At 59.4% G+C, this 57,525-nt stretch carries 49 protein-coding genes (2 of these 49 running past the window's edge); 17 read left to right on the forward strand and 32 right to left on the reverse strand.

Annotated elements, in window-relative coordinates:
• The 3 genes in view from AEQ63_RS06280 to AEQ63_RS06290 are tightly spaced (at most 9 nt apart) and all read right to left on the reverse strand, a layout consistent with a single transcriptional unit that may run on beyond the window.
• Positions 1-2,162 carry the 5' portion of an aldehyde dehydrogenase family protein gene (locus AEQ63_RS06280; RefSeq protein WP_064362211.1) on the reverse strand. Its footprint begins 241 nt before the window's first position, so only the first 2,162 of its 2,403 coding nucleotides appear in the window; the start codon lies at positions 2,160-2,162; its stop codon lies off the left edge, out of view.
• A gap of 1 nt (position 2,163) precedes the next feature.
• Positions 2,164-3,294: a LuxE/PaaK family acyltransferase gene (locus tag AEQ63_RS06285; RefSeq protein WP_064362213.1), complete on the reverse strand. Its 1,131-nt coding sequence runs from the start codon at positions 3,292-3,294 to the stop codon at positions 2,164-2,166.
• A 9-nt stretch (positions 3,295-3,303) separates the two neighbouring features.
• Positions 3,304-4,551 carry an MdfA family multidrug efflux MFS transporter gene (locus AEQ63_RS06290; RefSeq protein WP_064362214.1) on the reverse strand — a complete coding sequence of 416 codons (1,248 nt, stop codon included), beginning with the start codon at positions 4,549-4,551 and terminating at the stop codon, positions 3,304-3,306.
• 355 nt (positions 4,552-4,906) lie between these two features.
• Between AEQ63_RS06290 and AEQ63_RS06295 the strand changes: the two genes are divergently transcribed.
• On the forward strand, positions 4,907-5,095 hold the full coding sequence (locus AEQ63_RS06295) for a hypothetical protein (protein ID WP_016770563.1): 189 nt from the start codon (positions 4,907-4,909) through the stop codon (positions 5,093-5,095).
• An 18-nt stretch (positions 5,096-5,113) separates the two neighbouring features.
• On the opposite strand, the gene AEQ63_RS06300 is transcribed toward AEQ63_RS06295, so the two are convergent.
• Positions 5,114-5,491, reverse strand: coding sequence for a fe2+ zn2+ uptake regulation protein (locus AEQ63_RS06300; RefSeq protein WP_064362215.1), 378 nt, complete (start codon positions 5,489-5,491; stop codon positions 5,114-5,116).
• A 243-nt stretch (positions 5,492-5,734) separates the two neighbouring features.
• Here AEQ63_RS06300 and pvdQ point away from each other — a divergent pair, with 243 nt between their 5' ends.
• Positions 5,735-8,080: a bifunctional acylase PvdQ gene (gene pvdQ / locus AEQ63_RS06305; protein WP_064362218.1), complete on the forward strand. Its 2,346-nt coding sequence runs from the start codon at positions 5,735-5,737 to the stop codon at positions 8,078-8,080.
• A 52-nt stretch (positions 8,081-8,132) separates the two neighbouring features.
• Here the strand turns inward: pvdQ and AEQ63_RS06310 are convergent, their stop codons facing one another.
• Positions 8,133-9,134, reverse strand: a complete 1,002-nt coding sequence (locus tag AEQ63_RS06310; RefSeq protein WP_064362220.1) for a FecR family protein — start codon at positions 9,132-9,134, stop codon at positions 8,133-8,135.
• 153 nt (positions 9,135-9,287) lie between these two features.
• Here AEQ63_RS06310 and AEQ63_RS06315 point away from each other — a divergent pair, with 153 nt between their 5' ends.
• Positions 9,288-9,557 carry a PepSY domain-containing protein gene (locus tag AEQ63_RS06315; RefSeq protein WP_042609887.1) on the forward strand — a complete coding sequence of 90 codons (270 nt, stop codon included), beginning with the start codon at positions 9,288-9,290 and terminating at the stop codon, positions 9,555-9,557.
• A gap of 59 nt (positions 9,558-9,616) precedes the next feature.
• Here AEQ63_RS06315 and AEQ63_RS06320 read toward each other — a convergent pair whose 3' ends face one another.
• A complete protein-coding gene (locus AEQ63_RS06320) occupies positions 9,617-14,074 on the reverse strand; it encodes a dermonecrotic toxin domain-containing protein (protein WP_236705240.1) in 4,458 nt (1,485 codons plus the stop codon).
• A gap of 634 nt (positions 14,075-14,708) precedes the next feature.
• On the opposite strand from AEQ63_RS06320, the gene AEQ63_RS06325 reads away from it, so the two are divergent.
• On the forward strand, positions 14,709-15,737 hold the full coding sequence (locus AEQ63_RS06325; protein WP_064362221.1) for an Ldh family oxidoreductase: 1,029 nt from the start codon (positions 14,709-14,711) through the stop codon (positions 15,735-15,737).
• Between the two features lie 60 nt (positions 15,738-15,797).
• Here AEQ63_RS06325 and AEQ63_RS06330 read toward each other — a convergent pair whose 3' ends face one another.
• Complete coding sequence (locus AEQ63_RS06330; RefSeq protein WP_042609889.1) at positions 15,798-16,115, reverse strand: DUF883 family protein; 318 nt, start codon at positions 16,113-16,115, stop codon at positions 15,798-15,800.
• Positions 16,116-16,269: 154 nt separating this feature from the next.
• On the opposite strand from AEQ63_RS06330, the gene AEQ63_RS06335 reads away from it, so the two are divergent.
• Positions 16,270-16,524, forward strand: coding sequence for a hypothetical protein (locus tag AEQ63_RS06335; RefSeq protein WP_003224595.1), 255 nt, complete (start codon positions 16,270-16,272; stop codon positions 16,522-16,524).
• A 6-nt stretch (positions 16,525-16,530) separates the two neighbouring features.
• Here the strand turns inward: AEQ63_RS06335 and AEQ63_RS06340 are convergent, their stop codons facing one another.
• Entirely contained in the window at positions 16,531-17,445 is a 915-nt protein-coding gene (locus tag AEQ63_RS06340) for a LysR family transcriptional regulator (protein WP_064362223.1), read from the reverse strand.
• A gap of 84 nt (positions 17,446-17,529) precedes the next feature.
• On the opposite strand from AEQ63_RS06340, the gene AEQ63_RS06345 reads away from it, so the two are divergent.
• Entirely contained in the window at positions 17,530-18,453 is a 924-nt protein-coding gene (locus AEQ63_RS06345; protein WP_064362225.1) for a carbon-nitrogen hydrolase family protein, read from the forward strand.
• 132 nt (positions 18,454-18,585) lie between these two features.
• On the opposite strand, the gene AEQ63_RS06350 is transcribed toward AEQ63_RS06345, so the two are convergent.
• Both AEQ63_RS06350 and AEQ63_RS06355 read right to left on the reverse strand, forming a co-directional pair.
• Positions 18,586-19,059 (reverse strand): LEA type 2 family protein, encoded by a 474-nt coding sequence (locus AEQ63_RS06350; protein WP_042609892.1) that lies wholly within the window; start codon positions 19,057-19,059, stop codon positions 18,586-18,588.
• A gap of 65 nt (positions 19,060-19,124) precedes the next feature.
• On the reverse strand, positions 19,125-20,591 hold the full coding sequence (locus AEQ63_RS06355; RefSeq protein WP_064362228.1) for a nucleobase:cation symporter-2 family protein: 1,467 nt from the start codon (positions 20,589-20,591) through the stop codon (positions 19,125-19,127).
• Between the two features lie 265 nt (positions 20,592-20,856).
• Here AEQ63_RS06355 and zapE point away from each other — a divergent pair, with 265 nt between their 5' ends.
• The gene (zapE, locus tag AEQ63_RS06360; RefSeq protein ID WP_064362230.1) at positions 20,857-21,975 is read left to right on the forward strand and encodes a cell division protein ZapE; all 1,119 of its coding nucleotides are present in this window, start codon (positions 20,857-20,859) and stop codon (positions 21,973-21,975) included.
• A 15-nt stretch (positions 21,976-21,990) separates the two neighbouring features.
• The gene (locus AEQ63_RS06365; RefSeq protein WP_064362231.1) at positions 21,991-22,572 is read left to right on the forward strand and encodes a DinB family protein; all 582 of its coding nucleotides are present in this window, start codon (positions 21,991-21,993) and stop codon (positions 22,570-22,572) included.
• Positions 22,573-22,946: 374 nt separating this feature from the next.
• Here the strand turns inward: AEQ63_RS06365 and AEQ63_RS06370 are convergent, their stop codons facing one another.
• The 5 genes from AEQ63_RS06370 to AEQ63_RS06390 form a co-directional block, all read right to left on the reverse strand.
• Positions 22,947-23,156, reverse strand: a complete 210-nt coding sequence (locus AEQ63_RS06370) for a hypothetical protein (RefSeq protein ID WP_064362234.1) — start codon at positions 23,154-23,156, stop codon at positions 22,947-22,949.
• 242 nt (positions 23,157-23,398) lie between these two features.
• Complete coding sequence (locus AEQ63_RS06375) at positions 23,399-23,860, reverse strand: hypothetical protein (protein ID WP_064362236.1); 462 nt, start codon at positions 23,858-23,860, stop codon at positions 23,399-23,401.
• A 636-nt stretch (positions 23,861-24,496) separates the two neighbouring features.
• Positions 24,497-27,730, reverse strand: a complete 3,234-nt coding sequence (locus tag AEQ63_RS28740; protein ID WP_064362238.1) for a hypothetical protein — start codon at positions 27,728-27,730, stop codon at positions 24,497-24,499.
• A 253-nt stretch (positions 27,731-27,983) separates the two neighbouring features.
• The gene (locus tag AEQ63_RS06385) at positions 27,984-29,732 is read right to left on the reverse strand and encodes a phosphoethanolamine transferase CptA (RefSeq protein WP_064362240.1); all 1,749 of its coding nucleotides are present in this window, start codon (positions 29,730-29,732) and stop codon (positions 27,984-27,986) included.
• Positions 29,733-29,942: 210 nt separating this feature from the next.
• Positions 29,943-30,125, reverse strand: a complete 183-nt coding sequence (locus tag AEQ63_RS06390) for a DUF6026 family protein (RefSeq protein ID WP_042609898.1) — start codon at positions 30,123-30,125, stop codon at positions 29,943-29,945.
• Between the two features lie 275 nt (positions 30,126-30,400).
• Here AEQ63_RS06390 and gnd point away from each other — a divergent pair, with 275 nt between their 5' ends.
• From gnd to AEQ63_RS06405, 3 genes are read left to right on the forward strand one after another with little or no spacing between them, the layout of a single operon-like run.
• Positions 30,401-31,381, forward strand: coding sequence for a phosphogluconate dehydrogenase (NAD(+)-dependent, decarboxylating) (gnd, locus tag AEQ63_RS06395; RefSeq protein ID WP_064362242.1), 981 nt, complete (start codon positions 30,401-30,403; stop codon positions 31,379-31,381).
• Positions 31,378-32,901 carry a glucose-6-phosphate dehydrogenase gene (gene zwf / locus AEQ63_RS06400; protein WP_064362244.1) on the forward strand — a complete coding sequence of 508 codons (1,524 nt, stop codon included), beginning with the start codon at positions 31,378-31,380 and terminating at the stop codon, positions 32,899-32,901. The genes gnd and zwf overlap by 4 nt, the downstream gene beginning before the upstream one ends.
• Complete coding sequence (locus AEQ63_RS06405) at positions 32,898-33,719, forward strand: Cof-type HAD-IIB family hydrolase (RefSeq protein WP_064362246.1); 822 nt, start codon at positions 32,898-32,900, stop codon at positions 33,717-33,719. Before zwf ends, AEQ63_RS06405 begins: the two co-directional genes overlap by 4 nt.
• Positions 33,720-33,842: 123 nt before the next feature.
• On the opposite strand, the gene nhaB is transcribed toward AEQ63_RS06405, so the two are convergent.
• From nhaB to AEQ63_RS06425, 4 genes are all read right to left on the reverse strand, one after another.
• Entirely contained in the window at positions 33,843-35,345 is a 1,503-nt protein-coding gene (gene nhaB, locus AEQ63_RS06410) for a sodium/proton antiporter NhaB (RefSeq protein WP_042609902.1), read from the reverse strand.
• Between the two features lie 186 nt (positions 35,346-35,531).
• Entirely contained in the window at positions 35,532-36,452 is a 921-nt protein-coding gene (locus AEQ63_RS06415; protein WP_064362248.1) for a hypothetical protein, read from the reverse strand.
• Positions 36,453-36,596: 144 nt separating this feature from the next.
• Positions 36,597-37,886, reverse strand: coding sequence for a hypothetical protein (locus tag AEQ63_RS06420; RefSeq protein WP_064362250.1), 1,290 nt, complete (start codon positions 37,884-37,886; stop codon positions 36,597-36,599).
• A 255-nt stretch (positions 37,887-38,141) separates the two neighbouring features.
• Positions 38,142-38,408 (reverse strand): hypothetical protein, encoded by a 267-nt coding sequence (locus AEQ63_RS06425; RefSeq protein WP_016774677.1) that lies wholly within the window; start codon positions 38,406-38,408, stop codon positions 38,142-38,144.
• Positions 38,409-38,931: 523 nt separating this feature from the next.
• Between AEQ63_RS06425 and AEQ63_RS06430 the strand changes: the two genes are divergently transcribed.
• A complete protein-coding gene (locus tag AEQ63_RS06430; protein WP_042609905.1) occupies positions 38,932-40,257 on the forward strand; it encodes a sigma-54 dependent transcriptional regulator in 1,326 nt (441 codons plus the stop codon).
• Positions 40,258-40,356: 99 nt separating this feature from the next.
• Here AEQ63_RS06430 and AEQ63_RS06435 read toward each other — a convergent pair whose 3' ends face one another.
• The 9 genes from AEQ63_RS06435 to AEQ63_RS06475 all read right to left on the reverse strand — a co-directional run bounded on the left by AEQ63_RS06435 (position 40,357) and on the right by AEQ63_RS06475 (position 48,645).
• Positions 40,357-41,673, reverse strand: a complete 1,317-nt coding sequence (locus AEQ63_RS06435) for a hypothetical protein (protein ID WP_042609906.1) — start codon at positions 41,671-41,673, stop codon at positions 40,357-40,359.
• Positions 41,674-41,718: 45 nt separating this feature from the next.
• Complete coding sequence (locus tag AEQ63_RS06440) at positions 41,719-42,465, reverse strand: hypothetical protein (RefSeq protein ID WP_064362251.1); 747 nt, start codon at positions 42,463-42,465, stop codon at positions 41,719-41,721.
• Positions 42,466-42,508: 43 nt separating this feature from the next.
• Positions 42,509-43,189: a C39 family peptidase gene (locus AEQ63_RS06445; protein WP_042609908.1), complete on the reverse strand. Its 681-nt coding sequence runs from the start codon at positions 43,187-43,189 to the stop codon at positions 42,509-42,511.
• 65 nt (positions 43,190-43,254) lie between these two features.
• The gene (locus tag AEQ63_RS06450; protein ID WP_064362253.1) at positions 43,255-44,244 is read right to left on the reverse strand and encodes a hypothetical protein; all 990 of its coding nucleotides are present in this window, start codon (positions 44,242-44,244) and stop codon (positions 43,255-43,257) included.
• Between the two features lie 69 nt (positions 44,245-44,313).
• Positions 44,314-44,886: a hypothetical protein gene (locus tag AEQ63_RS06455; RefSeq protein ID WP_042609910.1), complete on the reverse strand. Its 573-nt coding sequence runs from the start codon at positions 44,884-44,886 to the stop codon at positions 44,314-44,316.
• Between the two features lies 1 nt (position 44,887).
• Complete coding sequence (locus AEQ63_RS06460; RefSeq protein WP_064362255.1) at positions 44,888-45,337, reverse strand: hypothetical protein; 450 nt, start codon at positions 45,335-45,337, stop codon at positions 44,888-44,890.
• A 330-nt stretch (positions 45,338-45,667) separates the two neighbouring features.
• A complete protein-coding gene (locus AEQ63_RS06465) occupies positions 45,668-46,192 on the reverse strand; it encodes an AAA family ATPase (RefSeq protein WP_064362258.1) in 525 nt (174 codons plus the stop codon).
• Complete coding sequence (gene pnuC, locus AEQ63_RS06470) at positions 46,189-46,752, reverse strand: nicotinamide riboside transporter PnuC (protein ID WP_064362260.1); 564 nt, start codon at positions 46,750-46,752, stop codon at positions 46,189-46,191. The genes AEQ63_RS06465 and pnuC overlap by 4 nt, the downstream gene beginning before the upstream one ends.
• Positions 46,753-47,010: 258 nt before the next feature.
• The gene (locus AEQ63_RS06475; RefSeq protein WP_064362263.1) at positions 47,011-48,645 is read right to left on the reverse strand and encodes a methyl-accepting chemotaxis protein; all 1,635 of its coding nucleotides are present in this window, start codon (positions 48,643-48,645) and stop codon (positions 47,011-47,013) included.
• Positions 48,646-48,950: 305 nt separating this feature from the next.
• Here AEQ63_RS06475 and AEQ63_RS06480 point away from each other — a divergent pair, with 305 nt between their 5' ends.
• Entirely contained in the window at positions 48,951-49,781 is an 831-nt protein-coding gene (locus AEQ63_RS06480) for an undecaprenyl-diphosphate phosphatase (RefSeq protein WP_042609915.1), read from the forward strand.
• Positions 49,778-50,206 carry a DUF1294 domain-containing protein gene (locus AEQ63_RS06485; protein ID WP_064362266.1) on the forward strand — a complete coding sequence of 143 codons (429 nt, stop codon included), beginning with the start codon at positions 49,778-49,780 and terminating at the stop codon, positions 50,204-50,206. Before AEQ63_RS06480 ends, AEQ63_RS06485 begins: the two co-directional genes overlap by 4 nt.
• Positions 50,207-50,323: 117 nt before the next feature.
• Here AEQ63_RS06485 and AEQ63_RS06490 read toward each other — a convergent pair whose 3' ends face one another.
• Complete coding sequence (locus AEQ63_RS06490) at positions 50,324-50,683, reverse strand: MmcQ/YjbR family DNA-binding protein (RefSeq protein WP_042609917.1); 360 nt, start codon at positions 50,681-50,683, stop codon at positions 50,324-50,326.
• Positions 50,680-51,588 (reverse strand): LysR substrate-binding domain-containing protein, encoded by a 909-nt coding sequence (locus AEQ63_RS06495; RefSeq protein ID WP_064362268.1) that lies wholly within the window; start codon positions 51,586-51,588, stop codon positions 50,680-50,682. Before AEQ63_RS06495 ends, AEQ63_RS06490 begins: the two co-directional genes overlap by 4 nt.
• A gap of 126 nt (positions 51,589-51,714) precedes the next feature.
• Between AEQ63_RS06495 and AEQ63_RS06500 the strand changes: the two genes are divergently transcribed.
• Together AEQ63_RS06500 and AEQ63_RS06505 are read left to right on the forward strand one after the other, a co-directional pair.
• The gene (locus AEQ63_RS06500) at positions 51,715-52,326 is read left to right on the forward strand and encodes an FMN-dependent NADH-azoreductase (protein WP_064362269.1); all 612 of its coding nucleotides are present in this window, start codon (positions 51,715-51,717) and stop codon (positions 52,324-52,326) included.
• A 168-nt stretch (positions 52,327-52,494) separates the two neighbouring features.
• Positions 52,495-53,532 (forward strand): alpha/beta hydrolase family protein, encoded by a 1,038-nt coding sequence (locus AEQ63_RS06505; RefSeq protein WP_064362271.1) that lies wholly within the window; start codon positions 52,495-52,497, stop codon positions 53,530-53,532.
• Between the two features lie 138 nt (positions 53,533-53,670).
• Here the strand turns inward: AEQ63_RS06505 and AEQ63_RS06510 are convergent, their stop codons facing one another.
• Positions 53,671-54,855, reverse strand: a complete 1,185-nt coding sequence (locus AEQ63_RS06510; RefSeq protein WP_064362273.1) for an MFS transporter — start codon at positions 54,853-54,855, stop codon at positions 53,671-53,673.
• 305 nt (positions 54,856-55,160) lie between these two features.
• Positions 55,161-56,747: an ABC-F family ATPase gene (locus tag AEQ63_RS06515; protein WP_016774693.1), complete on the reverse strand. Its 1,587-nt coding sequence runs from the start codon at positions 56,745-56,747 to the stop codon at positions 55,161-55,163.
• Between the two features lie 374 nt (positions 56,748-57,121).
• Here AEQ63_RS06515 and AEQ63_RS06520 point away from each other — a divergent pair, with 374 nt between their 5' ends.
• On the forward strand, positions 57,122-57,525 hold the 5' end (the start) of the coding sequence (locus AEQ63_RS06520) for a zinc-dependent alcohol dehydrogenase (RefSeq protein ID WP_064362466.1). It continues 823 nt past the right edge of the window; only the first 404 of its 1,227 coding nucleotides appear in the window; it begins with the start codon at positions 57,122-57,124; its stop codon lies beyond the right edge, outside the window.

The raw sequence follows: 57,525 nt of genomic DNA on the forward strand, positions 1-57,525 counted from the left end.
GTCGCCAGTTCGCTCAGAGAGATAAAGTAAGTGCCGATACGCAGCAGCGTGCCGTGGCGTTGCAGCAGTTCGAAGCGCGGCGACTGCAGTCCGCAGGCGCAAACGCCCGGCAGCCAGCGCCCGGTGTCGCCGAGCTCATAACGCTCAACGCGCTGGCCGCCGTCGCGGGCGAGCGAGGTCACCACCAGCCGGCCGACTTGATCATCGACGATCGTTACATCCTCATCGAACGCGACGATTTCCAGCTGCTGGATATCATTCATCAAATGGAACACCCCGTCCGCTGAAGCCTGGCACGCATGGCCAAGCGGGCCGGCATCGACGCTGCCGTAGATCGCCGAGCGAATGAGCACGACGCCACAACTGCGGAGCAATTCACGGTTCTGCTCGCTGAGGTGCTCGCCACCCATGAAGACCTTTTCGACCCCGCCATAAGCGCGCAGACGCTCCTGCTCGTTGAGGAACAGGCGATGCAGCGTGCCGGGCATGCCGACCAGCACATTGACCCGCTGTTCGATAATCAATTGGGCAATTTCCCGATAGTCTTCGTCGGCCGGGGCGGCCATGGGCAGATGCGGCACCTGCAGGCATTCCAGCGCTTTGTTGAGGCTGAGAAAGCCGGCGTACAGCCCGCCACAGTAGAACAGGTTCATGGCCCGATCCCGCGCCGGATCGAGGCCGGCGGCGAACAGGCCGTCAGCCGTTGCGCGCATCTGACGATCGAAATCGCGATAACTGTAGCCAGCCAGCGCAGGGGTGCCGTTGGTGCCGCCGGAGCGAAAATACAACTGCGCCTGAGCATTGATGGGTTGGGCGATGAAGGCCGCTTTGTCCATGATCGGAGCGCACGACTTCGCCGGTAATGGCGCTACATCGAGACGGGCCTGTCTTGGCAATTGCGTGGCCGCCAGACTCACCGATACCCGACGACTCAGACGTTGCAGCGCATAGACACCGTCATGGGGTTCGCCTTCGTAACCGTCGTGAATGCTGCTGATCGGTGCGATACGCGTAACGCCGGCACCGATCAGCGCATGGGTCAGCCCGGCGATGGAGGCCGGCGCACACACCAGCGCACAGCTTTGCAGCACGTTGCGCCAGGGCAACAGCGTCGCGCTCAGGAGAGCCTTCGGCACCGGGTGCAGCAAGACACTGCGAAACAGCGGCGACGGCGCGAGTTGCCGGTCGTGGCGCCAGATCACCCGCCAGCCCGCGCCGGCCCAAACCTGCCCGGTGTGTTCGGCGAAACTCTGGCCGAGGCGGGCCATTTGCAGGTGCGTGGTGATTTGTGAAGCTTCCTGAAGTGTCGGCGCCAGTGCGGGCCAGTCCGCGTGGCCACGCTCGAAGGCTTGCGCCAACTGTTCACCGATGCCGCGCACAATCTGCGGATCATCGCTGTCCACCAGCAGCCATTGCGGGCTCGAGCAGGCCTGCTGATCCAGTCGGCAGACTTCATCGGCCACCGCTTCAAGCGTCTGCGGCGTGGCGGCTTCGGGCGTCAGGTACACGAAACTGATGCGATGGCCCCAATCGATCCAGCGGCAACCCGGCGCCAGTTGTTGCCGAATGGCCTGCAGGGCCGCGTCACCACCCCATGCCGCGACGCCGTTGGCGTGCTTGCACAGTTGGCCGATCTGCCCGGTCTCGGCCGGGATCACCGCCACGTAACCGGCCAGTTGCCCGCCTGCGTCGCAGTTCGCCAAGGCGCAGAGCAGGCGTGCCGTCAGGCCCTGATCGCTGCGGCTGGGGCGCAACCAGTTGACGTTGCCGGCGAGCAGACTTTCGACCACCGCGCAGAACGCCAGCAGCGGCGCATTGGCGGGAGTGATGTGCACCACCAGCCCGAGCGGGCGCCAGGCTTCGAAGCGTGGCAGACGATAATCGATACGGCGCAGGGAATCGGCATCGGCGCCGAGTTCGCGCCGGCGTTTGTGCTGCAACGCGTCGGGTTGGCAGAAATCGATCAGGGCTTGCCGCTGTTCGCTGTCGAGGGGCAGGTCCGTGGCGGTGTTACGCAGATGTTCTGCAAACCCGGCGACGGCCTTGATGACGGTGTCGCTGTCGAGTGCCATCGCCAGGCGTTGCGGCAACTGCCGTTGCAGATCTTCCAGCGCATGCTCGAGGCTGCAGGTGTGATGCAGCTGTCCATTGATCAGATACATATCAGTGACTCCCCAGTAATTCGGCGGCGGCCATTGCGCAGCTTCTGCCCGCCGAGGTGCCGGCGCGGCCGTGCAGTTCGAACCAGTCGCCGGTCAATCCGCAGCCGCAGCTTGCGCCCGGGTGCAGCGTGGCGAGGTCGCTCATGACCACGGCGTGGGCCGGACTGGAGGTGATATAGGGCGAGACGAAGCCGAGCAGACCTGATTGGCCGTAGGGCAGCAGGGATAAATCCGCTGGGTTGCGAATCAACACCCGGGAGTACACCGGCACATGAAACCGGTGACGGGCGCATTCGATATACGGCACGGCGTGCTCGACAGCGCCGTAACCATCGCGGCAGCGGGCGGGCTCGATGCCCAGTTGTCGATGGATATGGGCGTAGAGCTGCTGTTTGGGGATTTCCTGCGCAGCCTGGGTTTTCCAGCCACCGCCAAAAAAGGCCAGCGAACCGGTGGGTAGTTGCAGATCCTGCACACCAGTGTCCTGCATGCGTTGCAGGGTCTGCCACAAAAACGCCGGAAAGCCGAAGATCCGTACCGGCAAACCTTCTTCAGCGAATGATTGCAATGCGGCGATCACCCCGAACACGTCGAACTGGTGGCCGCTACCGGTGTTGCGCAAGGCGTAGACCACCCGGTTGGCCCGGGCGAACCGACACAGAAACTGATCGGTGAACGAAGTGCCGAGGGTAATGCGGCCTGCGGGTTCGTAGCTCAGCAGCAGGTAGTTGCACGGCGTGTCCGGCTTGTCCCAGCGGTAATGACGGAATATGTGCGCGACCATCGATTGCGCCCGCGCCAGGCTGCGCTCGTCATAGCGCATTCGGCTTTTCTGGCCGCTGGTGCCCGACGACGTCAGCTCGAGGGCGTCTGTGCCAGTGCTGCTCAGCAGCAGGTGCTGTTTGAAGAAACTGGCAAAAATCGGCGGCAGACGTGACCAGTCATCAAGGCTGTCGAGGGCTTGTGGCGACAGCCCATGGGCGTTGAGCCAGTGGCTGTAACCCGGTGTGTGATCGCAGTGAAAACGGCTGATTTCAGTCATCGCCCGATCGAACAGACCGGCCGGGGCTAAATCCGGGCAATAGGGTCGCGGCAACGCGCACAGCGCGTCGGCATAGGGTAGGTGAGTCATCAATGTTCCTTATTGAGGCGAGGCCACATCAGGCGTGGCGGTTTGCAGGAGCCGGTACATCAAAGGCAGGCACATCAGCCCGCCGAATGCGGCCCAGAGAGCGAAATATTCCAGACGACTGCCGCCACCGATGGCGGCAATCAGTGAGCCGCCGAGGCCCATCACGGCAATCGAGATCATCCCGGTCAGCGCTGACACCAGACCTTTGCTGTCATCACTGGAAAACAGCGCCAGGCGATACACCACCGCATTGCTCATGCCCAGACCGACGGCGTACAACGCCAGGCTCGCCACCACGGGACCCAGTCCCGCGCCGAGCAACGCGCACGCCGCCAGCAGGACCAGGCCCAGACAAAACGGCCAGAGCGCCCATTGAAGCAATTGCGGCAACGAATGTGTGTGCAGCAAGCGGTCGAGAATCAGATTGCCGGCGATGACCGCCGAGAACACCGGGATCTGCCACAGGCCGTATTCCAATGGCGGCAGTTGCAGAACCCGCACCAGCAGCAATGGCGCCAGGCCGATCCAGGCAATCAGCGGCAGGCTCATCAGGCCGAGCGCCAGGCTCGCGCAAAGAAAACGCGGATTGCCGAGCAGCGCGGCGTAGCGTTGCGAAGTGCGTCGCCAGGAGAAGGGCACTCGGGCAGTTCGATGACCATCGCGGCGCTCGACGCCCACGGTTTCCGGCATCCACAGCAACAGGCCGAGCCATACCAGCGCCGCTGCGCAGCCGAGGAGCAGAAAGATTTCCCGCCAGCTCAGCCATTCCAGCAAGAGGATTCCCAGTAGCGGCCCGAGCAGGGGCGACAACAAGGCAACATTGCCGAGCAGCGCCATGAGTCTTACGGCGTCGGCTTCGCAGAATACTTCCTGCAATGCCGGGTAACTGACTGCGACGACGAAACCCAGCCCCATGCCCTGCAACAGGCGCAACAGGTTGAAAGCTTCAATGCTGTCAGTTAAGAAAGCCGCCGCGCACGAGGCGCCGAACAGCGCGCTGCCGATCAACAACAGTGGTCGTCGGCCAAATTGATCGGACAACGGGCCGAGTAACCATTGCAGGCAGACTCCACCCAACAGGTAAAGATTGAAGGCATGGGGAACATGCCGCGCGTCCGCCCCGAACTCGGTTGTGACATCGAGCATCGCCGGCATGATCACGTCGCTGGCCATGTAAGTAAGCAGTTCGAAAGCGGTCAGCGCCAGACAGAAACCGGCTACCTGTCGGGGGCCGATGTTTATAAGTGTTCTCTGCATGAACGTCCCTGTTTATCGGTTGTAGGAAGTTCGCAGAGCCTAGGCGCAGACGCGCAGCGCACCTAGGCGTTTGCTGCGTCAGCAGATTTCAAAAACTTACGACATGTTTAATTGATCGGCGCGGCACATAACATGTTTACCTGCGGCCACTCGGCATAAACAACAATGCCCGCGACAGTGCGGGCATTGTTTGCAGTCGATCAGCCGGGCGGGCCGTGCTTCGAGGTTGGGCGGTCATGCAGCCAAAAATCTCCAGCGCCTGTAACATGGCATCCCCGTTTGCCCCGACACCTCACGTGATCCGGCAAGCGTATGGCTTGCAAACGCAGACATTCCAACGTTTCAGGAAACCGCAATGACCCAGAAGCAACGCTTGATTTATTCGATTCTGATCGCTCTGTCCGTACTGGCGATCATGCTGGGCCTGTCCTGGCTGCAAAACGCCGGCATGATCACCGAGAAGACCTTCCAGTACGTGGCGATCGGTGTGGCCGTGGTTGTGGTGGTGATCAACGGCGTGATGCGCCGCAAGGTCAAGCCCTGACGGCGAACAGCAAGGGCCTCAATCGTGGTTGAGGACCGCTGCAGCCTGTGGGTGCAGGCTGTAACTCTTGTCGGCGTTGATGGTGATCACGCCTTCGGCGCACAAGCGTTTAAGCACTTCGCGCACGCTCAGAAACGACAACGGCACGTCCAGATCCAGCAACTGGCTATGCACACCGCGCACGCCCAGACGCCGATCGCTCTGTGCCGCCACCAGCAGGGCGTCGATGACTTTCAGGCGAATCAGGCTGGTGCGCAGGCCGAAACTCTTCAGCAGAACGCGAATACGCTCATTGCCCGGACGCTCGCCGCGCTGGGTGAAATTGCCAGTGTGCGAACTCATGGAAACGCCCTGTGGCGTCTGGCTACCGTCCGATGGTAGTTGCGAGTTGTACATGCGATTACTCCTTTTCAGAGCCAGATCGGGAAAGGTTTTGTTGCGCTTTCTAAACAAGACGTTTCAGCACGACAAATCATGAAAGAAAAGATGTAGAAATTTCGTCGCTAATTCGTCCTGGCCTCGTGATGCCGGCCTTGCCCCGATGGATTGCCCGCTAAATTTTTTTCCTCAGCTTCGTTTCTTCGACAGGCTCATTGCGCGTGGACGCAGGGGCAATCGACCTTTCGAGCAGGAGCGAGCGTGATTATTTCCAGGCAACTCACCGGGCTGGCCCTCGCCGGCACCTTATTCGGACTGAGCCTGTCGGCCCATGCACTGAGTCCGGCTGCAGACACCCGCGCGGACATTCGCCGCACCAGTTTTGGCGTGCCGCACATTCGCGCCGAAAACGAACGCGGTCTGGGGTTCGGCATCGGCTATGCCTATGCCCAGGACAATCTGTGTCTGCTGGCCAACGAGATCGTGACCGTCAATGGTCAGCGTTCCCGTTATTTCGGCCCGGAGCAGTTCACCGTCGAGCAACGGCAAAACCGCGTCAGCGACGTGTTTTTTACCTGGCTGAACAGCCCTGAATCCGTCCATTCGTTCTGGCAGGCGCAACCGGCCGAGGTGCGCGATCTGGTCGAGGGTTATGCCGCCGGGTACAACCGCTCTCTGGCTAAACGCCGTCAGCAAGGGTTGCCGCAGCAATGCCAAGGGGAATGGGTACGCGACATCAGTACCGACGATCTGGTCAAGCTGACGCGGCGCTTGCTGGTGGAAGGGGGAGTGGGCCAGTTCGCCGAAGCCCTTGCTGGCGCGACGCCGCCGCAAGCAACCGCGCAGGTGAAGCACGAAACCCAGGCATTCCAGCTGGCCGACGCACGTCAGCAGCGTTTCGCCCTCGATCGTGGCAGTAACGCCGTGGCGGTCGGCAGCGAGCGCTCGTTCAACGGTCGTGGCATGTTGCTGGCCAATCCGCACTTCCCTTGGGTCGGCGGCATGCGTTTCTACCAGATGCACCTGACCATCCCCGGCAAACTCGATGTCATGGGCGCGGCTTTGCCGGGTCTGCCGATGATCAATATCGGCTTCAACCAGCATCTGGCCTGGACCCACACGGTCGATTCGTCGAAACACTTCACGCTCTATCGTCTGCAACTCGATCCGAAGGATTCGACGCGTTACCTTCTGGACGGCAAGTCGCTGCCACTGAGCAAACAAACGGTCACCGTGCAGGTCAAGCAGGCTGACGGTCAGGTCGTACCGGTGGCGCGCGACATCTACAGCTCGCAGTTCGGGCCGATCGTGCAGTGGCCGGGCAAGCTCGATTGGGACAAGCAATACGCCTACAGCTTGCGCGATGCGAACCTTGATAACGATCGCGTGCTTAAACAGTGGTATGCGATGAACCAGGCCAGCAACATCAAAGATCTGCAAGACGCAGTGCACAAGATCCAGGGCATTCCCTGGGTCAACACTCTGGCGGTCGATGACAAGGGCCAGACGCTGTACATGAACCTGTCGGTGGTGCCGAATGTCAGCGCGGAAAAACTCGCCAAGTGCAGCGACCCGCGCCTCGGCCTGCGCATGATTGTTCTGGACGGCTCCCATAGCGGCTGTGCCTGGGATGTCGATCCGCAAGCGGCGCAGAAGGGCATATTCGCTTCCAGCCAGTTACCGCAACTGCTGCGCAAGGATTTCGTTCAGCACTCCAACGATTCCGCATGGCTGGCCAACCCGGCGCAACCGCTCACCGGCTATTCGCCGCTGATCACCCAGGACGCACAACCGCTGGGCCTGCGCTCGCGATTCGCACTTGATCGTTTGGCTGAGCTGAGCAAAAAAGGCCCGTTGGGGATCAAGGATCTGCAGCACATGGTCATGGACGATCAGGTCTATCTGGCCGCGCAGGTCATGCCCGACCTGCTGAAGTTCTGCGCAACCGATCTCGGTAGCGACGCCGCGACACTGAAATCTGCGTGCGCCAGCCTCAAGGCTTGGGATGGTCGCGCCAATCTGGATTCCGGCCTCGGTCTGGTGCACTTCCAGAACATCATGCAGGCGCTGCTTGAATCGCCGGACATCTGGCGCGTGGCGTTCAACCCCGCAGATGCGCAAAACACCCCGCGTGGTCTGGCGGTCGAGCAGCCTGCAGTTGCCAAAGCGCTACGCGAAGCGATGCTGGCGTCGGTCCAGCTGACCGGCAAGATGGGTCTGAAAGCAGACGCACGCTGGGGCGACATTCAGGTGGTCAGCAGCGGCGGGCAGCAAACGCCCATCCATGGCGGGCCGGGTACGCTGGGTATCTACAACGCGATGCAAAGCGTGCCCCGGGAAGACGGAAAACTTGAGGTGGTCAGCGGCACCAGCTACCTGCAAGTGGTGAGCTTCGATGAAAAAGGCCCGCATGCCCAAGGGCTGCTGGCGTTCTCACTGTCCAGTGATCCGGCGTCGAAGTATTCGCGCGATCAAACCGAAGCGTTTTCGAAGAAACAGTGGAGTGTCCTGCCCTTCACCGAACAGCAGATCCAGGCAGATCCGCAATATCAGGTGCAGACGATTCAGGAGGCACAGGATCAGGCAGGGAAGGTGGCCGCGCACTAAGCAGTGATCGCCCGCAACAAACGAAGGCCGCCTCCCGCAAGGGACGCGGCCTTCAGCTTTTCGGCGGGCGTTGCGGCATCGAGTTGATCACCGGGTTGCCTTCCTTGTTGCGGGTCAGGTAGACCGGCAGCACTTTCGGCAGGCTGTTCGCCAGGTTGTTCATCTCATTGATGTTGTAGACGCCGCCCACGCGGATCGCGCCGGTGCTGGTGTCGGCGAGCATCAAGGGCTTGTCGAGGTAACGATTGATCAACGGCAGGGCGTCGTGAAGGGCAAGGTTATCGAGCACCAGTCGGCCGCTGCGCCACGCCAGCGAAGTGTCGCCAGGGTAGGTCTGGCTGATTTGCGGCGCGTAATCGCCATGTCGGTAGCGTGCCTGCATCGATGGCGCCAGGCGCAGGCCGTCTCCCGGTAGATCGCGGTTGCTGCTGACCAACACCGAACCTTCGACCAGGTTGACCCGAACCTGATCTTCATACATCCACACGTTGAATCGGGTACCGGTCACGCGAATCCTGCCTTCGCCGGCACGCACCACGAACGGATGCGCGGTGTCGTGACTGACGTTGAAAAACGCCTCGCCCTTGTTCAGGGTCACGCGGCGTTCATGTTTGTAATTGCTGAAGGTCAGTTCGGTGTTGAGGTTGAGTTCCAGCTGGCTGCCATCACTCAAGGTGACCTGACGGACGCGGTCGGTGGCGGTGTAATGCTGATAACTGTCGGGCAGCCAGTCCAGACTCCAGCCGCTGTAAGCCGCGAGCGGCAGGGCGACGGCACAGGCGCCGACAATGACCGCAAACTTGCGCCACGAACGCGAAGGCTTGCGTTGCGCAGCGAGCGCCTCAGGCTCGGTTCGAGGCAGGTCTCCGGCCACTTCCCAGATTTCCTGCATGGCTTCGTATTCGAAGGCATGCAGGGGATGCGCATCGTGCCAGGCTTCAAACGCGCGACGCTCCTCGTCCGTGCAGTCAGCGGCGTGCAGACGCATGCACCAATGCGCGGCGGCATCGGTGATCGCATCGTATTCGGCTTCCGAGAGAGTGTCTTGGGTCATTGACTCGTCCTGATTTAGCGCATTCTAACCTCGCCGGCGGGTTGCCGAGAACATCCGTCATGGCATTTACCCATCAACGTGGAACTTATTTTTCCCTGTGACGCCCAAAAAAACAGGAAGCAACTGCCTACTATCCATAAATGGAGTGAAAAAATGATCAAAAAGACTTTCGCAGCCCTGATTGCCACTGCCGGTTTGCTCAGCGCCGGTGCCGCTCTGGCGGACAAGCCAGGCGCAGGCTGGATCACCATCGAAAAAGCCATCGACACCGCCAAGACCAAGGCTGGTTATGTCGAAATCTATGAGATCAGCGCCGACAACGACGGTTACTGGGAAGGTGAAGGGCGCAAGGCCGACGGCGTTGTTTATGAATTCCGCATCGATGGCGCCTCTGGCAATATCCTGCGTGATCAGAAGGACTAAGCCTTCACTGTTGGCTGATACAGAAGTGCGCTGGTGTCGAGCCAGCGCATTTTTTTTGTTCACCTCTCGGGTTGCGCGGTTTTGGATACGGTTGCGGTCGGCGCCGGCAACGGGATGGGAGCCGGAAGCGGATCGAGTTTCTGGCCCAATTCGCTGATCAGCAACGCGATCGAGTCAGCGTTGGCGAGTATCACGTCAACGCGTGCTTCGTCAGACACCGGATTGCGGAACGCTTTACGCGCGTCTGCAAGATTCCTGGTTTTGGTCAGGCTGAGAATTTTTTCGTAGTCATCGGCTTGCGACGTTATCTTATCCATGCCCACCCAGGCGCCCGTCTCGTCTTTACTCGCGAACAATTGTGCAGAAGGCGTAGCGCGCGAGAGCGATTGACGGCGGCTATCCAGATCATCCTTGAGCAGCTGTCCGTCCGCAGTGGTGGTATCGATGAGGCCCGGAAAGGGGGCCATCGCGTCAAGGGAGACCAGATCCTCGCTATCGCAGACCAGATGCGAAAGTTCATGGATCAGGGTGACCGCACGTGCGTGCGAGTCCACATTGAATCTTGGAGGCAGGAAGGCCGTGTAGACATCCAGCGCCGGATTGAAGAAATGTTCGGTGAAGTGGACGATCTTCTTGCGGTCCTGTTTGAAAACGAAGGCAACCGTATCGTCGCCGTAGCGCTGGTTCAGGCCGGCGAAGAAGCGCTCTGTGTAAAGCAGATCATCCTCGGGATCCGTCAGCTCACGGCACAGCGGGATGATCACCTTTTCGAATTTCCTCTGCAGCGCGGGCGTGATGTGAGGCACATCGAGAATGCTCCTGAGCACCTTCTCCACCCGTGTGCCCCCCAGGTTGTCGCGATGGATGACAAAGTTATGCAGACAATTGAGCGCATAGGTTCTTGCCCGGGTGACCGCTTGCTGTATCACAAAGGCCCTGGCAGGTGAGCGACGGTTGATCTGCGCCATCCCTTTGGCCTGGATGTACATGGTGATCGAGCGGCTATCCTCGACTTGCTTTTGCAGTTCGGCCGGCCCCTTCCTGCGACAGCGCTGCACCGTCTGGCCGGCCTGTGCAATCACCAGCCTTGAATTCTTCTCTGCCAGTGCCGGCCCTTGGCTGCGATCTTCTTTGCGCAGGAACCATGTTTTTTCGGCCTGAACGACTGGATAGACCGTGCCGGCAATCGCCACGTATTGGTCAGTTGTGGCGGAGTCCCGATAAACCAGCCGATTGCTCTCAAGCTTTAGGTCTTTCAGCGCCTTACTGGTTTCAAAGGGCTGCAAGTCAACGCGGGAGGGCGAGGCGGGCGGTGCTTTTGCCCAGCGCGAGGCAACCTTTACGGTGCTATCGGTCTGCGCAGATGTCTGCGCCTCAGCGGCAAATTCGCTGGTGGCTGTCTGCGTCTCGGTCTCCCATGACAAGCGTCCCAGACTGAACAGCGAAATGGCACCCTCGATGAAGTTCTTCAGGCCGTTGGCCCAATGGTGGTCCTGGAGGTCTTCGGCGGACTCCTTGAAGTCCTGATAGCTTTTCCAGAGGAACAGCAAAGAGGCCAGTTTCCCCGGCAACAAGTGCGGCACCAGCCGGACGCCCTGACTGAAGAGAAACCTGGCTGCTTCCCAATCCGCTTGGGCATTGATCTGCGGCTGGCTGCTGAGCAGTTGTGGCAGAAGGTTGAGGGTGTCCTTGTGCAACCGATCAAGCACATTGCCGTTGATGGGCGTGCTTTGAAGGGTGATCTCGCTGGGTTTGCCGATCGTCGTTTTCAGCAGATTCCTGAAAATGGCCTGCTGCCCGTCCGGCAGACGCCGGATGATCAGGTCCTGGAAATGCCCGGGCGTATTCACCGCTTCGATCAGTTGCGCTGCGTTCTCGAACTCGCGAAATACGCATCGGGAGTAAGGCGCATAGAGCACCCGCGGGCCTGTCTGCCCCGCGCCCGGTCCGAAGACGTACAGGCCGAGCGTGTCGACGCCATCAGCGCCCGCGGTCTTGATCAACGACAGCGGGCAGGCGATGGCGTGAGCATCCACGACCATGGCCCGCGCTATCCCGTCCGGCATGTCGAGTATCTGACAAATGTAGTCGTAGCCGGTGTCCGACAGTTGTTGCTGCAACTTCATCGAGTGGGCGTGCTGCATCAATTGCCAGGGCAACTGGCGTAAAAACCGCATCTTGCTGATGCGTGCAGCCGTGCTGTCGCCGGACAGCGCCTGGGTTACTTTTGCCGTGTAGGTTGTGGCGATGTCGAGCGATTGCAGTAATTGCCGTACGGCGGTCTGGGCGAAATCTTTCGGTAATGCGGTGGCTATGTTCGAGGTCACTTTGAAACCGCTGTCCTGCACAACGTTGTAGTGATGCAGGGCGAACTCCAGAAGGTCGCAGGCCGGGCCGGCCAGCGTCAGGTTCGGGGTGATCTGGATATCCTTTGGCTTGAGCCCGTTGCCCGGGAATCTGGCGTCGAGCAGGCTTTTCAGGGTTTGCTCGATATAACTGGCCAGGGTCGGGACCTCATCGAGAAAATCCTTGCCATCGATAAAGGCGCGCCGCAGTTCATCCAGCAGGGCGAGTTGTGTGCGCTGCTCCGTCGCCGAGGCCATGCGCAACCAGTCGGGATAGTCCAGATGACGGGAAAGGGTACGTGCAAGATCGACGGCGCGGCGCAGATCGGTATCGATGACAGCGTTCTTCATCCGGTCAAGGAAGGTCGCCAATGTGTCCGGGTCCTTGATACAGGCGCGTAGCATTTCGCATTCAGCGAGAAAGTGTTCGATGCCCGACTGCATGCGGTCGTTGGACACACGGCCCTCAAGCAATTGGAAGCTGCCGAGCGTGTATTGCTGGTCCAGTCGATGCTGCGCTATTGGCAGATTCTCCAGCAGCGTATGGCTCTGATTGTTGTCGTCCAAGCGTTGTTGCAACTGTTTTTGCGCAACGCCCATATCGGCGAACAATTCCAGGCCCATGGCCGGTGTCCACAGGATCGCGCGCCCCGAGTGCTCGACGTCCATGCCGCCGCGCTCGGTCAGCAGCACGCAGTAGGCGAGCGGCAGCTCAGCGGTGGACTCGGCACAAGCAAGCGTGAGCGACCAGGCATCCGGGCGAAAACCGTTGAGTGACTGGCGATCGCTGCGTGTCGGATGCCGGGCATCGAACACCGTATCGACGATTTTTCGTTCCGCCTCCCGCCATGATCCGCTGACACTTCGGACGAACGCCTCACCGCGCAAGCCATCTTCGAACGCCTGCGCGAGCTTCCAGAGAATGCCTTCGAGAAAAGTGCGCTGTTCGGCGCCGTTCGCGGTCGGCTGGTCTTTGAAGTGGCTGGTCAGACTATCCAGCGTTCGGCCCAGACTTGTCGCCAATTGTGCCGCCTTGTCGGCCTGCACAAGTGAGGATGGCGGCGCGCTGGTGAACAACGGCCGGGTACTCCAGCGCTCATTGACATCGAGATCGAGCAACCGCTCATGGATCATCGAGCGGATATCCAGCGCCTTGTCGAAGAGTGCATGAACGTCTGTGGTGCGTTCGCTCTGGCGATAGCGCTGCAGGACGAACTCAATGTTCTGACGTTGTTTGGTAAGAATTGCCTCGAACAGCGTCGGCATGATCTCACCGCTGATGTTTTCCCCGGACACTTGGACGTTAGCGAAACCCAGGTAGCGATTGCGCTCTTGCAGACTCATCAGTCCGTACAGTTCGTCTTCGTGCCCGGCAGCCTGCAGTTTCGCGGTGAGCGTCTGTTTGAGGTCGGCGTAGTTCGTGAGTACCTGCAGGCCCTGGCTGGGGGTATAGAGATAGGCCTTGTCATGATTGATCATCAACGAGCCGGCCAGTTCGACAGACGCTGTCTGTTCGCTCAGGCACACGGTTTCGAACGTTGGCCGGCGTACTACAACGGACGGCTCACGTACCAGACTGTGTAGCGCGTCGAACTCGGCGGCGGAGAGGATTTGTGTTTCGCGCTTGATCATCAGATCGGCGCGCGCCTGGTCCTGTAGCGTCTGGCTGAAGAAGGTGCGCCTGGGCGAGCCCTCGAATGACGCGGCATTCCAGTAGCCCTCGAGCTGACGGAACAACAGCATGATCAGTTTGCTCGAAGCCGAGGTGATAGCGGTTGCCCACGCGGATTGATCATCAGTGCCGGACAGGCGGGCGGGGTGTGAAAACTCGACAGTCTGACCGTGGGGCCATTGCTGACGGCGAAAATACAGCAGCAGCGCTTCAATCAGCGAGCGCGAATCGACCCAGTGCCTGCCTGCATCGGTGGAGGAGGGTTTTGTAGCGGCGTAAAAAGCCACGCGGGTGCTCGACTGGGGCAAATCGCCGAAGTGCGGCTGGAGCAGTTCACCGAGGATTTTTTCCAGCAGGGCATTAAGCGCAGGCAGGCGTTTCAGTTCGTCGAGCAAGTCGCGTGCGCAGGCTTGTTGCGAATGGGTGATCGCTGTTTGCTGATCCTCGAAGACATCACCGTCGATGGTTTGTCGGGTGACGGTAATGCCGCGTTTCTCCACCAGCTCCTTGCGCAGCGAAACACTGAGAAAAGCCAACAGATCATCTTGCTCGTCTGCACTGTTCAGTCGTGCCTGCAACGCCTGCGTCAGCGCTTGGTCATCGCTGTATTTTTTCAATCCGTCGTAGGGCGTGTACAGAAACATGCCGTTGTCGTCAGGACCGGCGCCGAGCACGAAACTGCCGGCCAATGGCACGGGCACTTGCTTGTCGGCGTTGAGCAAAATCCGTTCGGCGAGCATGGGCGGGGTTTGTGCGCTACGCAGGGCGGGGCTCGCCAGTTGTACGTGTGCGAGCCAGTCGAAATCCTTGCTGTTGAGGCCGTGGCGTGCAGCCAGGTCGGCCTGCAGGCCGGCGGACTTCAGAATCTCGGGAAACAGCAGTGGAGCAGTAGAACTGGACATCATCGGTGCTCTGAACGCGGCGCCATCGGGCAGGGACTCAACAGTAGGTCTGTGAGCCGGAGCAGGTGCGGTAGATAGTTACCGCACACGCCGGATCAAAAACGTGCAGCCGGCTCGGCCAGTGATCGCCGAGCGATCGAAGGGTTGACAGCCGACGGCTCTGGCGGAGTTAATCGGTGGGCAAATCGACCGTACGCTGTTGTTCCCTCCAATAATCATTCTGGAGCTTCAGATGTCTGCGCTACACGATCAGGGCTCGCCCACGTTATCCCTCGAAGCACTCACGCAATTGCTTGAAGCGATTTTCCTGCGCCACGGCACTTCCAGCGAAGTCGCCCGGGTGCTGGCGGCCAACTGTGCCGGCGCCGAGCGCGATGGCGCCCATAGTCATGGCGTATTCCGCATGCCCGGCTACGTCTCGACCCTGAAAAGCGGCTGGGTCAATGGTCAGGCAGTGCCGCAGGTCGAAGACGTCGCGCCCGGTTTTGTCCGGGTCGACGCCGGCAATGGTTTTGCCCAGCCCGCGCTGGCCGCTGCGCGAGCATTGCTGGTGGAAAAGGCGCGTCACGCCGGGATTGCAGTGTTGGCGATTCGTAACTCGCATCACTTCGCCGCGTTGTGGCCGGATGTCGAGCCGTTCGCCGACGAAGGTCTGGTGGCGCTGAGCGTGGTCAACAGCATGACCTGCGTTGTCCCGCATGGTGCCGACCGGCCGCTGTTCGGCACCAATCCGATCGCCTTTGCCGCGCCACGAGCCAATGCCGCCCCGATCGTTTTCGACCTGGCCACCAGTGCCATCGCCCATGGCGACGTGCAGATCGCTGCGCGCAAAGGCGAAAAACTCCCGGCCGGGATGGGCGTCGACAGCTTGGGTCAGCCCACCCAGGATCCCCGGGCGATTCTCGAAGGCGGTGCATTGCTGCCGTTTGGCGGGCACAAGGGTTCGGCGCTGTCGATGATGGTCGAGTTGCTGGCAGCGGCGTTGACCGGTGGCAATTTTTCCTTCGAGTTCGACTGGTCCAACCATCCCGGCGCAAAGACTCCGTGGACGGGGCAGTTATTGATTGTGATTGATCCGAGCAAAGCCGCGGGGCAGAGTTTTGCCCAGCGCAGCGAGGAACTGGTGCGACAGATGCACGGGGTCGGGCTCAAGCGGCTGCCGGGGGATCGGCGGCATTGGCAGCGCAGTCGGTCGATGCTGGAAGGGATTACCCTGGATGAGCAGACATTGGCGCAGTTGCGGGAATTGGCGGGGGAGTGAATTTATCCGCAGACATAAAAAAAGCGAACCGTAAGGTTCGCTTTTTTGTGGCGCTTGTACTCAGCGACGACCGAGCAGCAGGCCCACCACCAGGCCGAAACCGGCGGAGATCGCCACGGTCTGCCATGGGTGGCCGCCGATGTAGTTTTCGGTAGCTTCAACGGCGGGTTTGGTGCGGTCGCGCACGCTGGATACCGAGTCCAGCGCCTGCTGCAGTTTCTGGGCGATCTGGGCACGCAGCGTTTCCGCTTCTTCGCCGACCAGTGAAGCGCTGCTCTTGAGCAGTTTGTCCGATTCTTCGATCAGAGCCTGAAGCTCGCTGAAAGCTTGATCCTTGATTTGCTCTTCGGCAGCTTGCGAGGCGGTTTTACGGGCCATTGGGTGACTCCTTGCAGTTGAATGGACAGTGACCAATGGAGTGTAGCGGTCGACGAAAAGTTGCATGTCATTCGTACCGAAGGGAAAAACCTGCACCGGAGATTTCCGCCGAGCGTGTAAGATGTCGCCATTTTACGCAGCAGGATAAATCCCCATGAGTTTCAATCTGGCCGACAAATCCCTCGCAGAGCGCGCAGCGCTGGAAGATGAGAAATCCCGTCTGTTCGAACTTTGGCAGAACAATCTGGGCAAAGCCAAAGGCGAAGCCGCGCGTCTGTTTGGCGAGCGCTCCAAGCGCAAGGGCAAATGGGCCGAGTGGGTTCGCGCCGAACTGGACGGCATGTCGCCGCCGGAGTTCGCCAACATGGTGCGCAGCGAAGTCAATCGGCTGATGGCGGCGAACAAGTAAACCGCGTCACGCCTGGCCGAACTTCGCGGCAATCGCCTCGCGAACCTTCACCAGCACCGGATCGATCTGCGTGCTGGTGCGCCAGCCCAGTTCGATCGGATAGCGCGGCAAGGCCAAGGGGCAGGGCAGCAATGCCAGCCCGCTCAGTCCCGCGATGCTCGCCGCGGCGTGGGCCGGAATGGTCGCCACCGCCTGACTGCCCTTGAGCAGAAAGGGCAGCGCGGCAAAATGCGTGGTCGAGGCGCAGACCCGGCGGCTCAATCCCACGGCCGCCAAGCCTTCATCAGTGATGCCGATAAAGCCACCCGATGACACCAGAATGTGCTCGCGGGCGACGAACTCCTGCAACTCGATCTGCTGCTGGCCCGGCGCGAGACTGTCGGGATCGACCAGGCACGCGTAGCCACCTTCCGCCAATACCTGACGACTGAGCAGACGCTCGGCAAACCCGCCGGCGGTGATTGCCAGGTCAATGCTGCGTTCCATCAACGCACGGGCGACGATCTGGCTGTGGGTCTGGCGAAAGATCAGCCGCAGTTTCGGTGCGCGACGAGCGATTTCCTCGATCAAGCGGCGCCCGTAGGCAATTTCAAAATCATCTGACAGACCGATCGCCACCGAGCGCCCGTCATAGTGGTTGGCCGCCGGATCGAGCATGGCCAGGCTCTGTCGGCATTTGTTCAGCGCATCGCTGATCACCGGTTTCAACTGGTTGGCCTGGAGGGTTGGCGCCAGACCGCGTCCGGTGCGCACGAACAACTGATCGCCATAGACCTCGCGCAAGCGGCGCAGCGCGGCACTTACCGCCGATTGCGTGACGCCAAGGCGCAGGGCGGCGCGGCTGGCGCTGGATTCTTCGTGCAGCGCTTCAAAGACTTTCAGCAGGTTGAGGTCGACGTCGGCGATATTCATTTGGCTCATATCAATCAGCAGCGGACAGGGCTTTATTCATGATCGCGTGACGCTGGAGAATCGGCAACACCTGAACCTGATGGAGTAAACAGCATGCCCAAATCGATTGTTGCCGCGCTGCAGATCGGCGCCTTGCCCGGTGGCAAAGGCGAAACCCTCGAACAAATCCTTGGCTGGGAGAACGCGATCATCGAATCCGGCGCGGCGCTGGTGGTGATGCCCGAAGCCTTGCTCGGAGGCTATCCGAAAGGCGAGGGTTTCGGCACGCAGCTGGGCTATCGCTTACCTGAAGGGCGTGAGGCCTTCGCACGTTATTTTGCCAACGCCATCGATGTGCCCGGTGCCGAAACCGAGGCGCTGGCCGGATTGTCGGCGCGCACCGGGGCCAATCTGGTGATCGGTGTCATCGAGCGCGCGGGCAGCACTCTATATTGCACGGTGCTGTATTTCGACCCGCAGGCAGGGTTGATCGGCAAGCACCGCAAACTAATGCCCACCGGCACCGAGCGGCTGATCTGGGGCAAGGGTGATGGCTCGACCTTGCCGGTGTTCGACACCCAGGTCGGCAAACTCGGCGCAGTGGTGTGCTGGGAAAACATGATGCCGCTGCTGCGCACGGCGATGTATGCCAAAGGCGTCGAAGTCTGGTGCGCACCCACCGTGGACGAGCGTGAGATGTGGCAGGTCAGCATGCGCCACATCGCCCACGAAGGCCGTTGCTTTGTGGTCAGCGCTTGTCAGGTGCAGGCCTCGCCGAATGAGTTGGGCGTCGAGATTGCCAACTGGCCGAATGATCGGCCGTTGATCGCCGGCGGCAGCGTGATCGTCGGACCGATGGGCGATGTGCTGGCAGGACCGTTGCGTGGCGAGGCAGGGTTGCTTACGGCGGAGATCGACACGGATGAGCTGATCCGTGCGCGGTATGACTACGACGTGGTGGGCCACTATGCGCGGCCGGATGTGTTTGAGTTGACCGTCGATGAACGCGCGAAGCCGGGGGTGCGGTTCAACACATAACCCCGGACTGGCAAAAATCCCTTTTAGGAGTGAGCCTGCTCGCGATAGCGGTGTGTCAGGCAATGCATGTTTATCTGACAGACCGCTATCGCGAGCAGGCTCACTCCTACAAAGGGGCTGTGTAGCGGCTGACTACCAGGTCGCAGCACTCGCTTTGGGCAGACTCAACTTGCCGCTGTCGGTAAAGCGCATCGTGCCAAACACCCCGCCGGCCAGTTTGCCGCGCAGCACGTAGGGCAAGTTATCGAGGCTTTGCGTCTGGCTCAGGCCGAGGGTCTGGCGCAGGAACGAGAACGCCGAGACGCTGACCGGCACCGTGACAATCGCTTCAGAGAAACGCGGGATCGAACCGCTCTGATCGCTCACACCGGAAGCCAACGAATGACCATTGACCTCCAGATCCAGGGCGATGCCGTTGTAGTCGATCGCCGTCTCATTGGGATTTTGCACCCGCAGCTTGATGGCGAAGCGCACTTCCAGTTCCTGGCTCGGCAACGGTTCGAGGCCGACCACGTTGATGTTCACCGGATCGCGGTGAGGAAACAGCGCGCAGGCACTGAGCGACAGCAGCAGGAGCGACAGGATGACGGCGTGGACGCGGCGCATAAAAATCTCTCGACAAAAAAGGGCTGAACCGTTGCCGGTGCAGCCCTTTTTTTCAAGGCTCGACGTCAGCGGTTCAATTGTGCGACAGCCGCCGGTTGACCGGGTTCAGCTTTGGCGGCGACGTCGGGGTTTTCCATGACCTGCAGAATCGATGCTTCCGGATCGAAATCGTCCTCTTCCAGCTCAATGAATTCTTCCGGCAGAAAGATGTTCAGCACGATAGCGCACAAGGCGCCGACGGTGATCGGCGATTCGAAGATGTTGCGCAGCGCTTGCGGCAGCTCGCGCAGCACTTCCGGTACGGCGGCGATGCCAAGGCCCATGCCCAGCGAAATCGCCACAATCAACATGTTGCGTCGATGCAGGCCGGCCTCGGCGAGGATCTTGATCCCGGCCACGGCGACGGTGCCGAACATCACCAGCTCAGCGCCGCCGAGTACCGGTTTTGGCATCAGTTGCAGCACCGCGCCGATCATCGGGAACAAACCGAGCAACACCAGCAGGCCGGCGATGAAAAACGCCACGTACCGGCTGGCCACGCCGGTCAACTGGATCACGCCGTTGTTCTGCGCGAAGGTCACCATCGGCATGCTGTTGAACACCGCCGCCATGGCCGAGTTGAGACCGTCAGCGAGCAGGCCGGATTTGATCCGGCGGATGTACAACGGGCCTTTGACCGGTTGCCGCGAGATCATCGAGTTGGCGGTCAGGTCGCCGGCCGCCTCCAGCGGAGATACCAGGAAAATCACCGCCACCGGCACGAACGCCACCCAATCGAAGTTGAAACCGTACTTGAACGGCACCGGCACGCTGACCAGCGGCACTTCGGGCATCGCAGCGAAATCCACCGTGCCTATCAGCCAGGCCACCACGTAGCCAAGGGTCAGGCCGATGACGATCGCGCCCAGGCGCAGAAAGGGCACGTCGACGCGGTTCAGGACGACGATAGTGCCGATCACCAACGCTGCGAGAAAGATATGGCTGGCCGCGCCCAGATCCGGCGCGCCGAAACCGCCGGCGATATCAGTCATTGCCACTTTGATCAGCGACAGGCCCATCAGGGTGATGATCGTGCCGGTCACCACCGGAGTGATCAGCATGCGCAGCTTGCCGATGAACTGGCTGAGTACCACTTCGATGAACGCGGCGAAAAAGCACACACCGAAGATCGTCGACAGGATTTCATCAGTGCCGCCGCCGCGCGCCTTGACCATGAAACCGGCGCTGAGAATCACACTGATAAAGGAAAAACTGGTGCCTTGCAGACACAGCAGACCCGAACCGACCGGGCCGAATCGCTTGGCCTGGACGAAAGTGCCGAGCCCGGAAACGAACAGCGCCATGCTGATCAGGTAAGGGATTTCACTGTGCAGACCGAGGGCGCCGCCCATGATCAGGGTCGGGGTGATGATGCCGACGAAGCTCGCCAGTACGTGTTGCAGCGCGGCGAACACGGTGGCGGTCAGGTGCGGACGGTCGTTTAGGCCGTAGATCAGGTCGTTGTTGCGCGGGGCTTTATCGGAGGCGGTCATGGTCAGGTGCGCGCCGCGAGGCGGGGCCGGGTCAGAAAATGGGTGCGCAGAATGCCGCAAGCGGACGGCGAGGGCAACGAGCAATAACTGCCTGAAAGGTCAGGTTTTACTGCTCTGTGGGAGCGAGCCTGCTCGCGAAAGCGGTGTATCAGTGAATATTTGTATCGGCTGACACGACGCCTTCGCGAGCAGGCTCGCTCCCACATGCGGATCATTCACGTGCCTCGACCAGCAATGGAAAACCGCCCATGGCATACTCCCGCGCATGACTTTCGACTCCCCCCTCAGTGCCTGGCAATACGCCGTTGACCACAAGGGTTTCATCCAGGATGAAGCCCAGGAACACGCAGTCTGGGCCTTGCAGAAATGCCACGAAGCCTTGCACGCCGGTGCCCGTTCGGTCAGTGGCGTGTACCTGTGGGGGCCGGTCGGGCGCGGCAAGACCTGGCTGATGGATCAGTTCTATCAGACCCTGCGCGTGCCGGCCCGGCGTCAGCACTTTCATCACTTCATGGGCTGGGTGCATCAGCGTTCTTTTCAACTGAGCGGCATCGCCGATCCGCTGCGTGCCCTGGCCAAAGAATTGGCTGGCGAAGTGCGCGTTCTGTGTTTCGATGAACTGTTCGTCAATGACATCGGCGACGCGATCATTCTCGGGCGCTTGTTCCAGGTGATGTTCGACGAAGGCGTGGTGATCGTTTGCACGTCCAATCTACCGCCGGATGATCTGTACGCCGACGGCTTCAACCGCGATCGCTTCACCCCGGCGATTACGGCGATCAAAGCGCATATGCAGGTGGTGGCGGTGAATGGCGCCGAGGATCATCGCCTGCATCCGGGGGCGATCGAACAGCGCTATTTTGTCAGCGCAACCGATTCGCCGAGTGCGCTGGATGGCGTGTTCAAATCACTGGTTTCCAGTGAAATCTGCAGTGAAGAGCCTGTCGCCGTGGGTCATCGCATGCTGAACGTGGTGCAGGCCAGCGAATCCGTGCTGTGGTGCCGTTACCGTGATCTGTGCGAACAACCTTTCGCCGCCATGGACTTCATCGCGCTGTGTGATCGCTACCGGGCTATTCTGTTGAGCGAAGTGCCGAATCTGAGCGCGCAGAAACGTGAGGGGCGCATCGCGCGCGGCACCGAAGATGGCGCGCAACGTGTGGTGGCCGGCGACCGCGAGCTGCCACAGTTGTCGGTGCATGACGACGGCGTACGGCGTTTTATCGCGCTGGTCGACGAATGCTACGACCGCAAAGTGCCGCTGTACGTCGAGGCCAGCGTGCCGATGGACGCGCTGTACACCGAGGGCTATCTGGAATTCCCGTTCCGTCGCACCCTCAGCCGCTTGCAGGAGATGCAGTTGCAGCGTTACGCCGAAGCTTGAAAGGAGGGCGCCGACATGAGCCAACCGCTGTCCCATCATTTGCTGACCATGGCCTACCAGAACGCCTGGGCCAATCATCGCCTGGCCAAGGCCTGGAGCCAGCTCGACGCGGCGGACCTGGCTGCGCCAAGAGTGAGTTTCTTTCCCGGCATCCGCCTGACCCTCAACCACATCCTCACTTGCGACTGGTTCTACGTCGACGCGCTGGAGCGCGAATTGCGTGGTGACGAGCCGCACCCGGATTGCTACGTGTTCTTCAACGAAAACGAGCCGCTTACCGACGCCACCGCGCTGCGTGAAGAACAGGCTCGAGTCGACCGTCGGCTGATCGCTTATTGCGAACAACTGCGCGATGCCGATCTGCCGCGAATCGTCACCATCGCACGCGAAACACCGCAACACGACAGCCGCTTGCGCATGCTTTCGCACCTGTTCGAACACCAGATCCACCATCGCGGGCAGGTGCATGCGATGCTCAGCGGCACGACCGTCAAGCCACCGCAGCTGGATGAGTTTTTCTGTGTCGGCGAAAGGGCATTGCGTGCCGAAGACTTCGCTGAACTGGGCTGGACTGAAGAGTTGATTTGGGGCCACTGACCGCAAAAGATCGCAGCCTCGTTGCACTCGTCAGCTCCTACAAATAACCCTGTGCAGGTTCTGGATAAAGGCTTTGCAAGCCTGAAAAGCCCCTCACCCTAACCCTCTCCCAGAGGGAGAGGGGACTGACCGAGTCGAATTTACGAAATACGCCGACCTGAACCATTGGGGTTGAATTCAGGATTTGAATTGCACGCGAATCAGCTCCCTCTCCCTCGGGAGAGGGCTGGGGTGAGGGGCGAATTCACCGCTGATCACGAGCCGGACACATATCCGCCTGACCATAAAAAAAGGCGCCCCAGGCAGGGCGCCTCAACTGTCATCTCCCGGGCCAGAGCGGAGCCACGGAAGGTCCATCGGTTGCTCGGTAAAACTCAGTCGCGATAAGCCTCGGTCACCTGCGCCGTCTGGTCAGCGGGCACGCGAATTTCTTTCGCATTGGCGTCGCTCTTCTGCTCGCTCTGAGCGTGCTGGACCGGGAAATTGTCGTAGTAATAACGCATGCGCTCAGCGCCGCCTTCGGCGAAGACGCTGGCGGAACCCAAGGCAAACAGCCCGGCAAGCATTGCGGTAGTGATTTTCATGGTGCCTCCTACTGAACAAGTGGAGCCGTTCATCCATGAAGCAGATCTCGGAAGAGAGTCTGGGAGGCCTGAATTAACGCGGGGTTAACGCTCGTTCAGTGAAGGTTTTGCAGCGTGTTGCAGGGGCATTGCTGTCGGACGCGGCGCGCATTAAGCCAAGGCGCGCCGCGTCCGATTGGGCGGAGGGCAGAGCTTCCGGTGACGATCCATTGTGTCACACCTGCCTCCTTCAGCAGTGCTGCTTACTGGACTCCAGATTTGAAGATGGTTATTGAATTAAGGTCAAAGTTTGCGGTGTAATCCGGATCGGTATTGGGCTTATATAGTTGAATTAACGTTATTTCTGTTTCAGCGATAAAAGGCACTCGCAGAGAGCCCCAGGCTGGTCTGTCAATTACATCAATAAACAAGTCCTCTCCCGCTGCGAAATATTGAATTCCAGCGGGACCTCTACCATCAACAACTGAAGCTCTCGCTACAACTTCAAGTTCGTACCTGCAATTTGGCTCAGTGGTGATTTCTTTTTGTAGGTAAGTTCCTGAAAGCTGTTGATTCTCCGTCATATTGCTAAATATATAAAAACCGCCATCAGCGCCTACAAACTCAAATTGCGCTCCCGCTGGCCCTGACTCCCAGCCATTGTAGGTCTTGTCGTTGAAGTCTGTGAGGTCGATAATTGTTTCTGAGACTGAATTGGTGGGCATGATTAAAACTCCGTTCGTTGGAGTTAGTATTAAAGAACTTTTGTTTTGATTGCGCACCTGTCAGATCTGACAGGTGCGGGCTGGAATCCGACGTGCGGTAGGGCTGGGGTAGAGTTTCAGGCTCGGTCAGTCTTTGTGTTCGGGATAAAACACTGGCTGACCATTGCCGCGAGCCGATGTTCGTGTGTGGCGGAGGGGCGAGGTGAACACGTGTTGAAATACCGGCACCAATTCACTTGGTGTTCCAAATGTCACGCACACAGCCACCAACGAGCGGAGCGTTAGAAAAGGAGTATGCAGGCATAGCGATGCGAGCCTAGGATCTCCAACCCGTCAAACCTATCTCGAATGAGTCGTGAAAGGGTCGCGAGGATTGGGGGTGAGGGCAGGGCAGCCAACCGCTGCAGTCTGCCGGAGTTTGACTGGATTCTTTGTAGAAAGCGATGCTATGCGCGTTGACAGTCTTCCAGGTTTCTCCAAGCAAAAAGATCGTAGCCTGTGATAGTTCCTACAATGAATTTTTTAGAAACTACCTAAGGCTGCGATCTTTCAATAAAAAATGTAGTCACTCCGCTTTTAATTATTGATTAGGAAAAACTCAATTTAACCAAAATTAAATTTGAATTTTTTAATTGGTTATAGGAGTTCCTTCACTGCTATGTCGTCCAGGCACAGCGGTACGATTTTATTATCTGGGTGAGAATGATAACAACCTATTACCATTGGTGTTTCCTGGTTGGTGGTGGTGCTTGTGTATGTACCTGTAGCCGTCGTCCAGTCGGCTGGCTGAATGTTGTTTTTTGAAATGATAATCTTATTGTTAATTTTTACTTCTAGGTTGCCGGCGGCTGCATTGGGAACGGCAAGGTATTTGTATTTTATGCTTACTTGATAAGTGACGTTGCGCTTTAATACCTTGAATGATCGTTTGATTCCCACCCTCTCATGTGGCGGTGAACCAGTTGAGAATAGTTTCGCTTGCCAATACATGTTAGGCGCGGCGACCACTCCTCCAGAACCCAGCGGAAAATTTTCCCAACCATTCCACTTATAATTAGTAAAGTTTGTAAAGTGATAAAAAATGTCAAGCACTGTAAAATTTCTCGGTTCTGACACCGCGCCTGAACCATACAGAGCCTGTACGGAAATGCTGTGCTCCGCTTTAGCCAGGCCAGTTACAGACTTCTCCCAAATACCTGTTTTGGCATCGGCCATCGCTTGACCTTTGGAGTTACCCCAGTCGAAGATTTCGACTTTCTGGCCTATGGCAGCGACACCACTGAGGATTACGCTGGTTTCCCCTGTGTAATGGCCCGGTGGTATTTCGGTACCGCTGGCTGAGCCTTTGACCGAATCAATGGTCGGTACAACCTCCTGGACGGTTTTGACGGTATACATCCTCACCGGGAAACCCACCGCCATGTCAACATTCGCCACCTTGTCATAGTTCAACTTGAATGTAATCTTAAGCGGGCTTCCATCCTCAAGCTCCCGCAATAACGCAACCTGCGCCGCCGTCACCAACCCCTCCGCCTGTTGATGCGCTTCACCAGCCCAAAACACTTTCTCTACAGCCTCACCATTCTTGTCAGTCCCGTTGTAGCAAAGCCAAATGCACTGGCCCACAGCCTGCAACATCCATTTCTCGATCCGCAGTTGCGCACCTTCCTCCAGCCGTGTCACATCCAGCTCATCGCCCACCGCACCATCAATGGCTGGCGTCGGCAGATTCTTATCGCCATCAGCAATCGGCAACACAGTCAGAGATAATTCCTCCGAGTCCTGTGGCACCCCGTTGCGAATGACGGTGTAAATTACCCCCACATTTTTACCCAGGTTGAAGGCAACCACTGAATTGGGCAGGGGAATTTCCTTGTCTGCTTGCTCGGTGATCTCGATTGGGTCGGTTGTTACGCTGCCCTCACCGGGTGTGCCGCTCCAGGTCACAGTGACTTGGGTACCGATCATGTTTGAATAGGCCGCAATCACAGCCGTCAGGGTGTCTCGGGCCGCGAACGGATCGAGAGTGTTGTGGTCGGCTTCCTTGATGCTGGGCTCTTTCAGATCCAGCGCCACCCCAATCCGCAGTACCAACTCCCGCGAATACCCCAACGTTTCCCCCGCCCGCTGAACGCTGTAGTCCGCCGTCACTGTGCCGTCACGGTTGGCCGTGACGTACTGTTTCGGCACTGTCACCCGCACGGGCTTGCCGGCGGTGGCGGGGATCAAGTCGATATGGTCGCTGAAGCTGCCGCCGCTGGCCGAACCCTTCCAGTAGAAGTTGAACCGGTCTTTGTCCAGGGTCTCGGTGTGGGTCAGGACCATAGTTGCGCCGGTCGGCGGCACTTCGTCCGGATTCAGCACGTCGTTCTCGTCTGCTTCTTCGACTTCCGGGCGATCAAAGGTCGGCATCGGCACGCCCACCTGCATGATGAACGGCAGTGATTCGCGCACGCTGAGCAGGGCGGTTTCGCTGTTGGTGATCACGTAGTAGACCTTGACGCTCAGCCCCTTGAAACGCTGGATATTGGCGTTGTCTACGCTGCGCTCTACCGGGTCATTTTCCGGAACGCTGCCAACCGGGCGCGGGTCCTCGTAGTAAACGGTGTCGCCGCCGGGCGCCTTCGCCTCCCAGATCAGGTTCAGATCATCATTGCGGTTGCGGCCGGCGTACCAGGGAATCGTCACGGTTGCCCACTGCGTGTCGACGGGCAACGTTCCGCCAGGCGCCTCATTAACGGTAGGCGCGCGCAGTTGGCTGATGTCGCCCACAACGTTGACGCTGGCGTTTCTCGAAGGGCGGTCGGCTTCATTGTCACGGCGCCGGACAAAGCCCACCGATGCACTGCCCTTGGCGATGGCGCGCACGGCCGCGTTCGGGATGCTGAACTCGAGATGAAAGTCCACGAACTGCACCGGCATCGATAAGGGGCCGACGATAATTTGCGGGCCTTGGGCAGGGGTGCCGATCCAGGTCAGTAGCACTCCATCGCCCACGTTGAAGTCGGCATCTGGTGTGGATACGTGCACTTTGACGTCGTCGTCACCCAGTTCGTCGAGATCCACACGAGTGGTCGGCTGGCCTTTGACCAGCACCAGCGGTGGCTTCAGTCGGTCACCGTTCATATCCACCAGCACCGACTGTACCGCCGACCAGGGCGCGCGTTCATCCGGATAGTTGCCGCAACGGTCGACCACCTGATAAGCCACGGCCACGGCAGGTCCATCGCCGGCGGCCTGGATCAGGTCGTAATCGAAGGTGATGTCGATCGGTTTTTTCAACGGATCCAGCGCTTGCTCCTCGGTAACGAGATGAACCTTTTTCTGGCTGCCCCAACGGGCGTGGATGCGGTCGAATTTGGTCAGGTTGCGATAGCGGACGATGCTCATCGTCACCACGTCTTTGTCTGTAAAACGATCGTCGATTTCGTAGCGATCGAGGGAGAAATTGAGGTCGGAGTGGCCGTCCTCTTCAGCATTGTCGTCGTATTCACCGGGACGGGTGAGTTTGACCAATAGCTTCAGCCGGGGAGTGGACTCTTCGACGGGATGGTTCTTGCCGGAAATCCTGTAGAACACGTCGATGACGTCCCCATCGACCACAAACCCCTTGGGCAGGGTGAACGTCACATCACGATTGAGCTCGGACTCGTGTTCGAGCGTCTTGCTCCACACCTCATCGTCCTTGTTGTTCCAGAAAAAATCGACCCGCTGCTGGAGTTTCATTTCAATCCAGGCGGGGATGACCACTTGCAAACCATTTTCTACAGCACGAATGGGGATACCGCCGTCATAGCCATCCTTAGGGTCAAGGGTTGTCAGGGCAGGAAAGTAAATCGGCTTCAGGGCATCAGGTGATGGATCGGACATGGCGCGCGCTCCGTTCGGTTAGTCAACGGAATGATTGAAAGCGCATTGGCGTGATTGCACACCTGTCAAACCTGACAGGTGCGAGCTGAAATCCGACGTACGGTACAGCGTTCAAGCGATGTCATCGCTCTCGAGTTCCATGGTTCCAGGCCCTTGAACAAAAAAAGCCCTGCATCTTTCGACACAGAGCTTTTCAAGGGATCAGGCCGGGAGATCTTCAATGACTCTCGTGCCTGCAGTTCCCGACGCGATGTTACCGCTCCACCGCGTCCGCGATAGTCGTTTCGGGTTTCTTCGGCTTCATCAAACTGAAGTCAATCAACGCGCGTTTCGCCGTCTGGTACGGATCGCCAATCAACAGCTTGCGCGGCACGAAGCTGTCGCTGACCAGGCTCTTGCTGCGATCCAGTTCATCTGAGCTTAACCCGGCCAGATCGGCCCAGGTGTGGATGAACTGCGAGCTGCTGTACGGGCGGCTGAGGTCGCCGGCGAAGTTCCAGTCGTGGTTTTCCTTCCACTTTGGCGAGGCCCAGGCCATGAACGGGATGGTGTACATCGGCGCGGTCGGTTTGTTTTCGTTGCGGCCCAGGGTGCTGTGGCCAGCCGAGTCGAAGACGTCTTCGCCGTGGTCGGAGAGGTACAGCAAGAAGCCGTTCGGATCGGATTTGGCGTAATCCTTGATCAGGCTCGACACCACGAAGTCGTTGTACAGCACGGCGTTGTCGTAGCTGTTGTAGGTCGGCAGTTGATCGTCACGCACGCCGGCGGGTACGCCCTGGCGATCGTGAAACTTGTCGAAAGTTGGCGGATAGCGGTACTGGTAGCTCATGTGCGTGCCGAGCAGGTGCACGACGATCAGCTTGCGGGGCGCCGCATCGGCCAGCGCCTTGTTGAACGGCTCGATGACGTCGCCGTCGTACTGCGCGGCGTTCTGGTTGCGGTTGTTGTTCAGGTACACCTGTTCGTCGGCCTGTTCGGAGAAGGTCGTGAGCATGGTGTTGCGCTTGGTCATGGTCTGCTGGTTGGTGATCCAGAAGGTCTTGTAGCCCGCCTGTTTCATCACGCTGACCAGCGATGGCGTCGACAGGTACAGATCCGGATTCTGCTCATCGGCGAAGGTCAGCACCTGCTGCAACGCTTCGATGGTGTAGGGGCGCGGGGTGATGACGTTGTCGAAGATCGCCAGTTGATCCTTGAGCTTGTCCAGTTCCGGCGTGGTGGTGCGCGGATAACCGTAGAGACTCATGCGCTGACGGTTGGTCGATTCACCGATGACCAGCACCAGGGTCGCCGGCTGCCCGGCCGAGGCGTCCTTGAGGTTTTTCAGCGGCGGGATCTGGCTCGCGCTGTCGAGCATGCCCTGCATGTCGGCGAGGGTTTCCTGATAGCGGTGATACGCCACGGCCATCTGCCATGGCACCGCTGGCTCGATGCGGGTTTCGAATTTCTCGAAGCCTTGGGCGAAGGTGCCCATGCGCAGGGTTTGCTTGACCAGCGGGTAGCCGACCACGGCGATCACGATTGCCGTCGCCGCTACCAGCGCGCGACCACGCGGCATGTACACCGGGCGCAGGCGCGTCCACAAAAAGTAAGCGAAGGCGGTATGGGCGAGGAACGCCGGGATCATCCACCAGGCGAAATACTGCGTCATGTACTCGCCGGCTTCCGACACGTTCGACTCGAACATGATGAAGATGACGCTCTGCGAGAATTCCTGCTGATAGATGAAGAAGTAACCGAGGCTGGCCATCGAGCAGGCCCACAGCACCACGCCGATGATCGCCGCGAGCAGGCGAGTCTGTCTGGGGAACAGCAACATCGGCGCCAGCCACAGCGCGCTCATCACGAAGGCCTGACGGAATCCGGTGAAGCCGGATGTGCCGGTCAGCTGGATCAGCAGTTGGGTGATACCCGAGAAGTACCAGAAGAAAACGAACAGCCAGATGAATCCGGCCCAGTCGAAACCGGTCGCAGTCGTTTTGCTGCGTTTGAACAATGCCATTCAGCGCTCCAGCTCAATCATCAAACCCACGCCGGAAAGCTTCCATGACACCGACGAACAGAGGCCGTACACGCAGGTACGGCCAGAATGGGGCGGAGTATCCCCAAGGCAATGTGAAAGATTTGTTAAGCGCCGCTTAAATCTGGCATCAAGCGGTCAGAGGTGCAGTGTGTCGGGAACGACGGGCGCCGCTCCCGAAGCAGGCGGGGGTCAGGCGTGGCGCGCGCGCTGCACAACCGGGCGTGGTTGCGGCTGCGAGCCCTGGGTCAGTGCGCGCAATTGCGCCAATTCGTGCTTCAACAGGTCGCGCTCGTCTTTCAACTCGCGCAATTCGTCGCGACGGATCGTAACGTAGAGGGTTTGTGGCGGCATTGCTGTGTGTACTGTGCCCATTGCTCACCTCGCAAATGGCGTGCATCAACTGTAAGTCACTCCTCGTTCCGAGGCGCTTGACTTACTATCGGCGCCAATTTTGATTTCTTTTGCCCAAGAAGGGAACTTTTTTATTTTTCATGGTCGGTGTGTCTTCGGCAGGATTCGGGGCGTTATCACTCTGGATCGGGCACAATGCCCGGAAACTTCATCGCAACGCTCTGGACTAACCTCCATCAGTCGCGTTGGGCTATAACCAATGACACACATTTATTTGTAGTAAGGAGCATCAGCACATGCAACTCGGGATTATTGGACTGGGCCGCATGGGCGGCAATATTGCGCGACGTCTGATGCTCAACGGGCACACCACCGTTGTTTACGACCGCAATACCGCTTTCATCGATAACCTGGTCGCCGAGGGCTCCACCGGCGTCGCCGACTTGCCGGCCCTGGTCGCCGGCCTCGACAAGCCACGCGCTGTCTGGGTCATGTTGCCGGCCGGCGCGCCGACCGAAGACACCATCAACACCCTGAGCGAACTGCTCGAACCCGGCGATACCATCATCGACGGCGGCAACACCAACTATAAGGATGACATTCGTCGGGCCAAGACGCTCAACGAGAAAGGCCTGCACTACATCGACGTCGGTACCTCCGGCGGCGTCTGGGGCCTGGAACGCGGTTATTGCATGATGATCGGCGGCGACGCCGAAACCGTGCAGCGCCTCGACCCGCTGTTTGCCGCACTGGCGCCGGGCATGGGCGACATCCCGCGCACCAAGGATCGCAAGTCCGATGACCACCGCGCCGAGCACGGCTACATCCATGCCGGTCCTGCCGGTGCCGGGCACTTCGTCAAGATGATTCACAACGGCATCGAGTACGGCATGATGGCCGCGTTCGCCGAAGGCTTCGACATTCTCAAGACCAAATCCAGCGAACGTTTGCCGGAAGATCAGCGTTTCGACCTGAACGTGGCCGACATCGCGGAAGTCTGGCGTCGTGGCAGCGTGGTGTCTTCGTGGCTGCTCGACCTGACCGCCGATGCGCTGGCCAGCGATCCGAAGCTCGACGGCTTCTCCGGCTCGGTAGCCGACAGCGGCGAAGGCCAATGGACCATCGAGGCGGCGATGGAGCAAGCGGTGCCGGTGCCGGTGCTGTCCAACTCGCTGTTCTCCCGTTACCGCTCGCGCGGGCAGGGCACCTTCGGTGACAAGATCCTGTCGGCACAACGCTTCGGCTTCGGCGGCCACGTGGAGACAGCGAAAAAATGACCCGTACGATCCGCAGAAAATCCAAGGCAGAACCGGCACCACCGACCACGCTGTTTTTGTTCGGTGCCCACGGCGACCTGGTCAAGCGCTTGCTGATGCCGGCGCTGTACAACCTAAGTCGCGACGGCCTGCTCGACGACAATCTGCGGATCGTCGGCGTTGACCACAACGCCATTACCGATGAAGCCTTCGCGCAGAAGCTCGAAGACTTCATCCGTACCGAAGTGGCGGCGAAGGTCGGCAACGGCGATCAGATGCTTGATCCGGCCTTGTGGGCCAAGCTCGCCAAAGGTATCAGCTACGTCCAGGGCGACTTCCTGGACGACAGCACTTATTCAGCCCTGGCGGCGAAAATCGCCGACAGCGGCACCGGCAATGCGGTGTTCTACCTGGCCACCGCGCCGCGTTTCTTCAGTGAAGTGGTGCGCCGGCTCGGCAGCGCCGGTTTGCTTGAAGAAACTCCCGAAGCGTTCAGAAGGGTGGTGATCGAGAAGCCGTTCGGCTCCGATCTGCAGACCGCCGAAGCCTTGAACGCGTGCCTGCTCAAGGTCATGAGCGAGAAGCAGATCTACCGGATCGACCATTACCTGGGTAAGGAAACCGTGCAGAACATTCTCGTCAGCCGGTTCTCCAACAGCCTGTTCGAAGCGTTCTGGAACAACCATTACATCGACCACGTGCAGATCACGGCGGCGGAAACCGTCGGCGTCGAAACCCGTGGCAGTTTTTACGAACACACCGGCGCGTTGCGCGACATGGTGCCCAATCATCTGTTCCAGCTGCTCGCCATGGTGGCCATGGAACCGCCAGCTGCGTTTGGCGCCGATGCGGTGCGGGGTGAGAAGGCCAAGGTAGTGGGGGCGATTCGTCCCTGGACCACCGACGAAGCGCGAGCCAACTCGGTACGTGGCCAATACACGGCGGGCGAGCGCGACGGCAAGCCGTTGAACGGTTATCGCCAGGAAGCCAACGTCTCGCCCGACAGCAGCACCGAAACCTACGTGGCACTGAAGGTGATGATCGACAACTGGCGTTGGGTCGGCGTGCCGTTCTACCTGCGCACCGGCAAGCGCATGAGCGTGCGCGACACCGAGATCGTCATCTGCTTCAAACCGGCGCCGTATGCACAGTTCCGCGACACCGAAGTCGACGAGTTGCAGCCGACTTACCTGCGCATCCAGATCCAGCCGAATGAAGGCATGTGGTTCGACCTGCTGGCCAAGCGGCCGGGGCCGGCGCTGAACATGGCCAATATCGAGCTGGGTTTTGCCTACAAGGATTTCTTCGAGATGCAGCCTTCGACCGGTTATGAAACCTTGATCTACGACTGCCTGACCGGCGATCAGACGCTGTTCCAGCGTGCCGACAACATCGAGAACGGTTGGAGAGCCGTGCAGCCATTCCTTGATGCCTGGCAGCAGGACGCCAGCGTCGAGTTGTATGCGGCCGGCGACGATGGCCCGCAAGCAGCGGAAGATCTCCTGACTCGCGATGGCCGCGTCTGGCATGGTCTGGGATGAGTGACTTGACGAAACAACCCATCGGTTTTCTGCTCAGCGATATGGACGGCACCTTGTTGCTGCCGGATCACACGCTGAGCCAACGCACCATTGCCGCCGTGCGCTCATTGCGCGAGGCCGGCGTGCTGTTCAGCCTCGCCAGCGGGCGTCCACCCAAAGCCATGCTGCAGCAGATCGAAGCGCTGGGCGTTGATCTGCCGACAGCGGCATTCAATGGCGGCACCATCGTCAAACCGGACGGCACGCTGTTGGCCGCGCATTATTTGCCGGCCACCACGGCGCTGATCGCACTGGCACTGTTTGCCGATCAGCCGGACGTGGAAGTCTGGGTGTTCAGCGGCGGCGACTGGCTGCTCAAGGACCCGCACGGGCCGATGGTCCCGCGCGAACAGAGTGGCCTCGGCTATCCGCCGGTGGTGGTGGAGAGTTTTGAACCGTATCTGGAGCGGATCGACAAGATCGTCGCCACCAGCAATAACACTCAGTTGTTGATCGAACTGGAGGCGCAGCTGTTGCCGAAGGTCAACGGTATGGCCCAGGTGTCGCGCTCGCAACCGGTGTATCTCGACGTCACCGCGCTGGAGGCCAACAAGGGCACCGCGCTGACGGCGATTGCCGAATACCTCGGCGTGCCGCTGGAGCAAACGGCGGTCATCGGCGACGGCGGCAACGACCCGGCGATGTTCAAATGCGCCGGGTTGTCGATTGCCATGGGGCAGGCCGAAGAAGCGGTCAAGCGCCAGGCCGACGTCGTCACCGCATCCAACACCGAAGACGGCGTGGCGCAGGCGATCGAAAAGTACATTCTCCCGCACTGATTCACACAGAAAAAACTGTAGGAGTGAGCCTGCTCGCGATGGCGGCGTATCAGCAAACGAAATGGTGGCTGACACACCGCTATCGCGAGCAGGCTCACTCCTACATGGGGTTTGCAGTGTCAGTTACAGCCAGTAACTCACTGCATACCAGCCCAGCAAGCCCATCACCACGGTGTAGGGCAGGGCCATCCACACCATGCGCCCGTAGGACAAACGCACCAGCGGGGCGATCGCCGAGGTCAGCAGGAACAAAAATGCGGCCTGACCGTTCGGTGTCGCCACACTCGGCAGATTGGTCCCGGTGTTGATCGCAATCGCCAATGTCTCGAAATGCTCGCGACTCATGTGCCCGGCAAGAAATGCCTGTTTCACTTCGGTGATGTAAATGGTCGCGACAAATACGTTGTCGCTGATCGCCGAGAGCAGGCCGTTGGCGATAAACAACATCCCCGGCTGTTGATCCACCGGTAACGCCAGCACCCACTGGATCAGCGGGGCGAACAGTTGCTGATCATGAATCACCGCTACCACGGCAAAAAACACCACCAGCAGTGCGGTAAACGGCATTGCATCCTTGAACGCGCTGCCCAAGCGATGTTCGTCAGTGATCCCGCTGAACGCAGTAATCAAGACAATCACCATCAGACCGATGAGCCCGACTTCGGCGAGATGGAACGCCAGGCATCCAATCAGAATCAGCGCCGCCGCACCCTGCACCAATAGCGCGGCGGTTTGCCGGGGCGTACGTTCGGCATCGTCCTGGGCAGCATAGTTGGCCAGCACGGCGCGCACGTTATCCGGCAGCAGCGTGCCATATCCGAACCAGCGCAGTTTTTCCAGCAACACACAGGTCACAAGACCGGCCGCCAGCACCGGCAGCGATACCGGGGCGATCTTCTGGAAGAACTCGCCAAAATGCCAGCCCATCTCATGGCCGATCAGCAGGTTCTGCGGCTCGCCAACCAACGTGCAGACGCCACCGAGCGCTGTGCCGACTGCGCCGTGCATCAACAGACTGCGCAGGAAAGCGCGAAATTGATTGAGGTCTTCGTGGTGCAGCGTCGGCAGGTGGCGGTCGTCACTGAACTCGCTGTCCTGACGCGGATCATTGCCCGAGGCGACCCGGTGATAGACCGAATAAAAACCCACCGCCGCACTGATGATCACCGCCGTCACGGTCAACGCATCAAGAAACGCGGAGAGGAATGCCGATAAAAAGCAGAACATCAACGCCAGGATGGCTTTCGAGCGCACGCCCAGTAGCAGTCGCGAAAACAGAAACAGCAGCAGATCCTTCATGAAGTAAATACCGGCCACCATGAACATCAGCAGCAGGATCACCGGAAAGTTGTGCAGCAACTCGTCATACAGCGCTTGCGGCGTGGTCATCTTCAGCAACAGCGCTTCAATCAACAACAGACCGCCCGGCATCAACGGATAGCACTTGAGCGCCATGGCCAGGGTGAAGATGAACTCGATCACCAACAGCCAGCCCGCCGCGACCGGGCCGACGGTGAACAGCACCACGGCATTGAGAATGAGGAAACCGACAATGGTCGCCTTGTACCAGCGTGGCGACTGCCCTAAGAAGTTGTGCGCGAACGCCTGGGCCATTGAACCGGACATCGGCTGCTCCTTTTATTAAGAAGCGCGAAAGTTGCCGGATGTTTCAGGGAAGATCAAGGTCTCGGGATGCGATTGCTTGAGAACGATCGTGCGTTGCCAATCCGTGGCGATCACCCTGAAACAGATCCACGGCGCCGTGGCGTCGTGGATCTCTGATTACCTCAGCGCTGATGCAGTGAACGACGCTTAGAGCTTCGACGAAACGACTCTGATCGCCCAAGGTGCAGACAGTCGCCCCGTATCGGATTTACAGCGCAAAGTATGCACATGATTAACGGCCAGATCCGTGATGGTCGCGCTGTTGACACCGTGTTCATCGACTGCGAAGGGGACAAGATTGTTGTTGTAGTCAACAATCCACCCCGTCTCGTGAGGGATACCCGTACCGACAACAGTGACAGCTCTATCAGTCGTGATGCCTTGATTCTCGATCTCCTGAAACTGCTCCTGACCGATGACGAACTTGATTGCCAGCACACTCGGTTTGGTTACCACAACCCGCCATGACGGCGATACGAGCCCGGTGGGGTCCCTTGCGACAAAGAGTTGCGTGCCTGGTTTAAGGTCTTCGAGTCTGGCGCTCCAGTGCCCGTTTGGGTCGATGTTCAGAAGCTTGATCACCGTGCCGTTGTTCAACAGGTCCACGGTTCGACCAGGTGTGCCCCGGCCAATGAAGTTCAGTTCATTATGAAATGTTCTCTGACCGTCGTTGATGGGCTCTCCGTCAGGTCCGTATACCGTTTCAATTACCGGCGCGGTCACTCCCTCGACGATGACCGTCCATGGCGGCGAAATGTCCCCGCCAACATTGGTCGCTGTGTACGAATGCGGCCCGGGCAGCTGAGCGGGCAGTTTGGCGATGAAGAGGCCTCGCAGATCAGCATAAGACGAGGTAACGGGTTGCCCCCAATCCCATATCTCAACATATTCTCTCGGAGAGGCCGAGCCGCTGATTGTCAGATTGCTGTCGTAGCTGATGCCACCGTCCTGTATGAAATCACCTCTACCGTTGGTGACCTCGCGTATCTGGAGACCACTGCCTGTCGCAGGATTGGCCGGGGCATCGGCAGGCGTTAGCGGTGCCGATAATTTCTCTTGATCAGTCATCTCGAAATTCCTTTTTTCGGTCGTACACGCAGCCATTTGCGTGCCCGGTCATCTGATCCCTGATCGAGGTGCCCGTCTACTGTCAGAAATTACAGGTAGGGCTATCTAGCCGACGGACGGCAACGTCCCGGTGCAAGTGTTGATTCAGTGATTCAGATAACGCGCGACCATCGCCCGGTAGTTGCCATCCAGTGAAGACCCGCCGACGACAATGGCGCCGTCAGTTTGTACGGTCAGCGAATTGGCTGTATCGAGACTTCGGCCCAGCCGCGTGCGCAGCCAGCCATGGCCCTGGCCGAATTCCGGATCGAGGCTGCCATCGCGTCGATACCGGGCGACCATGAAGTCGGCTTCAACCCCACCGATGGTCGCGCCTACCGCAACAAGGCGGCCGTCATGCATGCGCTGAGCGGCATTCCATTGGCAACCGCTGGCGCCGATGTCCAACACCAGAGGCAGGCCATGGTGGCAGTGCAAGTCCGGTCGACCGTTTGCGTGCAGGACAAACGTCAGGCAGCGGATCGGATCGCGGCTGCTGCCGAAACAAAAAAGCCTGTCGTCGGACTCGATGATCTGACTGACCTGAGCGCTTTTGTCATGGGCCTTGAAAGCCATGAAGCCGTCGACGGCAAAGCGCTCGTCCAGGCTTCCATCAGCCCGATAAACTGCCAGCAGGCCTTGCTGCGGAAAGTCAATGGACCCTGCGACGACGATGCGCCCGTCCTGCTTCAACAGCAGCGTGCTCAGCCAGGTATTGAGCAACAGGTGGCGGACCATCACAAATCCGCGCCCGTTGAAGGATTCGTCCAGACAGCCATCGGGTTGCAGGCGAATCAGCATTCCGGCGTGATCGGCGAGGCTGAAATGATGGTTGGCGATCAGCAGAATGCGGCCGTCTTCCTGCACCGCAAAATCGCAGGCTTCGACACCCGGCACGCCCGGCGGCAGCCAAGTGTCGCGAGTGCCCATGGACAGCTCGCCGGGCAGCCGCACGACCTGGAGGCCGTCATCGCCGAAGGATCGGTCTGGCTGACCGTTGGCATGAAACAGGGCGAGGGCGGGCAGGGTGCGATGGTTGTTTTCATAATGCAGGCCGGCCAGCAGGATCCTCCCGTCAGGTAACACCTGAACCTTGCCGGCCCTTGCTTCGAAACCCTCGATGAAGCTGCCGATTACGCTGCCCTGACTTCCAAAGGACAGATCCGCCGAACCATCGGCCAGCAGCCGCGCCAGGCCAAGACGACTTCCTTTCGGCGTGCCGACCTTCGCGGCAACCAGAATCCGGCCCCGTGCATCCAGCGCGACATGCTGGGTCTGGCTGGACAGACTATCGGCGAAATACACCTGGGCAACACCGCCGATGGCGAATGTCGCGTCAAGCGAACCGGGGTTGTTCCATGCAGTGGGCAGCGCATAAGTGTTGAGGGTGGACATGCACGCGTCTCCTTGCGAGTGAACCCATACCCAATGAGTGGGCGGCTGACTGCACGAGCGAAACATTCAATCCCTGAACCGCGAGAAGTACAACTGGAAGAACTAACAGAACGACGGTCGCACTGTGCCAGAACAGTGTCTTGTTGAACCAGTCGCAAGCGAGCCAAGCATCCAGGCAGGATCTGACCCGGGAAGTTACGGTTTTCCCAAATGAAAAGGGCGGATGACTCTATGTCATCCGCCCTTGTTCGATTATCAGTGTGGCATCGACCACGATTGCAGTTTGTGGCCATCTTCGCTCAGCTCGGCGCGGGCCTGCTGCAGCAGTTGTTCGAGTTGCGCCGGGTCAGAATAGGCGCTGCTCGGGATCTGTTTGCGACCAATGTGGGAATTGGTGCGGTCAACCACGGTCAGGCTCAGTTCGCCATTGCCGTCTTGTGGCGCCCAGGCCACGCACTGGAAAGGCTTGAAGGCGTGGTTGGCAATCAAAAGAGCTTCGTTGATACGCAGCGGGGCAGTCATGGGGTCTTCTCTCTATTGGCGCCCAATCAAGTGAGGGGCCGTCGGTTGGGCTTACCGTGCGGCCGGTTACTTGTACTGATGCACGCAACCGGGGGGCGGGTCACAACTGAAACAAAGAAATTTCAAGTTCTTTACATAACCCCTGTTGGTTTCGTTAATCCTGCCCATGTCCGAACCCCGCGCCGAATTCACCCCTCACCCCAGCCCTCTCCCCGAGGAGAGGGAGCCGATTTGTGGGCTCTTCATACCCGCGTTCGACTCGGTATTGCACGTCGGCGTACCTTGCACAAACACCTCGGTCAGTTCCCTCTACCTCTGGGAGAGGGTTAGGGTGAGGGCTGCTGTTTAACACACTACGAATAGTCGATAGCTAACTAACAACCAACTTTCTTATAACGCTTTTAATAAGCCTCCTATAAGCAATCGATACAAGCCTCCGTCAAAATCTTGCTAGTGTTACAACCGGGACAGCCAAATGACTGTTTTTACAATCATTTATTATATTTGGCGCCAAGGAACAGTCATGAGCGAAGCGCCTGCGTCGAGACGTTTACTGGTGGTCGATCCCTGCGACGACTGTTACCGGCTTTTGCCCGGTTTGCGCGCGGTGGGCTGGGATGTCGACAGTTGTACCTTGGAAAATGCCGCCGATCGCGCCTGTGACGTCGGCCTGCTACGCCTGCAGCCTTTTCATCTGGAACGCCCTGAAGCCGTCAAAGAACTGATCAGCCGCAGCGGCACCGAATGGATCGCCGTGCTCAACCAGGAAGTACTGCGCCTACAAAACGTCGGCGATTTCGTCTGTGAATGGTTCTTCGATTTCCATACCTTGCCCTTCGATGTCTCCCGCGTACAGGTCACCCTGGGTCGCGCCTTCGGCATGGCGCGTCTGCGTGGTCAGGGCACGATTCATGTCGACCAGCCGGAACACGAACTGCTCGGCGACAGCAAACCGATCCGCGAACTGCGCAAGCTGCTGAGCAAACTTGCGCCGACCGAATCGCCGGTGTTGATCCGTGGCGAAAGCGGCACCGGCAAGGAACTGGTGGCGCGCACCCTGCATCGCCAGTCCCAGCGTCACAGCAAACCGTTTGTAGCGATCAACTGCGGGGCCATTCCCGAGCATTTGATCCAGTCCGAGTTGTTCGGCCATGAAAAGGGCGCTTTTACCGGCGCGCATCAGCGCAAGGTGGGGCGCATTGAAGCAGCCAATGGCGGTACGTTGTTTCTTGATGAAATCGGCGATTTGCCGCTGGAGCTGCAGGCCAATCTGCTGCGTTTTCTGCAGGAAAAACACATCGAGCGGGTCGGCGGCAGTCAGCCCATCCCGGTGGATGTGCGAGTGCTGGCGGCGACCCACGTTGATCTGGAAGCGGCGATCGAGAAGAAGCGCTTTCGCGAAGACCTGTATTACCGGCTGAACGTACTGCAAGTGGTGACCGCACCGCTGCGTGAGCGCCATGGCGACCTGTCGATGCTGGCCAACCACTTTTCGCATTTCTACAGCCATGAAACCGGGCGCCGGCCTCGCAGCTTCAGCGAAGATGCCTTGATTGCCATGGGCAAACATGACTGGCCGGGGAACGTACGGGAACTGGCTAACCGGGTCCGGCGCGGTCTGGTGCTGGCGGAGGGTCGGCAGATCGAGGCGCGGGATCTGGGTTTGATCAGTCAGCACTCGGTCGCTACGCCGATGGGCACGCTGGAGGATTACAAGACCCGGGCGGAACGGCAGGCGTTGTGTGATGTATTGAATCGGCACAGTGATAATTTAAGTGTGGCCGCGAAAGTCCTCGGAGTTTCACGGCCTACTTTTTATCGGTTGTTGCATAAGCATCAGATTCGTTAACTGGCTGAAGATCAAAGGATCGCAGCCTTCGGCAGCTCCTACAGGGATTATGCAATCCGTATGCAGGAGCTGCCGAAGGCTGCGATCTTTTGCTTTGCTTTAGAAGTAATACGGGAATTTCAGACTGAACGAGAAGTCCGGCGCATCGTCAGTCATGCCGATCGACAAGTTCGGCACGATCGTCAGGTTGTCGGTGGCCGCAATGGTCATGCCGACGTTGAAGTAACCGGCGTTGGCGTCACTCGACACCACCGATTCCCAATCGCCGCCGTCCTGTTTCAGCTTGCTCTTGCGTTGCACCAGGTCGGAAACGGAGAACGACATACTCATCTTCTCGTTGAGCGCGAAGGCGATGCCGGCGCCGATCTGGAAGCTGTCGCCGATGCGCACTTTGCCTGGGGTTTTCTGGTTGACCGTGGAACTGATGTCGTCGAACGACTCCTCGAGGTTATGGGTGTAGGAAAGGCTGCCGAACAACACCGCCGGGTCAAACGTCTTGACCAGCGAGATGCCCGGGGTGATCGACCAGACGCCGTTGCCGGTCGGCAGGGTATCGGGGACGAACAGGTTGGAGTTGGCGTCGGTCTGGCGCAGCTTGATGCCGAACGGGTCTTTGCCGGTCGGCGCCTTGACGCGCAGGGTGACGACGGCGTCCGGGGTGTTGACCGACTCGTCGAGGAACTTGTAGGCGATACCGAAGTTGACGTCGCCAATGGTTGGATCCTTGGTCACGGTTTCTTCGGTGGTGACACCGGCCGCGCCCTGGTTGCCGCCGCCGGACTGATACGTCGACTCGCGATACACCACCGGCACGTTCAGGTCGAACTGCCAGCGGTTGTCGAAGTTGTAGCGGCCGGTGAGGTCGAGGGTCCAGGTGTCGGCCTTGATACGGTCGAGGTTGATGTTGCCGAGGAAGATCGAATCCAGCGCAAGGAAACCGTTGAGGATCAACTGGCGGGTGTCGTAGCGCGAATAGGTCAGGCCGGTTTCGACGCTGAACTTGCCGCCGCCGAAGAAACCGCTGGCTTCGTCATACAGGTTGGAAACGCTCTGCGCCGGTTGCGAATCATCGGCCAGCGACTGACCGTAAGAAGCGCCGCTGCCCCCGGCGGCGCCTCCCGATGCGGCGGCCGCACCGGTGCCTGTGGCGGCTCCGGTAGCGACGCGATTGCCTTTCATGTCGGACGGCGATTTGGCCAGCCGTTTTGGCGGTGGGGCGGCGGGTTGTTCTTCTACCTGGCGAACCCGTTGTTCAAGTACCGCGAGCGCTTGTTGTTGTACTTCGTATCGTTGTTTCAGTTCCAGAAGTTCCCGTTTCAGGGCTTCTACATCGGCGTCGGGTGCTGCTTGCAGCATCGCCGCCGGGAGAAGGGTACTCAAACACACTGCAGCACGCAGTGATACTGATCGATACATGAATAAGCCGTCCCTTTAAGCCCAATGATCGAGACTCAGCGTAGTTCAATATCCGATATTGCGTAGGGCCCCGAGTTGGGTCAGGTTGCAGTCCAGTGCACCGGCGCTTCTGCCGTTATTGTTCAGTACGACGTTGAGTTGCGTGAGGTTGTTGACCACGTTGGCACTGCCCAGCAATCGGGTGTTTTGCAGCAGCCCGCCCTGGGCCACCTGTTGCAATGCTGTGCCTTGATTGCCGCTGGCCTGAATGGCCATCTGCACGCCACCGCCGTTGGCCGAAACCGCGACACTGCCGGCGCCGTTGCTGCCGCTGATGGTCTGCCCGGCGACGAGCGCCTGGCCTTGCGACGGCACCAGCGCCGGCGCTTGACTGGCTTCGCTGACGTTGATTGCGACGTTGTTGTTGGCGGTGTTGCCATCGCCGGCGGCGCGCACGCTTTGCGTCACGCCCTGGCTGCTGTTGAGGCCGGCGCCACCGATGATAGTGCCGGTGCCCAATGTGGGCGTGCTGCCGTTGCCCGACTCCTTGATGGTCGAGACATAGAATTCCGGTTTGACCGTTGCGGCCTGGATCTGCATCGAAGTCGCAGCCCCGATCAGGTCGCCGCTGGCGTTGCGCCAGGTGCTGCTCATGACAATGCCGAAGCTGATGATCCGCCCCGGCATGACGTAACGACCGCGCAGCTCGGCGAGCTCCTGGTCTTTGATTTCGATGGGTTTGAATCCGGCATGGGCTAAACCTGACGCACTCGCTGCCAGGCAGGCGGCGGCCAGCCAGTATGAGCTTTTCATCTGCTGCTCCCGGGACATCCAGTCCCATTCTCTAACTCGGCGATTAAAAGAAGTCGCTCTGAATGAACCCGAAATCCATCAATTCCGCATCTTTGACCGGGTTGAAACCGTCCAGGGTATTTTTCGCCGTCAGCGGCACGGGAGGGCTGCGCAAGGCGTTGGCCTTGTCGTAACCGGGGCCGACGATGGCAAAGACAATGCCGTTCCAACCTTTGACAAAGTCGTCGTGCTTGTAGCGTTTGTGGCCGAGTACCGGGTCACCGATGTAGACCCAATCCTTGTCCGAACGCTGCAGGACGACGAAGTGCTTGTAGCCGCGAATGTCCATCAGGACCACCACCGGAATGGTCACCGCTTCGAGTTTCTCGGGCGGGATCCGGTAGCCACGGGCGCGCATGCCGATGCTTTCTACGTAGCGCTTCATGTCGAGCATGGAGAAACCCTGGGTTCGCACCAGGTCCTGGTCAGCGTTGACCAGCATGCCTTTGATGATGTGCTCCTCATCGACGTCGAGCCAATAGGCCTGGCGCAGAACCGTTGCCAGTGCAGCAGCGCCGCAGCTGAAATCGGTTTTCTGTTCGACGATGTCGGCAAACTTGCGCTCACGAATGCTTTGCACGTCCTTGTAGACCAGCACGCCACCCGGCAGGGCAGCCACGGGCATCTGGGCTGCCTGAGTCAGGCCGCACAGACAAAGCAGAGCGAAGAGGGCAGGAGTCCGCATGATCGAATACGCCTTGTGGAACCGAGGAAAAAGCCCCGTTACCGGGGCTTTCGTTTCGATCGCGATTACATGCAGGCTTTGCAACCTGCGGCGATGGACAGCGAGTTGCTTTGTTGGTTGGCGACACCCGCCGAGACGTTAACTCCACCGTTGCCAGAGAAGTTGTTCATCGAGTTGCTCATGTTGGCGTTATTGACGACTGGGGTTTTCCAGCCATCTTTGGTCAGCACTTGTTGGGTGGTGACGCCAGCGAGGCCAAAGCTGCCCACGGCTTCGAACTTGGCTTTCTGATCATCGTTGCCGCCGTGGCCGCCGCCACGGTTACCCCAACCGCCATGGTTGTCGTCTTCGATGGTCGCGGTGCCTTTGGCTTTGAACACGCCAGCGGCTGCATAGGTACCGGTGAGGGTGTCGGTTTTGTAAGCCTGCACGCCTTTGTTTTCCACGACCAGGCCAGTCGAGGACTGGTTGGCAGAGGCAGCAGCCTGCGCTACGCGACCGCCGGAAACAGCGATGGCGAGGTTGTTTTTCTGTTGGTTGAAGTTGCCGGAGCTCACGTTGATGCCGATGTTACCGGAACCGTTGTTGCCGGCATTGTTGAGCGTGGCGTTGTTGAAGGTGGACGAGTTTTTCACGTAGTTGTTGTTGTTCACCTGAGTCGCGCTCGAGGCTGCAACAGCGTTGCCGAAGATGAAGCTTTCGTCAGCGGTGGCCAGCGCCGCAGCGTTGTCCTGCTGGTTACCGTCGCCGGCAGCGACGTTGGCGCCCATATTGCCGTTGGAGCCATTGAGCGAGTCGCTGGCATTGGCGTTGTTCAGGGTGCCCTGGTTTTTCACCACGTTGCCGTCGCTGTTTTGCGCGTCGAGTACAGCGGCGCCGGCGCCTGCGGTGATCTGCAGCAGTTGTTCAAGATTTGGACCTTGTGGCTGGCCGTGACCATTGCCGTGCCCGTTACCATGACCGTTGTTGTCACCACGGCCGCCAGCCTGTGCTGCCATTGCCATCACTGCTGCGAGTGCGAAAACCAGTGGTTTGAGAGCCATTGTAGGTTTCATGGTTGTTTCTCCGTCGTGCTTATTAGTTGGGTTAAGTGTTGTTACTTTTCCAATTGCACTGTGTTTGGGTCAGTCAGCGACCCGGATGCTCAGGGTGTTAGCCATGCGGTTCCCCACCCCGGCACTCTGGTTCACCTGGATTACCCCGCGGCTGCCGGTGAAGGCCTGATCACTTGTCGTGACCTGGCGACTGCCGGGTGAGGTACCAGTTGCTCCTGAGCTCGGTAAAAACGCCACGTTCTGTTGCGAAAGGGCGCTGTCGTCAATGCTCTGCGGGCCGGCACTGATGCTGACGCGCGTCACGTTGGCCATTTGATTGTTGGCACCGGCACCCTGGTTCACACCGAGGATGCCGTTGCCATTGCTGAAAGAGTTGCCGCCGATGTTGGCGCTGGCGTCGATGGCGCGGCTGGCGGGCGTGTCGATGTTCTGCCTGACGCTGGTGGTGGCGTGGGACTCGGTGCCGATGGCGATCGCTTTGGTGTTGGCTTGCTGCATCTGGTCACCGGCGGCCTGGTTGACGTTGAAGTTGCCGCGATACTGGGCACCGGAATTCTGGATATTCGCCTGGTTGACTGAAGCCGGATCGGCCATGGCGCTGGTGCAGCCGAGCAGGGCGAGAAGCAGCAGGGTGCGATTCATGTCATTGGCCTCCGGCCATGCGAGTCAGAGGCGCCAGCCCGGTGCTCATTGCCCGGTTGACTGTGTTGGAGATCGACGCGCCAGAACCGCCGCCGCTACCAGTGCGCATGCCGGGCAGGCCGTTCTGATTGGTCAGGGTGTTCATGCCGGGCAGGTTGGAGGTGGGCGTGGTCATGTTGCCGCGAATCGACGAACCGCTGGCGACGCTGGCGAAATCGCCGTCGCTGAGTTCGGTGCTGCTGAGGGTCTGGTTGATCCGCGCCGAAGGGTTGGCGTTGACCGTGGTCGGATAGGGGTCTTTGCCACCATTGCGGCCGATCGGGATGGGCTGAACGTCGCGGTTGAGAACGATCACGCCATTGCCTTCGGCTTGCACGCTGACGCTGATCAATGCGCTGGCGGCTGATCCGATCAGCAGGAGGCAGGTCAGGCTTTTATTGAAATTCCCCACGGCTGCAATTCCTTCTTCAGTGGGCTGGGTGATTCAGCGTTGTGAAGGAGAGAGCGAAAGCTGTGCCGGATTTGGATTGTCTTGTTATTTCAATGGCTTGGGCGATATGAGCGGATGGCTCTGGTCGCTACTGTTTCACCAGTGATACACGGCGAGGATCGCTTGAGTGCCAATTGGCGTTGCAAAGCTCTGGATCAAGGGTTTGCGCCGATGTGTTTCAGCGGCGTAACAGGTGAGGTGACGCAGTGATGAACAGCGTTTGGACGGGGCTTTGCGCGCTCGGGGCTGTTTCAAAAACGGACAGATTGCGCGAATTGCCTGCTTGCTGGCTTATTCGGCCAGCAAACGCTCGACCGCCGCAAAGGCTTGCGTCTGGCGATCGGCCCAATGGCCTTCGATCACTTGCATCGGCTGTTGATGCTGGATTAGCCACGCGCGAGTAGCTTCGTAGAACGCCATGCGATCTTCAAGAGCCGGTTGGCAGCGCTGGCCGTCTTCGGCCCAGTCGACCTGTTGCGGCGACAGCAGCAGGTGCAGATCGTAATGGCGGGCGAGCAACTCGGTTTCCAGCCAGTCCGGGCAGTCACCAAACAAAGTCTGGCTCCAGAGGATGTTGCTCAGAAGATTTGTGTCGAGGATCAGCAGCGCGGGTTGTCTGGCCCGCGCCTGATCTTCCCGGTGCAACTGACCCCGAGCGATGGCTGGGATGTCGGCCAAGCAGGTGTCGCGGGGGTTTTCTTCAATAAACCGGCGCACATATTCGTCAACGCGCACGCCGCCGAAACGCTGCTGCAATCCTGCCGCCAGCCAGCTCTTGCCGGTGGATTCCGGGCCGGTGAGTACCACGACTTTCATGTGCGCAACGCCGGATCGGCGCGCCATTCCCGCCAGCCTTGCACGGCGAGCAGGGTAAACAGCGCATAGAGCGCGGCAGTCAGGTACAGGCCTTTATAGATGAACAGGCCAACAAAGATGACATCGAGGACAAACCACAGCGCCCAGCATTGCAGGCGTTTTTGCGCCATCCACAGTTGCGCGACCAGACTGAAACCGGTGAGCGCGGCATCGAGCCACGGTTGTGCAGCGTCGGTCCAGTGCGCCATCGCCGCGCCCAGCAACAGGCTGCCGATTGTGCCGATACCGAGACCGAGCAGAATCGAGCGAGTGTCGAGGCGGCTGACTTCGCGTCCGTCGTGCATCGTCCCGGCGCGGGTCCATTGCCACCAGCCGTAGACTTGCAACGCGGCGTAGATCACTTGCAGCAACATGTCCGAATACAGCTTCACCTCAAAGAAGATCCAGCTGTAGAGCAACACCATGACCAGCCCGATCGGCCAGCACCACGGATTCTGTTTGACCGTCAGCCACACGGCGATGACACCGAGGGCAGCGGCGAACAGTTCAAGCCCGGACATGAGTGATCCTTGGGGGAGTCGAGAAGGGGGCGGATTGTACTGCATTAGTCAGATCAAAAGCCCCTCACCCTAGCCCTCTCCCGGAGGGAGAGGGGACTGATTGGGGGATGCTTTTGAGCTGCGCCGGTTTGAACGATCTTCGTTGAATCCATAATCGACTCGATTGTTCAGGTCGATGTATGACGCCAGACACCTCGGTCGGCTCCCTCTCCTCGGGGAGAGGGCTGGGGTGAGGGGTGGGCTCACCTCGGTGATCGGTCAGACCCGGAACTGGCGCAGCAACCCGTTCAGCTGTTCGCTCAGTTGCCCAAGGCGCAGGCTGGCTGCACTGGATTGTTCAGCCGCCAACGCGGTGCTATGCGAAAGGCCGGCCGCCTGGGTGACGTTCTGGTTGATGTCCTCAACCACATGGGCCTGTTGCAACGTGGCGCTGGCGATCGAGGCATTCAGTCCGTTCAGATTGCGCAAAGCCTGGCCAATTGCATTGAGGCTGGCCCCGGCCAGTCCCGCCTGTTCAATGGTCAGTTGCGATGCCTTGCTGCTGTCGCCAATCACCTTCACCGCAGCCTCCGAGTGGTTCTGCAGGCGCTCGATCATCGACTGAATTTCCGCCGTCGACTTCTGCGTACGCTGGGCCAGCAAGCGCACCTCATCGGCCACCACGGCAAACCCGCGACCTTGCTCACCCGCACGCGCCGCTTCAATTGCCGCGTTGAGTGCCAAAAGGTTGGTCTGCTCGGCAATCGAGCGAATCACTTCCAGTACGCTGCCAATCTGTGTGCTCTCGGCCGCCAGCGTGCGGATCACTTCCACCGCCTGATCGATCGTGCCCGAGAGCTTGTCGATCTGTTGCAGGCTGCCATCAATGTTGATCTGGCCCTGTTGTGCCTGCGCTTCGGCATCGCGCATTTCTGCGGCGGCGTGTTCGGCGTTTTTCGCCACGTCCTGCACGCCGTAGGTGACTTCATTGATCGCCGTCGCCACCAGCTCCATCTGCTGCGATTGCTGCTGACTGCGCTGCTGTGCCTGCGAGGCATCGTTGCCCAGTTCACTGGAGGACTGGCCCAGAGCGCTGGCCGACACCTGCAAGTCACCAATCACCCGGCGCAACTTGGCCGTGAAGGCATTGAAGTGATGGGCAAGCTCGGTGACCTCATCCTTGCCATGGGTATCGAGGCTGCGCGTCAGGTCGCTTTCGCCACTGGCAATGTTGGCCATGGCGTTCACGGTTTCCTGCAACGGACGGACGATGCTGCGGGCGATCAGGATCACCAGCAGCGCCATGATCAGCGCAATCGCCAGACCGATCACCGAAGCCTTGATCATCTGCTCCTGGAATTCTGCCTGGACATCGTCGACGTACACACCGGAGCCGATCACCCAGCCCCAGGGTTCGAACAGCTTCACGTACGAAGTTTTCGCCACCGGATCAGTCGCGCCCGGCTTCGGCCAGCGGTAATTGACCATGCCCGCGCCTTTGGCCTTGGCGATGGCAACCATTTCGTTGAACACCGCAAAGCCGTCCGGGTCGCGGATCGCCGAGAGGTTCTGGCCTTCGAGTTTGGGGTTGGTCGGGTGCATGACCATCACAGGCGTGAGGTCGTTGATCCAGAAGTAATCGTTCTGGTCATAGCGCAAACCACGGATCGCGGTCAGCGCCTGCTTTTGCGCCGCGTCCCTGGTCAGGGTGCCGGCGGTCTCCAGCCCTTGGTAATACGTGAGCAGGCCGCTGGCGGTCTGCACCACATGCTGGGTTTTCTGCGCCTTGGCGTGGTAGAGGTCGTCGTGGATCTGCTTGAGCATCAGCACACCCAAGGTCAGCAACATGACCACCGCCACAATCAAGATGAGCCACAAGCGTCGGCTGATCGACACACTGCGCAAGCTGTTCATAACGCTGTCACTCCGGATTCTTGTTCTTGTAATAAACGATCGCCAGCATCCAGCCACAGCTGAGTGCTCGGGACTGCGCCAGGCAAGCCAGCCAACGCGCAGAGCGCTATTGAGGCTTGTCTGTTAGGATTTCGGCCCCGCGCGCGAAAACCTGAATCCGGTTTTGAAATTTCACGGAATTTTTACCGTTTCGTGTGGATCCTGTGCGCGCGGAATCGGTACAGCTTTTACCGGCTACGCTGAACGCAGTGAACGCTAAAAATACTATCGGGGCATGCCGTCGCGCATCGCTCTCTGGGGGATTGATGGATCTTTGGACTGCCTTGCAGGCACTGATACTAGGAGTTGTAGAAGGGCTGACGGAGTTTTTGCCCATTTCGAGTACCGGACACCAGATCATCGTCGCCGACTTGCTGAACTTCGGCGGCGAGCGGGCCATGGCGTTCAACATCATTATTCAGCTCGGCGCGATCCTCGCGGTGGTCTGGGAGTTTCGCCGCAAGATTCTCGACGTGGTGATCGGCCTGCCAACCCAGCCGAGCGCACGGCGTTTTACCGTCAACCTGCTGATCGCGTTTTTGCCGGCGGTGGTGTTGGGGGTGATCTTTGCCGACCTGATCCACGAATACCTGTTCAACCCGATTACCGTGGCTGCTGCGCTGGTGATCGGCGGGATCGTCATGCTGTGGGCCGAACAGCGCCAGCATGAAGTGCACGCTGAAACCGTCGACGAGATCCGCTGGACCGATGCCCTGAAAATCGGTTTCGCACAGTGCCTGGCAATGATTCCCGGCACCTCGCGCTCCGGCTCGACAATCATTGGTGGCTTGCTGTTCGGCCTGTCGCGCAAGACCGCCACGGAATTTTCATTCTTCCTCGCCATGCCCACCATGGTCGGTGCGGCGGTGTACTCGGGCTATAAATACCGCGATCTGTTTGTGCCGGCGGATTTCCCGGTGTTCGCGATTGGTTTCGTCACGGCGTTTATCTTCGCCATGATCGCCGTGCGCGGTTTGCTCAAGTTCATCGGCAGCCACAGCTATGCGGCGTTCGCCTGGTACCGGATTGCGTTCGGCCTGTTCATTCTGGCGACCTGGCAGTTCGGCTGGGTGGACTGGTCGGCGGCCAAGCCATGAACGATTCGCGCGCGCACCGCCCGCAAGGACGGCCTTCGGGCGGGCGCCTTCAGCATGTGAAGTTGAAGCTGGTGGTGCTGCTGATCGTCTGCGCGCTGCCGCTGTTCGGCTCGCTGTCGATGTGGCTGAGCGGCATCTCGCGGCTGCCGTTGGCGGCGTACGGGATTGTCAGTGTGCTCGCGTTCTTTCTGTACTGGGCCGACAAGCGCAAGGCCCGCGCCGATGCCTGGCGCACGCCGGAAAACATCCTGCATGCGGTGGAGCTGGCCGGCGGCTGGCCGGGTGCATTGATCGCGCAGCAGGTATTCCGGCACAAGACGCGCAAAGTGTCGTTCCAGATTCTGTTCTGGGTGATCGTGCTGCTGCACCAGGTGTTCTGGATTGACCAGATTTTTCTGGGTTCCAACCTGTTGTCTTTGATCTAAAGAACACACTTACCCCTGTAGGAGTGAGCCTGCTCGCGATAGCGTCTTTTCAATCAACAAGGATGTCGACTGATACACCGCTATCGCGAGCAGGCTCACTCCTACATGAGACCGGGATTACAGCAGCAGGCCGATTTGAGTCTTTTTGGGCAACTTGCTCACCACCAGTTGATGCGATCGCTGCAAAAGCCCCTGCAATTCCTCCGCACCCAGCGGGTAGGGCGGATGCATGATGATCCACTGCGCCCGCGCCAGATACGGCGCCGGATGAATCCCCGGGCGGTCGCAATGGCCGAGAAACAGATCCTTGTCGACCTTGAACGCCAGCGAGTCGCCGCGTAATCCCTGTAAAGCGAACATCTTGTTGCCGGCAATCGAAAACACCCGCACGCCGCCCCATTTGTAGTCTTCGCGAGCACCGGGCAGCGCCAGACAAAATCCGGCAACCTCGGCTTCGCTCATTTTTCCCTGTTTCATAGCAACCGCTCCCCGCAGGCATTGAACGACTCGACCAGATGATCGATCCATGCGCGCACCGCTGGCATCACCCCGCGCCGATGCGGATACACCGCTTGCAGCCAGCCGCCAGGCAGTGACCATTGCGGCAGCACCTGCACCAGCGTGCCGTTACGCAATTCGGTCTCGCAGAACATCATCGGCAACACGGTAAAACCCTGACCGGCGAGGACGCAGGCCTTGCGCACTACGAAGTCATCGATACCCAGCCGCGCTTCCATGCTCAGATCGACACTTTTACCCTGCTGATCGAGCAGGCGCACATGAACCATGCGATCGGCTTCCAGCGCGCCGAGCACCGGCAGGTTCTTCAAGTCCTGGGGATGATTGATGGTCTTGCCTTGCATGAAATCCGGGCTGGCTATGACCACCGCCTGGGCCTGACGCAAGCGTCGGGTGACCAGCAACGGATCTTCATCGCCGTGATCGCGCACGCGCAACGCCACATCTATGCCTTCAGTGACCAGATCCACACGGCGGTTGAGCAGCACGACTTCCAACTGCACCTGCGGAAACTTGCCGAGAAAATCGCTGATCACCGTCGGCAGCATTTCATGGGCAAGCCCGGTCGGGCACGACACCCGCAGCCGACCGCGTGGCTCGCTGGACATGCTCGCCACGGCTTCGTCAGCCATTTCCGCTTCCAGCAACATCGCCTGGCAGTGGCGCAAATAGCGTTCGCCAACAGCGGTGAGATTCAATTGTCGCGTAGTCCGCTGCAGCAGACGCGCGCCGAGGCGTTCTTCCAGTTCGGCAATTCTTCTGGAGAGCCGTGACTTGGGAATACCGAGCAGGCGCCCGGCGGCGGCGAATCCGCCAGCCTCGACCACTTTGGCGAAATAGTAGAGATCGTTGAGGTCCTGCATGCGCGTTTCCAGTCGTTCTATCAATGGGACGAACTATCGCATTGTCGGCGACTAATCAGCTATTGGTTTGTTGCGTAGGATTGTCTCCATTCCGTCGCCGCCGGCGATTCTTTCAGGAGAACCCACATGAAACTGTTGCACATCGATTCGAGCATTCTCGGCGACAACTCGGCTTCCCGTCAGTTGAGCCGTCAGGTCGTCGACGCCTGGCAAGCCGCCGAGCCGAGCGCCGTGGTCACCTACCGCGACCTGGCCGCCGACGCGATCAGCCACTTCTCGTCGACCACGCTGGTTGCCGCCGGCACCACCGCCGAACTGCGCGACGCTGTGCAACAGCACGAAGCCGAGCTGAGCGCTTCGACCCTGGCCGAGTTCATCGCTGCCGACGCCGTGGTGATTGCCGCGCCGATGTACAACTTCACCATCCCGACCCAGCTCAAGGCGTGGATCGACCGCGTTGCCGTCGCCGGCCAGACTTTCCGCTACACCGAAGCCGGCCCGGAAGGCCTGTGCGGTGGCAAGAAAGTGGTGATCGTGTCGACCTCCGGCGGCATCCATGCCGGTCAGGCCAGCGGCATCGCTCACGAAGAATATCTGAAGCTGGTACTGGGTTTCCTCGGCATCACCGATATCGAAATCGTCCGCGCTGAAGGCCTGGCCTATGGCGAAGAAGTGCGCAACAACGCCATTAGCGCTGCGCAAGCGAAGATCAGCGAGCAACTGTTCGCCGCCGCGTAAGGCTTGCGTAAAGAACAGCTGATGTTCAGGTAATCCCCAAGAAACTCTGTATTCTGGTTCCGCAAGGGCCGAATACGGAGTTTTTTGTTTCTGGCTGTTACATAATCCGGCCCGGGTTATGCAGTTTCAGCACATCCGACGATGGAGTCCGACAGGGTGGGGGCATTCATGAAGCATCTTTGTGCAATGTTGCTGATTTGCCTGCTCGGCAGCCTGAATTCAGTGCAGGCCGCGCCCGGACGCCATCCTGTCTGGAGTGTCGGTTATCACGAGATGACCTTTCTCGACCCGCTCGATCTGCAACCGATGCGCGCCATCGCTTTTTATCCCTCCAGTGACCGCGAGCACATGAGTTTGCTTGAGGGTTACTCGGTGGAGGCCGGAGAAGACACTAAAGTCGCCATCGGACGCTTTCCGATGTTGATGCTCTCCCACGGCAACACCGGTACGCCGCTGGCCTTGCATGATCTGGCCACCTCGCTGGCGCGCAAAGGCTTCGTGGTGGTGGCGGTGATTCACCCCGGCGACAACTGGCGCGACCATAGCCGTCTTGGCACGTTGAGCAACCTTTATGGCCGTCCGATTCAAATCTCCCAGGCGATCACCGCGACCCTTGGCGACCGCATGCTGGCGCCGTTCGTCAATGCTGATCAGGTCGGCGTCATCGGTTATTCGGCGGGTGGCGAGACCGCGTTGATTCTGTCCGGGGCGCAACCGGATCTCGATCGTCTGCGCCGCTATTGCCAGGAACGTCCGGACGATCACGACGCCTGCAACACCCAGGGCGAGTTGATTGTCGATCGCGATGACTTGCAACCGGTGGCCGATCCACGGGTTCACGCCTTGTTGCTGATGGCGCCGCTGAGCCTGAAATTCGGCCGCCATACTCTCGCCGACGTGCACGTGCCAGTGCTGCTCTACAGCGGCGACGGCGACAAACTGGTGGCCTTCGACAAAAACGCCGCCGCCCTGGCGCGCAAACTGCCCAACGCGCCGGACTTCAAGCTGCTGGCCGGGGCAGGGCACTTCGTGTTCATGGCGCCGTGCACCGAAGAGCAGATCCGCGCCATGCCAGCGTTGTGTACCGATGCTGACGGGGTGGATCGCGAGGATATTCACCGCAACCTGATCTCGGAGGCCGGCCGTTTTTTTGCCAATGCGCTGGCGAAAACAACCCGAGCGGGTATGCAGACGGCGGATCAATAATCTGTGCCTCCACATACCCCATGTAGGAGCTGACGAGTGAAACGAGGCTGCGATCTCTTGACCTTGATCTTCAAAGCAAAATCAGAAGATCGCAGCCTCGTTGCACTCGTCAGCTCCTACAGGGGAATGCGTTGATTTTCAGGTCGTGCGGCGCTTGAGGAGCAGGGTCAGGCCCAACCCGGTCACCGACAACAGCGCCGCGCTGAAGAAAATCCACGAATAGCCCAGATTCAATGCCACCGCGCCCATCAGTGGCCCGGCGATCGCCAGGGCCAGATCGAAAAACACCGCATAAGCTCCGAGTCCCGAACCACGACTGGAACTCGGCACCTGCTTGATCGCTTCAACGCCCAGCGCCGGGTAGACCAATGACAGCCCGAACCCCGCCAGCCCGGCGCCGATCAATGCGTAGGCAGTGGAGGGCGCCAGCCACAACATCACCAGCCCGACGGTTTCCACTGTCATGCAGACGATGGCCGAGGCGAACCCGCCAAACCGGGCGATCGCGGAGATGAATAACAGTCGCGACAAAATGAAACACACGCCGAACACCGTCAGACAGTACGCCGCTCCAGTCCAGCCGCGGTTGAGGTAATAAAGGGTGATGAAGGTGGTCAGCGTGCCGTAGCCGATCGACGCGAGGGTCAGGCTGGTGCCGTACGGCGCAATCTTGCCGAACACGGCCCAGAACGACAGACGCTCACCACGAATCACCGGCACCGAAGGCTTGTTGCGGATCAACCACAACGCACCCGCGGCCAACGCCGACAGCGCGATACCCAGGCTGACAAAGCCATATTCAGCAACCATCACCACGCCCAGCGGCGCGCCAATGGCAATCGCGCCATAGGAAGCGATGCCGTTCCAGCCGATGGATTTGGCTGTGTGCTCGACACCGACCTGGCCCATGCACCAACTGATCGTGCCGACACCGATCAAGCCTTGAGCGATACCCAGCAGCAGGCGCCCGGCGATCAGGATCAACAGGCTGGTCAGCGGAAAACTCTGCAGCAAGGTCGACAGCAACGTCAGCGCGCCACTGAGGACAATCCCCCACAAGCCATAAATGATCGCCCGCTTGGTGCCGAGGGTGTCCGACATGCGCCCGGCCATCGGCCGGCTGAGCAGGGTGGCCAGGTACTGCGAGCCGATCACCAGGCCGGCAATGATCGCGCTGAAACCCAGTTGCTCGTGGACATAACCTGGCAGTACCGCGATCGGCAAGCCGATGCAGAGAAAGGCAATGAAGGTGTAGAAAACGATGGAGACGATCTGCAGGGTGATCGCCAGGGAGCTTTGCGGTGGCAGTGGCTGCGCAGACATGAGCACTCGTTCGCGGGCGGCGGTGGGAGAGTTGCCGACATCATGGCGCGGGGTTGGGATAAAAGAAAGCAGGCTAACGATCAAAACATCGCAGCCTTCGGCAGCTCCTGCAGGGATTGATGGCGCGGCTGATTACCTCATCGCGAGCAGGCTCACTCCTACAGGGGAATGCATTCCAAATGTAGGAGTGAGCCTGCTCGCGATGGAGTCAGCACCGGCGAAAATATTTTGATCACATAAAAAAAGCCCTGTCACATGGACAGGGCTTTTACTTGCAGCTTGCCGCTTGAAACTCGCAGCTGCCGTTAAAACACAACACCCTGGCTACGCAGGTAATCGTCATAGGTGCCGCTGAAGTCGGTCACGCCGTTCGGGCTCAGCTCGATGATGCGGGTGGCCAGGGACGATACGAACTCACGGTCGTGGCTGACGAAAATCAGCGTGCCCGGGTAGTTTTCCAGCGCCAGGTTCAGCGCTTCGATCGATTCCATGTCCAGGTGGTTGGTCGGTTCGTCCATGATCAGCACGTTCGGCTTTTGCAGGATCAGCTTGCCGAACAGCATGCGACCCTGCTCACCACCGGAGATGACCTTGACCGATTTGAGAATCTCGTCGTTGGAGAACAGCATGCGGCCCAAAGTACCGCGAATCATCTGCTCGCCCTGAGTCCACTGCCCCATCCAGTCAAACAGCGTGACGTCGTCTTCGAAGTCGTGAGCGTGATCCTGAGCGTAGTAACCCAGCTCAGCGGCGTCGGTCCATTTCACGCTACCGGCATCCGGGGTCAGTTCGTTGACCAGGGTGCGCAGCAGGGTGGTCTTGCCGATACCGTTCGGGCCGATGATCGCAACGCGCTCGCCGGCTTCAACCTGGAAGCTGAAGTCCTTGAACAGTGGCTTGCCATCGAAACCCTTGGCCATTTTCTCGACCATGACCGCCTGACGGTGCAGCTTCTTGTTCTGTTCGAAACGAATGAACGGGCTGACACGGCTGGAAGGCTTGACCTCGGCCAGCTGGATCTTGTCGATCGCCTTGGCGCGGGAGGTGGCCTGCTTGGCTTTCGAGGCGTTGGCCGAAAAGCGGCTGACGAACGATTGCAGCTCGGAAATCTGCGCTTTCTTCTTGGCGTTGTCCGACAGCAACTGCTCGCGGGACTGGGTCGCCACGGTCATGTACTCGTCGTAGTTGCCCGGGAACAGGCGCAGCTCGCCGTAATCCAGGTCAGCCATGTGCGTGCACACGCTGTTCAGGAAGTGACGGTCGTGGGAGATGATGATCATCAGGCTGTTGCGCTGGGTCAGGATGTTTTCCAGCCAGCGAATGGTGTTGATGTCCAGGTGGTTGGTCGGTTCGTCGAGCAACAGCACTTCCGGATCGGAGAACAGCGCCTGCGCCAGCAATACGCGCAGTTTCCAGCCTGGGGAGACTTCGCTCATCGGGCCGAAATGCTGTTCCAGCGGAATACCCAGACCCAGCAACAGTTCGCCGGCGCGGGATTCGGCGGTGTAGCCGTCCATCTCGGCGAACTCGGTTTCCAGCTCGGCAACGGCCATGCCGTCTTCTTCGGACATTTCTGCCAGCGAGTAGATGCGATCGCGCTCGGCCTTGACCTTCCACAGCTCTTCGTGACCCATGATCACGGTGTCGATCACGGTGAATTCTTCGTAGGCGAACTGATCCTGGCGCAGCTTACCCAGACGCACGTTCGGCTCGAGCATGACCTGGCCACCGGACGGATCGAGATCGCCGCCGAGGATTTTCATGAAGGTCGACTTGCCGCAACCGTTGGCACCGATCAGGCCGTAGCGGTTGCCTGCGCCGAATTTGACCGAAACGTTTTCGAACAGCGGCTTGGCGCCAAACTGCATCGTGATGTTAGCTGTGGAGATCAATTACCTTACCTATCAATGGGTTAGAGCTGGTCTGTGGTGCCTGGTACAAACTTGAGTACCAATCTGGAGCTTTTCCAGCTCCCCCCAGTCTGTGCTTGAGTTGAGCCAACGCGCATAAGCCGTCCGCAACTGGGGCCTTTGAAGGCAAGCTGCTGAGCGACGAGTACGGGGTTCTTGTTGGACATTGGCGCGCATTGTCGCATAACTCAGACGGCAGTTATATGGCAGGCAAATCGGCATCTGTGTCGGCTCGTCAGGCGGACGCGGAATATCCGCTGATCAAAATCTCGAAAACCCGAATGAACTCACTCGACCATTTTCACTTCGGAAAGTGGAGCAGCAGCTATTTCGTTCAATCGAGTGAGGACCAAGCCATGCGAGCAATGACCTATCACGGCGCTCATGATGTGCGCGTCGAAACCGTACCGGACCCGAAACTTGAAGCCGCGGACGACATCATCCTGCGCGTCACCGCGACCGCCATCTGCGGGTCGGACCTGCACCTGTACCGAGGCAAGATACCCACCGTCGAACATGGCGATATCTTCGGCCATGAGTTCATGGGCATCGTCGAAGAAACCGGCTCCGCGGTCACAGCAGTGCAGCGCGGCGACCGTGTAGTGATTCCTTTCGTGATCGCCTGTGGCGATTGTTTTTTCTGCCAGCAAGAGCTCTATGCCGCTTGCGAGACGACCAATGAAGGCCCCGGCGCGGCGCTGAACAAGAAAATGATTCCGCCACCGGCCGCGCTGTTCGGCTACAGCCGTCTGTATGGCGG

The sequence above is a fragment of the Pseudomonas sp. RIT-PI-o genome (assembly GCF_001297215.1).
GTDB classification, from domain to species: Bacteria; Pseudomonadota; Gammaproteobacteria; order Pseudomonadales; family Pseudomonadaceae; genus Aquipseudomonas; species Aquipseudomonas moraviensis_A.

What these genes read in the sequence shown, in the direction of transcription:
- AEQ63_RS06465 (WP_064362258.1), bottom strand. Translation starts at nt 46,192, where the DNA reads ATGAAAGTCGTGGTACTCACCGGCCCGGAATCCACCGGCAAGAGCTGG.
- pnuC (WP_064362260.1), bottom strand. Translation starts at nt 46,752, where the DNA reads ATGTCCGGGCTTGAACTGTTCGCCGCTGCCCTCGGTGTCATCGCCGTG.
- AEQ63_RS06485 (WP_064362266.1), top strand. Translation starts at nt 49,778, where the DNA reads ATGAACGATTCGCGCGCGCACCGCCCGCAAGGACGGCCTTCGGGCGGG.
- AEQ63_RS06385 (WP_064362240.1), bottom strand. Translation starts at nt 29,732, where the DNA reads ATGGCATTGTTCAAACGCAGCAAAACGACTGCGACCGGTTTCGACTGG.
- gnd (WP_064362242.1), top strand. Translation starts at nt 30,401, where the DNA reads ATGCAACTCGGGATTATTGGACTGGGCCGCATGGGCGGCAATATTGCG.
- AEQ63_RS06355 (WP_064362228.1), bottom strand. Translation starts at nt 20,591, where the DNA reads ATGACCGCCTCCGATAAAGCCCCGCGCAACAACGACCTGATCTACGGC.
- AEQ63_RS06480 (WP_042609915.1), top strand. Translation starts at nt 48,951, where the DNA reads ATGGATCTTTGGACTGCCTTGCAGGCACTGATACTAGGAGTTGTAGAA.
- AEQ63_RS06425 (WP_016774677.1), bottom strand. Translation starts at nt 38,408, where the DNA reads ATGACTGCCCCGCTGCGTATCAACGAAGCTCTTTTGATTGCCAACCAC.
- AEQ63_RS06475 (WP_064362263.1), bottom strand. Translation starts at nt 48,645, where the DNA reads ATGAACAGCTTGCGCAGTGTGTCGATCAGCCGACGCTTGTGGCTCATC.
- AEQ63_RS06285 (WP_064362213.1), bottom strand. Translation starts at nt 3,294, where the DNA reads ATGACTCACCTACCCTATGCCGACGCGCTGTGCGCGTTGCCGCGACCC.
- zapE (WP_064362230.1), top strand. Translation starts at nt 20,857, where the DNA reads ATGACTTTCGACTCCCCCCTCAGTGCCTGGCAATACGCCGTTGACCAC.
- AEQ63_RS06415 (WP_064362248.1), bottom strand. Translation starts at nt 36,452, where the DNA reads ATGACTGATCAAGAGAAATTATCGGCACCGCTAACGCCTGCCGATGCC.
- AEQ63_RS06390 (WP_042609898.1), bottom strand. Translation starts at nt 30,125, where the DNA reads ATGGGCACAGTACACACAGCAATGCCGCCACAAACCCTCTACGTTACG.
- AEQ63_RS06330 (WP_042609889.1), bottom strand. Translation starts at nt 16,115, where the DNA reads ATGGCCCGTAAAACCGCCTCGCAAGCTGCCGAAGAGCAAATCAAGGAT.
- AEQ63_RS06365 (WP_064362231.1), top strand. Translation starts at nt 21,991, where the DNA reads ATGAGCCAACCGCTGTCCCATCATTTGCTGACCATGGCCTACCAGAAC.
- AEQ63_RS06435 (WP_042609906.1), bottom strand. Translation starts at nt 41,673, where the DNA reads ATGTATCGATCAGTATCACTGCGTGCTGCAGTGTGTTTGAGTACCCTT.
- AEQ63_RS06325 (WP_064362221.1), top strand. Translation starts at nt 14,709, where the DNA reads ATGTCTGCGCTACACGATCAGGGCTCGCCCACGTTATCCCTCGAAGCA.
- AEQ63_RS06310 (WP_064362220.1), bottom strand. Translation starts at nt 9,134, where the DNA reads ATGACCCAAGACACTCTCTCGGAAGCCGAATACGATGCGATCACCGAT.
- AEQ63_RS06445 (WP_042609908.1), bottom strand. Translation starts at nt 43,189, where the DNA reads ATGCGGACTCCTGCCCTCTTCGCTCTGCTTTGTCTGTGCGGCCTGACT.
- AEQ63_RS28740 (WP_064362238.1), bottom strand. Translation starts at nt 27,730, where the DNA reads ATGTCCGATCCATCACCTGATGCCCTGAAGCCGATTTACTTTCCTGCC.
- zwf (WP_064362244.1), top strand. Translation starts at nt 31,378, where the DNA reads ATGACCCGTACGATCCGCAGAAAATCCAAGGCAGAACCGGCACCACCG.
- AEQ63_RS06315 (WP_042609887.1), top strand. Translation starts at nt 9,288, where the DNA reads ATGATCAAAAAGACTTTCGCAGCCCTGATTGCCACTGCCGGTTTGCTC.
- AEQ63_RS06340 (WP_064362223.1), bottom strand. Translation starts at nt 17,445, where the DNA reads ATGAGCCAAATGAATATCGCCGACGTCGACCTCAACCTGCTGAAAGTC.
- AEQ63_RS06450 (WP_064362253.1), bottom strand. Translation starts at nt 44,244, where the DNA reads ATGAAACCTACAATGGCTCTCAAACCACTGGTTTTCGCACTCGCAGCA.
- AEQ63_RS06405 (WP_064362246.1), top strand. Translation starts at nt 32,898, where the DNA reads ATGAGTGACTTGACGAAACAACCCATCGGTTTTCTGCTCAGCGATATG.
- AEQ63_RS06430 (WP_042609905.1), top strand. Translation starts at nt 38,932, where the DNA reads ATGAGCGAAGCGCCTGCGTCGAGACGTTTACTGGTGGTCGATCCCTGC.
- AEQ63_RS06420 (WP_064362250.1), bottom strand. Translation starts at nt 37,886, where the DNA reads ATGTCCACCCTCAACACTTATGCGCTGCCCACTGCATGGAACAACCCC.
- AEQ63_RS06295 (WP_016770563.1), top strand. Translation starts at nt 4,907, where the DNA reads ATGACCCAGAAGCAACGCTTGATTTATTCGATTCTGATCGCTCTGTCC.
- AEQ63_RS06510 (WP_064362273.1), bottom strand. Translation starts at nt 54,855, where the DNA reads ATGTCTGCGCAGCCACTGCCACCGCAAAGCTCCCTGGCGATCACCCTG.
- AEQ63_RS06345 (WP_064362225.1), top strand. Translation starts at nt 17,530, where the DNA reads ATGCCCAAATCGATTGTTGCCGCGCTGCAGATCGGCGCCTTGCCCGGT.
- AEQ63_RS06490 (WP_042609917.1), bottom strand. Translation starts at nt 50,683, where the DNA reads ATGAAACAGGGAAAAATGAGCGAAGCCGAGGTTGCCGGATTTTGTCTG.
- AEQ63_RS06350 (WP_042609892.1), bottom strand. Translation starts at nt 19,059, where the DNA reads ATGCGCCGCGTCCACGCCGTCATCCTGTCGCTCCTGCTGCTGTCGCTC.
- AEQ63_RS06495 (WP_064362268.1), bottom strand. Translation starts at nt 51,588, where the DNA reads ATGCAGGACCTCAACGATCTCTACTATTTCGCCAAAGTGGTCGAGGCT.
- AEQ63_RS06335 (WP_003224595.1), top strand. Translation starts at nt 16,270, where the DNA reads ATGAGTTTCAATCTGGCCGACAAATCCCTCGCAGAGCGCGCAGCGCTG.
- AEQ63_RS06505 (WP_064362271.1), top strand. Translation starts at nt 52,495, where the DNA reads ATGAAGCATCTTTGTGCAATGTTGCTGATTTGCCTGCTCGGCAGCCTG.
- AEQ63_RS06370 (WP_064362234.1), bottom strand. Translation starts at nt 23,156, where the DNA reads ATGAAAATCACTACCGCAATGCTTGCCGGGCTGTTTGCCTTGGGTTCC.
- AEQ63_RS06440 (WP_064362251.1), bottom strand. Translation starts at nt 42,465, where the DNA reads ATGAAAAGCTCATACTGGCTGGCCGCCGCCTGCCTGGCAGCGAGTGCG.
- AEQ63_RS06300 (WP_064362215.1), bottom strand. Translation starts at nt 5,491, where the DNA reads ATGTACAACTCGCAACTACCATCGGACGGTAGCCAGACGCCACAGGGC.
- AEQ63_RS06375 (WP_064362236.1), bottom strand. Translation starts at nt 23,860, where the DNA reads ATGCCCACCAATTCAGTCTCAGAAACAATTATCGACCTCACAGACTTC.
- AEQ63_RS06500 (WP_064362269.1), top strand. Translation starts at nt 51,715, where the DNA reads ATGAAACTGTTGCACATCGATTCGAGCATTCTCGGCGACAACTCGGCT.
- AEQ63_RS06455 (WP_042609910.1), bottom strand. Translation starts at nt 44,886, where the DNA reads ATGAATCGCACCCTGCTGCTTCTCGCCCTGCTCGGCTGCACCAGCGCC.
- nhaB (WP_042609902.1), bottom strand. Translation starts at nt 35,345, where the DNA reads ATGTCCGGTTCAATGGCCCAGGCGTTCGCGCACAACTTCTTAGGGCAG.
- AEQ63_RS06290 (WP_064362214.1), bottom strand. Translation starts at nt 4,551, where the DNA reads ATGCAGAGAACACTTATAAACATCGGCCCCCGACAGGTAGCCGGTTTC.